This window comes from Janthinobacterium aquaticum (assembly GCF_009208565.1).
Classification (GTDB): Bacteria; Pseudomonadota; Gammaproteobacteria; order Burkholderiales; family Burkholderiaceae_D; genus Janthinobacterium.
Window position 1 is genome coordinate 115,343 of record NZ_WFLK01000006.1, and the last position, 57,671, is coordinate 173,013.

The 57,671-nt window shown below is 62.2% G+C and carries 36 protein-coding genes and 1 pseudogene (2 of these 37 running past the window's edge); 10 read left to right on the forward strand and 27 right to left on the reverse strand.

The window, feature by feature from the left end:
- The 8 genes from cheA to flhD form a co-directional block, all read right to left on the reverse strand.
- A protein-coding gene (gene cheA, locus GCM43_RS11715) for a chemotaxis protein CheA (protein WP_152244398.1) crosses the window boundary here: on the reverse strand, positions 1-765 show its beginning. The gene continues 1,416 nt to the left of window position 1, outside the view; the window shows 765 of its 2,181 coding nt (coding positions 1-765); its start codon is at positions 763-765; its stop codon lies beyond the left edge, outside the window.
- 43 nt (positions 766-808) lie between these two features.
- Positions 809-1,174: a response regulator gene (locus GCM43_RS11720; protein WP_152244400.1), complete on the reverse strand. Its 366-nt coding sequence runs from the start codon at positions 1,172-1,174 to the stop codon at positions 809-811.
- A gap of 84 nt (positions 1,175-1,258) precedes the next feature.
- Positions 1,259-1,807: a chemotaxis protein gene (locus tag GCM43_RS11725; protein ID WP_152244402.1), complete on the reverse strand. Its 549-nt coding sequence runs from the start codon at positions 1,805-1,807 to the stop codon at positions 1,259-1,261.
- Positions 1,808-1,862: 55 nt separating this feature from the next.
- Positions 1,863-2,843, reverse strand: coding sequence for a flagellar motor protein MotB (motB, locus tag GCM43_RS11730; protein ID WP_152244404.1), 981 nt, complete (start codon positions 2,841-2,843; stop codon positions 1,863-1,865).
- Positions 2,844-2,901: 58 nt separating this feature from the next.
- Positions 2,902-3,762, reverse strand: a complete 861-nt coding sequence (gene motA, locus GCM43_RS11735; protein WP_152244406.1) for a flagellar motor stator protein MotA — start codon at positions 3,760-3,762, stop codon at positions 2,902-2,904.
- A gap of 172 nt (positions 3,763-3,934) precedes the next feature.
- A complete protein-coding gene (locus GCM43_RS11740; RefSeq protein ID WP_152244408.1) occupies positions 3,935-4,696 on the reverse strand; it encodes a class I SAM-dependent methyltransferase in 762 nt (253 codons plus the stop codon).
- A gap of 117 nt (positions 4,697-4,813) precedes the next feature.
- On the reverse strand, positions 4,814-5,377 hold the full coding sequence (gene flhC, locus GCM43_RS11745; protein ID WP_152244410.1) for a flagellar transcriptional regulator FlhC: 564 nt from the start codon (positions 5,375-5,377) through the stop codon (positions 4,814-4,816).
- 39 nt (positions 5,378-5,416) lie between these two features.
- On the reverse strand, positions 5,417-5,734 hold the full coding sequence (flhD, locus tag GCM43_RS11750) for a flagellar transcriptional regulator FlhD (protein WP_152244412.1): 318 nt from the start codon (positions 5,732-5,734) through the stop codon (positions 5,417-5,419).
- Between the two features lie 612 nt (positions 5,735-6,346).
- Between flhD and kynU the strand changes: the two genes are divergently transcribed.
- The 4 genes from kynU (at position 6,347) to GCM43_RS11770 (ending at position 11,662) form a co-directional block, all read left to right on the forward strand.
- Complete coding sequence (gene kynU / locus GCM43_RS11755; protein WP_152244414.1) at positions 6,347-7,597, forward strand: kynureninase; 1,251 nt, start codon at positions 6,347-6,349, stop codon at positions 7,595-7,597.
- A 9-nt stretch (positions 7,598-7,606) separates the two neighbouring features.
- Positions 7,607-8,491 carry a tryptophan 2,3-dioxygenase gene (kynA, locus tag GCM43_RS11760; RefSeq protein ID WP_152244416.1) on the forward strand — a complete coding sequence of 295 codons (885 nt, stop codon included), beginning with the start codon at positions 7,607-7,609 and terminating at the stop codon, positions 8,489-8,491.
- An 84-nt stretch (positions 8,492-8,575) separates the two neighbouring features.
- Positions 8,576-10,660: a toxin-antitoxin system YwqK family antitoxin gene (locus tag GCM43_RS11765; RefSeq protein ID WP_152244418.1), complete on the forward strand. Its 2,085-nt coding sequence runs from the start codon at positions 8,576-8,578 to the stop codon at positions 10,658-10,660.
- Complete coding sequence (locus GCM43_RS11770; protein ID WP_152244420.1) at positions 10,661-11,662, forward strand: leucine-rich repeat domain-containing protein; 1,002 nt, start codon at positions 10,661-10,663, stop codon at positions 11,660-11,662.
- A 355-nt stretch (positions 11,663-12,017) separates the two neighbouring features.
- On the opposite strand, the gene GCM43_RS11775 is transcribed toward GCM43_RS11770, so the two are convergent.
- The 3 genes from GCM43_RS11775 to GCM43_RS11785 all read right to left on the reverse strand — a co-directional run bounded on the left by GCM43_RS11775 (position 12,018) and on the right by GCM43_RS11785 (position 16,724).
- Positions 12,018-13,076, reverse strand: a complete 1,059-nt coding sequence (locus tag GCM43_RS11775) for a hypothetical protein (protein WP_152244422.1) — start codon at positions 13,074-13,076, stop codon at positions 12,018-12,020.
- A gap of 194 nt (positions 13,077-13,270) precedes the next feature.
- Positions 13,271-15,190: a molecular chaperone HtpG gene (gene htpG / locus GCM43_RS11780; protein ID WP_152244424.1), complete on the reverse strand. Its 1,920-nt coding sequence runs from the start codon at positions 15,188-15,190 to the stop codon at positions 13,271-13,273.
- A gap of 91 nt (positions 15,191-15,281) precedes the next feature.
- The gene (locus GCM43_RS11785) at positions 15,282-16,724 is read right to left on the reverse strand and encodes an aminotransferase-like domain-containing protein (RefSeq protein ID WP_152244426.1); all 1,443 of its coding nucleotides are present in this window, start codon (positions 16,722-16,724) and stop codon (positions 15,282-15,284) included.
- Positions 16,725-16,826: 102 nt separating this feature from the next.
- On the opposite strand from GCM43_RS11785, the gene GCM43_RS11790 reads away from it, so the two are divergent.
- Entirely contained in the window at positions 16,827-17,741 is a 915-nt protein-coding gene (locus GCM43_RS11790) for a DMT family transporter (protein ID WP_152244428.1), read from the forward strand.
- Between the two features lie 137 nt (positions 17,742-17,878).
- Positions 17,879-19,072 (forward strand): aminotransferase-like domain-containing protein, encoded by a 1,194-nt coding sequence (locus tag GCM43_RS11795; protein ID WP_152244430.1) that lies wholly within the window; start codon positions 17,879-17,881, stop codon positions 19,070-19,072.
- A 121-nt stretch (positions 19,073-19,193) separates the two neighbouring features.
- Here GCM43_RS11795 and GCM43_RS11800 read toward each other — a convergent pair whose 3' ends face one another.
- Positions 19,194-21,500: a TonB-dependent hemoglobin/transferrin/lactoferrin family receptor gene (locus GCM43_RS11800; protein WP_193315600.1), complete on the reverse strand. Its 2,307-nt coding sequence runs from the start codon at positions 21,498-21,500 to the stop codon at positions 19,194-19,196.
- A 242-nt stretch (positions 21,501-21,742) separates the two neighbouring features.
- Entirely contained in the window at positions 21,743-23,308 is a 1,566-nt protein-coding gene (locus GCM43_RS11805; protein ID WP_152244434.1) for an FGGY-family carbohydrate kinase, read from the reverse strand.
- A gap of 189 nt (positions 23,309-23,497) precedes the next feature.
- On the opposite strand from GCM43_RS11805, the gene GCM43_RS11810 reads away from it, so the two are divergent.
- Both GCM43_RS11810 and GCM43_RS26495 read left to right on the forward strand, forming a co-directional pair.
- Positions 23,498-24,280 carry a 3-hydroxybutyrate dehydrogenase gene (locus GCM43_RS11810; protein ID WP_152244436.1) on the forward strand — a complete coding sequence of 261 codons (783 nt, stop codon included), beginning with the start codon at positions 23,498-23,500 and terminating at the stop codon, positions 24,278-24,280.
- 60 nt (positions 24,281-24,340) lie between these two features.
- Positions 24,341-24,826: pseudogene (locus tag GCM43_RS26495) on the forward strand (DUF2071 domain-containing protein); the annotation flags it as partial.
- A 208-nt stretch (positions 24,827-25,034) separates the two neighbouring features.
- Here GCM43_RS26495 and GCM43_RS26500 read toward each other — a convergent pair.
- Together GCM43_RS26500 and GCM43_RS11825 are read right to left on the reverse strand one after the other, a co-directional pair.
- Positions 25,035-26,756 carry a methyl-accepting chemotaxis protein gene (locus GCM43_RS26500; protein ID WP_319636958.1) on the reverse strand — a complete coding sequence of 574 codons (1,722 nt, stop codon included), beginning with the start codon at positions 26,754-26,756 and terminating at the stop codon, positions 25,035-25,037.
- Positions 26,757-26,934: 178 nt separating this feature from the next.
- Positions 26,935-27,504 carry a hypothetical protein gene (locus GCM43_RS11825; protein WP_152244440.1) on the reverse strand — a complete coding sequence of 190 codons (570 nt, stop codon included), beginning with the start codon at positions 27,502-27,504 and terminating at the stop codon, positions 26,935-26,937.
- A gap of 230 nt (positions 27,505-27,734) precedes the next feature.
- Here GCM43_RS11825 and GCM43_RS11830 point away from each other — a divergent pair, with 230 nt between their 5' ends.
- Positions 27,735-29,819, forward strand: a complete 2,085-nt coding sequence (locus GCM43_RS11830) for a S9 family peptidase (protein WP_152244442.1) — start codon at positions 27,735-27,737, stop codon at positions 29,817-29,819.
- Between the two features lie 137 nt (positions 29,820-29,956).
- On the opposite strand, the gene GCM43_RS11835 is transcribed toward GCM43_RS11830, so the two are convergent.
- The 8 genes from GCM43_RS11835 to GCM43_RS11870 all read right to left on the reverse strand — a co-directional run bounded on the left by GCM43_RS11835 (position 29,957) and on the right by GCM43_RS11870 (position 39,733).
- Positions 29,957-32,017, reverse strand: a complete 2,061-nt coding sequence (locus GCM43_RS11835; RefSeq protein WP_152244444.1) for an esterase-like activity of phytase family protein — start codon at positions 32,015-32,017, stop codon at positions 29,957-29,959.
- A 113-nt stretch (positions 32,018-32,130) separates the two neighbouring features.
- On the reverse strand, positions 32,131-33,042 hold the full coding sequence (locus GCM43_RS11840; RefSeq protein WP_152244446.1) for a helix-turn-helix domain-containing protein: 912 nt from the start codon (positions 33,040-33,042) through the stop codon (positions 32,131-32,133).
- 53 nt (positions 33,043-33,095) lie between these two features.
- Complete coding sequence (locus GCM43_RS11845) at positions 33,096-34,004, reverse strand: AraC family transcriptional regulator (RefSeq protein ID WP_152244448.1); 909 nt, start codon at positions 34,002-34,004, stop codon at positions 33,096-33,098.
- A gap of 7 nt (positions 34,005-34,011) precedes the next feature.
- The gene (locus tag GCM43_RS11850; protein WP_152244450.1) at positions 34,012-35,493 is read right to left on the reverse strand and encodes a mannitol dehydrogenase family protein; all 1,482 of its coding nucleotides are present in this window, start codon (positions 35,491-35,493) and stop codon (positions 34,012-34,014) included.
- Positions 35,490-36,539 carry an ABC transporter ATP-binding protein gene (locus GCM43_RS11855; protein WP_152244452.1) on the reverse strand — a complete coding sequence of 350 codons (1,050 nt, stop codon included), beginning with the start codon at positions 36,537-36,539 and terminating at the stop codon, positions 35,490-35,492. The genes GCM43_RS11850 and GCM43_RS11855 overlap by 4 nt, the downstream gene beginning before the upstream one ends.
- Before the next feature lie 60 nt (positions 36,540-36,599).
- On the reverse strand, positions 36,600-37,418 hold the full coding sequence (locus GCM43_RS11860) for a carbohydrate ABC transporter permease (RefSeq protein WP_152244454.1): 819 nt from the start codon (positions 37,416-37,418) through the stop codon (positions 36,600-36,602).
- Positions 37,419-37,427: 9 nt separating this feature from the next.
- Entirely contained in the window at positions 37,428-38,288 is an 861-nt protein-coding gene (locus tag GCM43_RS11865) for a carbohydrate ABC transporter permease (RefSeq protein ID WP_152244456.1), read from the reverse strand.
- Between the two features lie 134 nt (positions 38,289-38,422).
- Positions 38,423-39,733 (reverse strand): ABC transporter substrate-binding protein, encoded by a 1,311-nt coding sequence (locus tag GCM43_RS11870; RefSeq protein WP_152244458.1) that lies wholly within the window; start codon positions 39,731-39,733, stop codon positions 38,423-38,425.
- Between the two features lie 325 nt (positions 39,734-40,058).
- Between GCM43_RS11870 and GCM43_RS11875 the strand changes: the two genes are divergently transcribed.
- A complete protein-coding gene (locus GCM43_RS11875) occupies positions 40,059-41,345 on the forward strand; it encodes a maltoporin (protein WP_152244460.1) in 1,287 nt (428 codons plus the stop codon).
- On the opposite strand, the gene GCM43_RS11880 is transcribed toward GCM43_RS11875, so the two are convergent.
- From GCM43_RS11880 to GCM43_RS11890, 4 genes are all read right to left on the reverse strand, one after another.
- Positions 41,288-41,734 (reverse strand): hypothetical protein, encoded by a 447-nt coding sequence (locus tag GCM43_RS11880; protein WP_193315601.1) that lies wholly within the window; start codon positions 41,732-41,734, stop codon positions 41,288-41,290. The genes GCM43_RS11875 and GCM43_RS11880 overlap by 58 nt on opposite strands.
- A gap of 8 nt (positions 41,735-41,742) precedes the next feature.
- Entirely contained in the window at positions 41,743-41,952 is a 210-nt protein-coding gene (locus GCM43_RS25815) for a sulfotransferase (RefSeq protein WP_193315602.1), read from the reverse strand.
- A 160-nt stretch (positions 41,953-42,112) separates the two neighbouring features.
- On the reverse strand, positions 42,113-56,035 hold the full coding sequence (locus tag GCM43_RS11885) for a YDG domain-containing protein (RefSeq protein WP_152244462.1): 13,923 nt from the start codon (positions 56,033-56,035) through the stop codon (positions 42,113-42,115).
- Positions 56,036-56,083: 48 nt separating this feature from the next.
- On the reverse strand, positions 56,084-57,671 hold the 3' portion of the coding sequence (locus tag GCM43_RS11890; RefSeq protein WP_226929454.1) for a ShlB/FhaC/HecB family hemolysin secretion/activation protein. Its footprint extends 74 nt past the window's final position; only the last 1,588 of its 1,662 coding nucleotides appear in the window; the start codon falls outside the window, past its right edge — the gene reads right to left on this strand; it ends in the stop codon at positions 56,084-56,086.

A 57,671-nucleotide genomic window follows, 5' to 3' on the forward strand; every position in this document is an offset into this window, starting at 1 on the left:
GCTTTTCACGCCGGCCTCAAGCGGCTCGAAGAAGCCGTAGCCCTGGGCTTTTTCCTGCGCCGCGCGGGCCGCGTCCAGCGAGGCAGCCGGTGGCAGATGCGTGACCACCATATCGTCCGGATTGAGCACGAACGAGCAGATCGCCACGATATCGTCCAGGCTTTCATGGGTGGTGACGTCAAGCACCTTGCGCCCGTCGGGCAGCGTGGACACGGCCACGTCGCCCATCAGGCCCAGTTCGGCGGCCAGCGCCTCGACTTCGCGCGCATCCATCGCCGGCAGTTCAAGCCGGTAACGCTCGCCGCCGATATGGCTGACCGTTTCCTTTTCAGCCGTATGGAAGGCCGGCGCCACTGGCGTCAGTGCCGCTACCGGCACGTCGGTGGAGAACGACTGCAGCAGCATGCGCACGTCGGCCACCGCATCCTGGTCGACCGGCGTACCGAGGCGATGGCCGTCGAGTTGCATCTTCAATACATCCTTGGCCGCCAGAAAGGCGTCGACATGTTCAGCCGTCAGCGCCATCTGGCCCTGGCGTATGCGGTCAAGCAAGGACTCGAGGATATGCGTGACCTCGCTCATGTCGGACAGGCCAAAGGTCGATGCACCGCCCTTGATCGAGTGGGCGGTGCGGAAGATCGCATTGAGGTCTTCCGGATCGGGCGCGGCGATATCGACCGCCAGCAGCAGCCGTTCTTTTTCAGCCAGCAGCTCCTCGGCTTCGTCAAAGAAGACCTGGAAGAACTGGCTTATATCGATGGTCATAAGGTGACTCCGTCCATTGCAACGTTGCGCGCGGCGGCTGGCATCAGCCGATCACCTTTTTCACCACCTCGATCAGACGCTGCGGATCGAAGGGCTTGACCAGCCAGCCGTTGGCGCCAGCGGCGCGGCCCTTGGCCTTCATCTCGTCGGACGACTCGGTGGTCAGCATCAGGATGGGCACCTTCTGGTAGGTCGGCAGCTCGCGCAGCAGCTTGATCAGTTCGAGGCCGTCCATGCGCGGCATGTTCTGGTCGGTCAGCACCAGGTCGACCGTCTGGTTCCTGGCCTTTTCCAGGCCGTCCTGGCCGTCGACGGCCTCCACCACCTGGTAACCGGCGGCTTTCAGGCTGAATGCCACCATCTGGCGCAATGAGCTCGAATCATCCACTGCAAGTATTGTTTTGGCCATCTTTGCTCCCACTGTTTCCCGGGCTGCGCGCCCGGATATGTATTAGTTAGTAATCCATGCAACTGCAAGCGTTCCGCACGATGGCTAGAACAGCTCGATGTCGCCGCTTTCCAGATGTTGCTGGCTGACCGCCTTGCGCAGCACGCTGCGCAATTCCAGGCTCTGGATCGCCAGCGCCATGCTGACGCGCCCGAGCTGGGCCACGATTTCCTCGTTATTGCTCTCCGGCGTCATTTCTGCGCCATGCGAGCCGAGCGTGCCGAGAAATTCGCGCAAGCCCGTCACCCGTTTCAGGGTACGGTCGATCAGCTGGCTGGTCATGTCCTGGAACTGCATGCTGGTGATGGCGGCATTGACATAGCCGCCCACCTCGTCCTGCAGTCCCAGCAATGTCGCGCGCTGCTCGGCGGTCGGCGCACCGCCGTCGAGCAGCAGGGCAATCGTATCGTGCTGCGCCGCCACGGCCGCATGGATGGCCATGAAATTAAAGGACAGCTTTTCTATCGCCTCTTCCAGCAAGATGCCCGTCTGCACCAGGTCGGTTTCCACCTCCGTCAAGTGCTTGCGGCCATGGTCCGACACGCCGGACAACAGGCGCTTTACATGCGAGCCAAGTATTTTCTTTCTTGTCATAAAGGTCTCATTGTTTTACTACATGATGGGCTGGCGACTCCCGCAGCACGCCAGCCTATTTCTTGGCCGCTGCTCCTGCCGGACCGGGGGTGGGCGCTACGGCTGGCATTGCGGCAGCCTGGCCGGCTGCGGCAGCAGCGCCAGCAGCATCGTTGACCGGCAGCTCGATGGCCGCGCCGTCGCGCAAGACGTTTTCTTCCGTGCGCTTGTTCATCACGATGATGCTGATGCGTCGGTTGATGGGATTGAACGGATCCTGCTTGTCGAGGTTGGCCGCTGAACCCAGGCCCACCACGCGCAGCACCTTGTCTTCATTCATGCCGCCGATCACCAGTTCGCGCCGCGAGGCGTTGGCGCGGTCGGCCGACAGCTCCCAGTTGCTATAGCCGGCGTCGCTCATGTAGGGCGTCGAATCGGTATGGCCGGACAGGCCGATGCGGTTCGGCACTTCATTGAGCACGAAGCCGATCGCGTGCAGGATTTCCTTGGTATAGGGCTGCAGATTGGCGTTGGCCAGCGCGAACATCGGGCGGTTCTGCTCGTCGACGATCTGGATGCGCAGCCCTTCGCTGGTAATATCGAGCAGCAGCTGGTTCTTGTATTTCTTGAGCAGCGGATTGGCGTCGATGGTCGCCTCGATGCGCGCCTTCAATGCCTGCAGGCGCTTGCCCTCTTCACGCTCGAGCGCGGCCTTGGCCGTATTGAGATCAAAGGCCTTCGACTGCGCTTCCTGCTCGGTCTTGCGCACCTGGCCGTCCTTGCGGGTCAGGTCCTGGCCGCCGCCCTGCAGGATCGAGTCGCTCTCGCCGCTGCCGGTGCCGCCAGCCATGGCCACCTTGAGCGGCGTCTTGAAAAATTCCGAAATGCCGTTCAGGTCGCCCTTGGAGGTCGAACCGAGCAACCACATCAGCAGGAAAAAGGCCATCATGGCCGTGACAAAGTCGGCGTAGGCGATTTTCCACGCCCCGCCATGGTGGCCACCGGCAGTTTTCTTGATGCGCTTGACAATAATCGGGCGCATGCCTTCGTCAGCCATGGCATCTCCCTTCCCTATGCAGCGCTTGCATCATGATATCCAGACTCGTCTTCACTGCTTACTTGGTTTTCGATTTCTTGATATGGTCTTCAAGCTCGTTGAAGGTCGGACGTTCGGTCGAGAACAGTACCTTGCGGCCAAATTCCACCGCCAGCGCCGGCGCATAGCCGTTCAGGCTGGCCAACAGCGTGACCTTGACGCACTGGAACATCTTGCTCGACTCTTCCAGCTTCTGCTCGAGCAGGCTGGCCAGCGGGCCGACAAAGCCGTACGCCAGCAAAATGCCGAGGAAAGTGCCGACCAGCGCGTGCGCAATCAGCATGCCCAGTTCGGCCGGCGGTATGCCGACCGATTCCATGGTGTGCACCACGCCCATCACGGCGGCCACGATACCGAATGCCGGCAGGCCATCGCCCACCTTGGCGATCACATGGGCCGGCACCGCGCCTTCGTGGTGATGGGTCTCGATTTCGTTGTCCATCAGGTTTTCAATCTGGAACGCATCCATATTGCCCGACACCATCAGGCGCAGGTAATCGGTAATGAATTCCACGATATGGTGGTCGGCCAGCACCGCCGGGTATTTGGAGAACAGCGGGCTTTCTTCCGGCTTGTCAATATCGCCTTCGATCGACATCAGGCCTTCCTTGCGCACCTTGCTGAGCACCTCGAACAGCAGCGACATCAGCTCCATGTACAGCTCTTTGGTGTAGCGCGAGCCCTTGAGCAGGCTGGGCAGTGCCGCCAGCGTGGCCTTGATGGCTTTGTTGTTATTACCAACGAGGAACGCGCCCACAGCCGCGCCGCCGATCATCAGCAGTTCGAGCGGCTGGAACAGCGCTGCCAGATGGCCGCCCGCCAGCGCAAAACCGCCGAAGACGGAAGCGCAAACGATGATGTATCCGAGTATGACTAACAAGTGCTGTAACTCCCAAATTTGATCTGCCTGCACCGGACGCAGGGCGACAGCAAAAAGTAACCGAAGGTAGCGAAAAACGACCGTCCGACCGGACCTTTTTTAACAAAATGCCGTGCAGAACTACAATAACGTGAGATTGTCCTCTGGGCAAGCAAATAACGCAGACAATTGCCTAAAAGCACCATACGTAAAGCAAAGTACCACGTTCCGTGGCGGCGATGGCGCGGTCGGGTGCGCGGCCCGTTATCGTGAATTCGTAACTAACAAGCATGCTACCGGGCAACATTTGCGTTTCAGCCTGGCGCCACAGAGCCGGCATGGCCGCTGGCGACAGATAGGCGAACACGACATCAAAGCCACCCAGGTCGAGCGCCGCATAGTCGCCGCGCAGAAAATGCGCGCCACTGCCGCCCACGCGCGCGCGCAGGCGGCTGACCAGCCACGGCAGCGGCGCCAGTTCGATCCCGCAAAACCGGCCATCAGGACGCCTGCGCGCCAGCGCCAGCACCAAACCACCCAGGCCGCTGCCGATATCGACCAGGCGCACGCCTGGCCGGTCGGCAATCAGCTGCGCCACCTCGCGCCAGACGGCAGGACCCGAGGGATAAAACGGCACCTGGGTGCGAAAGGTGGACCAGTACAGGCTGAGCAAAAACACAAAAACCAGCAAAAACAGCACGGGCGGCAGTTCCAGCTGGCGCACCGCCAGCAGCGCCGGCGCAAACAGCAGGCCGATCACGCACCACCAGCGCGCCAGGCGCGTGCAGTACGTGAGCAGCGCCGCCACTATACCCTGCGCCAGCGCCACGCCCGTCAGCGACATGGTCAGGCCGGCGCGCGCCAGGCCATACACCGACAGCAGCATCAGCGGAAAGGCCAGCAGCTGTATCAGTATTGACCTGAACGCGGGCGCGCGCAAAATTTGTTGCAGCATGAACGTTATCGGGAAGGAAAAAGCGCAGTGTAAGCGAAACCGCCAGCAAAAAGCCGAAGCCGGTCACGGCGACCGGCTCCGGCTTACCCTGTCGTTCCGGCAGACAGGCGTGGATTTTCAGGCGTTGGCGACGACCGGCGCGACAGCGGCGGCGTCATCGCGGGCCTTGCGGGTCTTGCCGGCACGCGAAGGCATATGGCACAGGCCGCAGACATAATCGGCGTTCAGGTCCAGGCAGTTGACGACAAACTTGCCGCTGCACTTGCCGCACGGCGCCATGGCCAGCATTTTGCTGCTGAAAAAACGTACCAGCGTCCAGGCGCGCGTCAGCGACAGCAGCGGCTCTTCGCCCGGCTCGGGCGGCATTTGTTCGAGATACAGGCGATACGCCTTCATGACCGCTTCAATACCGGTGGCGCCAGCGTGCTCGACCAGGAACTGATGAATATTGATAAACAGCGAAGAATGGATATTGGGCTGCCAGGTCAGGAACCAGTCGGTGGAAAACGGCAGCATGCCCTTGGGCGGCGAGACGCCCTTCAATTCCTTGTACAGGTTCAGCAGGCGCTCGCGCGACAGCGACACTTCCGTTTCCAGCAGTTGCAAACGGGCGCCAAGCTGTATCAGTTCGATCGCCAGTCCGATCTCCTGTGCTTCCGATACGACACTTTTCTTGGCCATGGATTTACTCCGTTGCATGAAAACAGTGAGATGCGACCATCAGGCGATTTCTTCGACGCCCTGGCCTGCCATCAGGATGGCGGCATGCGACTGCGCCAGCGAGCGGTCTTTATTGTAGTTGGTCAGCATCGACAGGATGGCGCTGTCGTCAAAGCGGAAGCGGGCCAGCATCATGTTGCCGCCAGCGAGCTTGAGGATCTGCGCATTGCTCATGCCTTCAATCAGCTCGGCGATTTCAGCCGACACGCCCAGGCGGAAGATGGCAGTAACCTTGTCTGCACGGATCATTTGCTGTGCCAGCATCAGATAGCTCAGGTTTGCGTCGCGAATCTCGGCCATCATATCGTTAGCAGTCATTTCCATCTCCTCAATCCGTTGAATTCTTCACCTGGCACACTTTGTGTTTCCAGTGAGATACATTCTGCAGGAGCAACATCAAATACAACAGAGGTGCAGCGCTGTATTTTTGGTCGGGGAATAGGAAGACGGGCCGTAGGTGTTTGTCTTACAAACACAGCACGACCAGGGCTGCACGCCTGTAAAAGCGTGCAAATTGATGTAAAGAAAGTTGCTGCAAAATACGATTTTTCCTGACTTTTAAAAAAGGCCGGCTATCTCTTATTTACAACAGCTTGATCGAAATCAAGCGTACTAACAGGTGTAACGGCAGCAAAAACAGGAACTTTAGGGTCATTTTGAAAAAAAATGAGAAAAGCGCGAAATTTCCTGCATGGAGTCTTTATCGGCGCTGGCGCACCGAACTTTAGGGCGATTTGAAAAAAATGTGAAAAAACTTCAAAAAAGTTCGTCTACGCCCCACAAAGTGGCTGCCGGACCGTCAAAAAATTTCGGAAAAAGACGCACGCGGACGCAGGCTTGCTACACTGCCGCAACACCGCTACCGCTGCCGCCTGCCTGGCCGGTGACAGCAAGCCTGGCATTTCCACCAGTATCAACTTGAAAGCAACCATGATTTCCAGACAAGATTGCCTGGCGCGCGATAGCGACGATGCGCTGGCCCCGCTGCGCCAGCAGTTCGACCTGCCGCCCGGCGTGATTTATCTCGATGGCAACTCCCTGGGTGCGCGCCCGGTTGCCGCCGTGGCGCGCGCACAGCAGGTGATTGCCGCCGAATGGGGCCATGACCTGATCCGCAGCTGGAACAGCGCCGGCTGGTTCGACCTGCCGCGCCGCCTGGGCGACCGCCTGGCCCCGCTGTTGGGCGCACATGCGGGCGAAGTCGTCATTACCGACACCACCTCGGTCAACCTGTTCAAGGCGCTGGCTGCCGCGCTGCAGATGCAGACCGAGGACGCCGCACATGCCGGCAGGCGCGTGATTGTCAGCGAACGCAGCAACTTCCCGACCGACCTGTATATGGCGCAGGGACTGGCCGCCTGGCTCGACCGTGGCTACCAGTTGCGCCTGGTCGACGATCCGGCCGAACTGGCGCAGGCGATCGACGCTGACTGCGCCGTGGCGATGCTCACGCACGTCAATTACCGCAGCGGCTACCAGCACGACATGGCGGCGCTGTCGGCCCACTGCCATGCGCAAGGCGCACTGGCGCTGTGGGACCTGGCCCATTCGGCCGGCGCGGTGCCGCTGGACCTGAACGGCGCTGGCGCCGACCTGGCCGTCGGCTGCACCTACAAATACCTGAACGGCGGCCCCGGTGCGCCAGCCTTTATCTGGGTGCCCGAACGCCACCAGGGCCGCTTTCGCCAGCCTTTGTCGGGCTGGTGGGGCCATGCGGCGCCGTTTGCCATGGACCCGGCTTTTGCGCCAGCCAAGGGCATCGCGCGCGCATTGTGCGGCACCCAGCCCATCGTGTCGTTGGCGCTGGTCGAATGCGGGCTCGATATTTTCGCGCAGACCAATATGGCGGCGATCCGCCACAAGTCGCTGGCACTGACCGACCTGTTTATCGCGCTGGTCGAAGCGCGCTGCGCCAACCATCCGCTGGGCCTGGTCACGCCGCGCGAGCATGCGCAGCGCGGCAGCCAGGTCAGCTTTACCCATCCGCACGGCTACGCGGTGATGCAGGCGCTGATCGCGCGCGGCGTGATCGGCGACTACCGCGAGCCGGCCATCATGCGCTTTGGTTTTACGCCGCTCTACACCAGCTTTGCCGACGTGTGGGATGCCGTGGAAATTTTGCGCGACATCCTCGACCAGCAATCCTATGACATCGACGCCCGGCGCGATGCCGTTACCTGAGACCAGAATATGAACGAGAACAAAACGGCCAGCGGCTGCCCCATGCATGCATCACAACGAGAAGCCCAGGGCGACGCCCAATGGCATGGCGCGCAAATGGACTTTTCCGAATCGATGAGCTATGGCGACTACCTGGCGCTCGACCGCATCCTGACGGCCCAGCATCCGCTCTCGCCCAACCACAATGAACTGCTGTTTATCGTGCAGCACCAGACCAGCGAATTGTGGATGAAGCTGATGCTCCATGAAATGCATGCGGTGCGCGCCAACCTGCAAAGCGGCGACCTGCCGCCGGCATTCAAGATGCTGGCGCGGGTGGCGCGCATCATGGATCAATTGGTCCATGCGTGGGACGTGCTGGCCACCATGACGCCACCCGAATACACGGCCATCCGCCCTTACCTGGGCGCCTCGTCGGGTTTTCAGTCCTACCAGTACCGCGAGATCGAGTTCATCCTCGGCAACAAGAACGCGGCGCTGCTGAACGTGCACACCACCGCGCCGGAACCGTTTGCCGTGCTCGATGCGGCGCTGCGCGCGCCGTCGGTCTACGATGAGTCGGTCAAGCTGCTGTCGCGCAGCGGCCTGGCCATCAACCCGCAGCGCCTGGAGGCCGACTGGACACAGCCGACGCAGCCCGATGAATCGGTCAAGGCCGCCTGGCTGGAAGTGTATCGCGACCCGTCGCGCTACTGGGCGTTGTACGAGCTGGCGGAAAAGCTGGTCGACCTGGAAACGGCGTTTCGCTTCTGGCGCTTCCGCCATGTCACCACCGTCGAGCGCATTATCGGCTTCAAGACCGGCACCGGCGGCACGGCCGGCGTCAGCTATCTGCGCAAGATGCTCGACGTGGTGCTGTTCCCGGAACTGTTTGCACTGCGCACCGAACTGTAGGCGACTGGCGCACGATAGGCGGCGCTGATTTGCCCATGGCAAACATCACAGGCAAAATCATGGCCTTTGCATAAAGGCGCCTCCATGAAACGACTTTGCCTGTCGCTGCTGTTTGCAAGCGCTCTCGCCCACGCTGCGCCATTCTACACGGGCAAGCCGCTGGCCCACCCGGTGATTGCCGCCTCGCAGGACAGCGGCCTCGATCTGGTGTTTATCCGCGAAGCGGCCGGCGTGGCGCTCTATACCTGCGACTGCAGCAAAGCCAGCGTCAGGCAGCAGCAGCTCGATGGCTATGGCAACGCCGTGATCCGCGCTGTCTTCTATGCGCCGCTGGACAGCGCGATTGCGCCTGAAAACCAGACCATGCTGGTGCTGTTCCGCCAGGATGGCAAAGATGGCCTGCGCGCCTACCGCCACGATAAAAACTCGGGCAAGTACCGGTACCTGGACGGCCTGCAGCCGGCACTGGACCGGTTTGTCGCGGCCAATAAAAACCCCAATGCCGCCCAGGCGAAGCAGGCGCTGGCCAGACTGGCGCCGCTCGACTACAGCGTGGTACGGGGAAACAGCGGCAACGCCCACTTTGATGCGATTGACCACACCCAGGGCAGCGTCGTCGGCTACTTCGACCTGCAAGGGCGCAGCGTGGCCGCCGCCAGCGCCGACGCGGCCGTCTACAAGAAAGCATTCCAGAAAAAAAGCGAACTGACGCTGACGGCCAGCTATACGCGCTTTGGCGACGCTACGTCCGGCGCGGCGGAACTGCCCAACTACCGCTTGTGGCAGGTGAGCTGGGAAAAAACGCCGCAGCGCTACACGGGCAGCCAGGAAGGCGCGTCCGTCATCTACAGCCTGGCCTGGGATGACGGCGCAGTCATCGAGCGCGGCCAGTACAGCGGCGGCCTGCGCGAAGGCCTGTGGCAACTCAAGGGCATGCATGAAGGCATGGCCAGGGGACGCTTTGCCAAAGGTTTGCGCGAAGGGCCATGGCATATCGAAGAGCCCAGACAGATCGAAGACGGCAGCTATCGCGCCGGCAAGCGCGAAGGCCGCTGGACGGTCACCAACTTTGCCGATGAAGACGAAGTCACCGGTTTTGACACCTATGCCGGCGGCCAGCTGAACGGGCCGTCCGAGCGCAGTATGCAGGGCAAACTGCTGGCGCGCGGCAGCTACGCCAACGGCACGCGTCAGGGACCATGGATCAGCGAAGAAGGCGAAGGCAATTATGTCGACGGCCTGCGCGACGGTCCATGGAAGCTCTACAAAAAAGACGGCGTGATCGAGAACGTGCGCTTTATCAAGGGCAAGCGCCAGGGCGAACTCACCCAGCACGACGCTGCCGGCGCGCTGCGCCTGCGCGAGCATTACCAGGCCGATATGCTGCAGGGCGAGCGCACGCGCTATCTGGGTGACGCCGGCAAGGAAGTGCTGGTGTATATTGCCACCTTTGAGCAGGGCCAGTTGCAGGGGCGCGAACAGGCGTTTGACGAGACGGGAAACGAGGCGACCAAGGTTCTGCGCATGGATACGCTGTGGGACAAAGGCAAGAAAGTCGGCCTCGACGCGCGCTACTATCCCGACGGCAAGCCCGAGCGCCTGGCCGTGATCGGCCTGGGCCAGTACGGCCAGCAGTTGGTCACGCACCTGCGCGAATATGCCGAGGGTGGCCTGCTGGTCAACGACATCCACCGCTGCTACTTTACCGAAGGCGGCAGCGAGCGCAACGACGTATGCGATTACCACCGCCTCAATTTCGCCAACGGCAAGCCGCAGTACGACTACCGCTTCCAGTTCGGCCAGCGCCAGGAAGGCCGTTCCTGGTATGCAAACGGCCAGGTGCAGGACGAGCTGCTGGTCGACCGCGACAAGGACACCTCGGTCTACAACACCTATTTCGAGAACGGCCAGCTGCATTGCACCGAACCGCGACGCGGCCACAGCAAGCGCACCGTCAACGGCCAGACCTATCTCAGCTACGCCTCGGCCGACCGCGACGGCGAAGCGCTGTGCTATCACCCGAACGGCAAGCTGGCCAGCCGGCGCAGCTATCGCCAGCGCATCGCCGTCGATTGCGGCCAGCAGTTCGACGACACCGGCAAGCAGATCTTCCCCGGCCCGGAAGAGTGTCCAGCCGCAAAGAAAACCCCATTTGTATTTGGAGAATGAATGAGCGCTGACACCCTTTGCATGCAAAACCCGCAGCAGCTCGACATGGCCGCCATCGATGCGGCAGTGACCGAAGGACGCCAGGTCATCGTGCAGTTCGATACGCTGGGCGAGCCGGCGCCACTGATTGCTGACCTCGACGCTGCAGCAAAACGCCACGGCACGGCGCTGACGGTGCGTATCTATGGCTATGAGTCACGCGTGTTTGACGCGGCCATCGTGCGCGCCCTGCCCCACGTGGCCAGCCTGGCGCTCGACTTCCACCGGCGCGCCGTCAACCTCGAGGCCCTGGGCGAGCTGACGCGCCTGAAGCAGCTGTCGCTGGGTGTCTATGAACTGGCGCAGCACGATATCCTGGCGCTGGAGAACCTGCGCCAGCTTGAAGTGCTGTCGCTCGGTGAGGCCGCGCATGACAAGCTTGATCTGTCGCCGCTGCGCCACTACAGCAAACTGGCTAGCTTGACCATCGATGGCCATAGCCACCATCTGGACACGCTGGCGCAGTTGCCGGCGCTGCAGACGCTGTCGCTGTTTCGCATCAAGAATAAGGTGGCGCTCGACTTCCTGGGCAGCGTCGCGCAGCTACGAGAGCTGCGTTTGCAGCTGGGCGGGCGCGAGTCGATAGCCGCCATCGAAGCGCCGCTGTTGCACAAGCTCGAACTGATCCGCGTGCGCGGCCTGGCGCAACTGGGCCCGCTGCAGCGCTTTCCGCTGCTGCGCCATTTGTGGGTGGAAGACCAGACCCAGCTCGATCAGCTGGACCTGTCCGGCAACAGCGCACTGGAGACGCTGCATCTGCTCACCTGCAAAAGCCTGGCCAGCCTCACCAGCCTGGCCGCGCTGCCAGCACTGCAGAAACTGTCGATATCGGAAACTGCGCTAGAGCCCGATGCGCTGCTGGCGCAGGCACTGCCGGCCAGCCTGCGCGAAATGCGCTTTCGTACCGGCAAGGCAAAGCGGGATAGGGAAATCAGCACCCAACTGGCAGCACTGGGCCTCTAAACCACAAACCCGGGGTCAGTTCCGCCATTGCAAACCCGGGGTCAGTTCCGCCATTGCGACACGACCTCAACCGCAAACCCGGGGTCACAAACCCGGGGTCAGTTCCGCCATTGCGACACGACCTCCGCCGTAGCAGGCAAATCGGCACCCACTAAAACGAATGCGTGCAAGGCTATTGACCAGTCCGTGTACAAATGGCGGAACTGACCCCGACCCTTTGCGCCATTGCGACACGACCTCAGCCGTAGCAGACAAATCGGCACCTACTAAACGAATGCGTGCAAGGCTATTGAACAGTCCGTGTACAAATGGCGGAACTGACCCTGACCCTTCTTAAATTAAAAATCCCCGCAACCTATTTGGACGCCGTCAAACGGCGCTGCCACAGCGCCACGTCGATCATGACGCCGTCGCTGCCGGTATTGCGGATATAGACGCGGTAGCTGCCCTGGCCCATGTCGCCATGCAGATAGGCGGTGCGCTCGTTGCGCTGGAAGCGGGCGCCCTTGATGGCCTTGCGATAGCGCTCGACCACGCTGTCAAAGCTGGCATAACTGCGCAGCGCCACCTCGAGGTCACGCGGCGGACGACCTTCGGCCTGGTCCAGCACATTGATCTGCTTCTTGCCCTTGAGCGTGGCGGGGAAGGAAAACACACCGCTATCGGCTGAACTGAGCACGGTGGCCGAATCGAGCAGCAGCGGCAGCAAGGCGCTAGGATAGCCGGACGGCAACTGCGCGCGGTTCCAGCCCGGCAGCGGCGATTGGGCCAGCACATATTCCACGCTGGCGATTTTCTGGCCGTTGGCGCCGGCCTCGTCGTCGGCGGCAATCAGCGCCAGCATCGGCGGCAGTTGCCTGGCCCAGGCCAGCAGCGGCGCCGCCTCGGAAACCAGCATGCCCTTCTTGTGGAACACCGTCAGCACCGTTTGCGGGTCGGGGTTACAGACTTTCGCTTGCGGCTGGCCCTGCAGACGGCAATGGCCGTTGACCAGGCCAAAGGCGATCAGCACGCCGCGCTTGTCGAGCAGCATGGCGCCGCGCTCACGGCCCTGGCTGCGGTCATTCATCGAAGCCAGCAGCTGGCGCCCGTCCGGCAGCACCGTGCGCGTCACTTCGCGCCGCTCGCTGACTGATTCCAAAGCCTGAGTCAACAACAGCTCATCGACCTCGGTATAACTGCCGCGCGCGTAGCCAAAAAAGTCAAACAGCGCAGCGCGCACCTCGGGTGCATCGCTCAGGCGCGGCAGGACGCTATCCGATAACAGGCTGTTGAGCGACTTTTCCGGCACAGACACGGCTTTGGCCAGCGCTGCCGATGGAGCGGCCACGCAGGCAGCAGCCATGGCAGCGAGCAAGGCGGTGTGACGCACATGCTGGCAAAAGCGGCTGATGGTGGTTAAGGTGTTCTTCATGATTCTGTCTGCTCGGGTGGACCCAATGGTACCGTCGCGGATTCTAGCATGCGTCTTGCAGGCTTGCTGCAGCTTGCACGTGTGGCAAGTACGTAGGTCGGATTAGGCGCGAAGCGCCGTAATCCGACAATACCTCAGACGTCAACCATGTTGTCGGATTACGGCCCCTTTGGGGCCTAATCCGACCTACCCAATTATTTAGCGGTATTGAGCAGCAGCTCGTTCAAACGCTTGACGAACGATGCCGGATCGGCCAGCGAACCGCCTTCGGCCAGCAAAGCCTGGTCGAACAGGATATTGGCCCAGTCGCCGAACTTGCCGCCTTCTGCATCTTCATATTTCAGACGCGTGACCAGCGGGTGGTTCGGGTTGATCTCCAGAATCGGCTTCGATTCCGGCGCACTCTGGCCGGCCGCCTTGAGCATGCGCAGCAGGTTGCCCGACAGCTCATTCTCGTCGGCCACCAGGCAGGCTGGCGAATCGGTCAGGCGGAACGTGACGCGCACATCCTTGGCCTTGTCTGCCAGCGTGGTCTTCATCTTGCCAACCAGTTCGGCGTACGAGGTTTCGGTTTCTTCGTGCTCTTTCTTTTCCGCTTCGTCTTCAAGCGCGCCCAGGTCCAGGCCGCCCTTGGCTACCGACACCAGTTCCTTGCCTTCGAAGTCCTGCAGGAACGACAGCATCCATTCATCGACGCGGTCGGTCAGCAGCAGCACTTCAACGCCCTTCTTGCGGAAGATTTCCAGGTGCGGGCTGTTCTTGGCGGCAGCGTAGTTGTCAGCCGTGACGTAATAGATCTTGTCCTGGCCTTCCTTCATGCGCGCCAGGTAGTCGGCAAACGAGGTGATCTGCTCGTCGCTGTCGTTGGCGGTCGAGGCAAAACGCAACAGCTTGGCGATGCGCTCCTTGTTGGCAGCATCTTCGCCGATGCCTTCCTTGAGCACCTGGCCAAATTCTTTCCAGAACGTGGCGTACTTGTCTTTCTTGTCCTGCTCGTCGGCGTTGGCCAGTTCTTCCAGCATGCCCAGCACGCGCTTGGTCGAGCCGTCGCGGATCACTTTCACGTCGCGCGATTCCTGCAGGATTTCACGCGACACGTTCAGCGGCAGGTCGGACGAATCGATCACGCCGCGAACGAAACGCAGATAGGTTGGCGTCAGCTGTTCGGCGTCGTCCATGATAAAGACGCGCTTGACGTACAGCTTGATGCCGCCGCGCTTGTTACGGTCCCACATGTCGAACGGCGCCTTGGCCGGGATATACAGCAGCTGCGTGTATTCGCTGCGCCCTTCCACGCGGTTGTGCGTGTGCGTCAGTGGCGCCTGGAAGTCGTGCGACACGTGCTTGTAGAATTCTTCGTACTGTTCGGGCGTGATGTCGGACTTGTTGCGGGCCCACAGCGCGCTGGCCTGGTTGACCGTTTCCAACTCGTCCTTGACGACGGTTTCTTTTTTCTCGTCGTCCCACTCTTCTTTCTGCATCACGATCGGCAGCGAGATATGGTCCGAGTATTTGCGGATGATCGACTTGATCTTCCAGCTCGACAGCAGCTCGTCTTCGCCTTCGCGCAGGTGCAGGATGATGTCGGTGCCGCGCGATGGCTTGTCGATCGATTCAATGCTGTAGTCGCCCTCGCCGGCCGACTCCCAGCGCACGCCTTCGGAGGCGTCCACGCCGGCGCGGCGCGTTTCAACGGTGATCTTGTCGGCCACGATAAAGCCCGAGTAGAAGCCCACGCCGAACTGGCCGATCAGGGCCGCGTCCTGCTGCTGGTCGCCCGACAGCTTGCCGAAAAATTCCTTGGTGCCCGACTTGGCGATGGTGCCCAGGTGCGAGATCGCCTCGTCACGTGTCATGCCGATGCCGTTGTCGGAAATGGTGATGGTGCGTGCTTCTTTATCGAAGCTGACCTTGATTTTCAGCTCGTGGTCGTTGCCATACAGCGCGTCGTTGTCAATCGCCTCGAAGCGCAGCTTGTCGGCCGCGTCGGATGCATTCGAGATCAGCTCGCGCAGGAAAATTTCCTTGTTCGAGTACAGCGAATGAATCATCAGATGCAGCATCTGCTTGACTTCAGTCTGAAAGCCCAGTGTTTGTTTTTCGGAGACAGCCATATTTACCTCATAGTCTGGTGGATCGGACGAATGTCGGGCAATTGGGGATGGCGTCAGCCATTTCAAGATGCCAACATGCAAATTTCTATCGTCAACTCCCCAGCGACTGCGCCAGGAAGCGCCAGAAGCGCTCATCCTGCACCGTCGCCAGGTTCAACCGCATATAGGTCGAAGGGCGCTGGCGCGGCGAAAACAGGCTGCCCGGCGCCAGCACCAGTCCTTCATGCAGCGCTTTTTCAGCCAGCAGATTGGTGTCGCAGCCGGCATCGGCCCAGACAAACATGCCCGCTTGCGCTGGCTCGAAGCGCAGCCCGGCCTGCTCGATCCTGCGCAGCGTGGGTGCGCGTACGCGGTCGAGCCGGGCGCGCAGGCGCTCGACATGCTTGCGGTACTGCCCCTGGGCCAGGATTTTGTACACCATGCGCTCGCCGATATCGCTCGAAGTCAGGGTGGACAACATCTTGCGATCGGCCAGGCGCTGCGCGCGCTCGGGCGAGGCGGCAATAAAACCCACGCGCAGGTTGGCCGCCAGGCTCTTGGAAAAGCCGCCCAGGTAGACCACGCGGCGCAACTGGTCGAGCGCGGCCAGGCGCGTGGCCGGCTGCGCCGCACTACCCCCGCCCGGATGCAGATCGCAGTAAATATCGTCCTCGACCACGATAAAGTCATGCTGCTCGGCCAGCCGCAGCACCTGGAACGCCTTGGCGGCCGACAGCGAAGTCGAGGTCGGATTGTGCAGCACCGAATTGATGACATACAGCTTGGGGCGGTGCAGCGCCGCCAGTTCGGCCAGCAGCGCCAGGTCGGGCCCGTCGGCCAGGCGCGGGATGCCGATCACCTGCAGGCCCATAGCGGCAAAGGCGCCGAACATCATCCAGTAGGCCGGATCGTCGACAAACACGGTGTCGCCAGGGCGGGCAAATTCGCGCGCCACCAGGTCGAGCGCCTGCATCACGCCGGCCGTGGTGACGAACTGCTCGGGCGGGCAGGCAATTTCCAGCCCAGCCAGCTTGAGCTGCAACTGCTGGCGCAGCGGCAAGAAGCCCTGCGGCGCGCCATAGCCAAGCAGCGACAAGCCGCTCTGACGCCCCACGTCGCGCAGCGCGCGCGCCAGCAGCTCGCCATCGAGCCAGTCATTGGGCAAGGTGCCCACGCCCGGCGGCGGCGGATCGCCGGGGGACGCCGGCGTGGGGCGAAACGTATGACGGATCAGCCAGACCACGTCCATTGCCTGCGCCGGCGCCGCTTGCACAGCGGCGGCAGCGGCGACATTGAGCGCCGAGCGCTCGCGCACGAAAAAACCGGCGCCGCGGCGCGACTCCAGGTAGTCGAGCGCCACCAGCCGGTCGTAGCTGGCCACTACTGTGGCGCACGAGACATTGAGGCTGGCTGCGCACTGGCGGATCGACGGCATGCGCGCGCCGCCGCGCAGCAGTTTGTCGTCGATGCGCGCGGCGAACGAACGCACGATCTGCTCGATCAGGGTTTCGCCGGAAAAGCGCGACAGCAAAGCCGGGGCGGGTGTATTGCTCATCAGACCATAACAGTGTGGGTGATTAAATGGAAAAGTGTATTTGTACTGTACTGCTCAAGCAGCCTAGCATAGCGTCATCTCCTTTACCAGCAAAGTGCAGCCATGTCTTTATCATCGAGCCATACCCGCCAGATTTCCGTTACCCGCTTGCACAACGACCGCCGCGGCCTGATGCTGGGGCTGGTCGCCGTCGCCATGTTCAGCCTGACGCTGCCGTTTACCCGCATGGCGGTAGCTGAACTGGACGCCACCTTCGAGGCGCTGGGACGTGCCCTGGCGGCAGCCTGCCTGGCGGCGCTGTGGCTATGGATCAAGAAGGCGCCGCTGCCGCGCCGCGAGCAATGGCTGCCGCTGGGGCTGGTGGCCACCGGCTGCGTGGTCGGTTTTCCCTGGCTGACCTCGCTGGCCATGCGCAGCCTGCCCGCCTCGCACGGCGCCGTGCTGGTCGGCATACTGCCGCTGGCCACGGCCGTATTTGCCGTACTGCGCGGCAAAGAGCGCCCGTCAACGGGTTTCTGGCTGATGGCGCTGGCCGGCAGCACACTGGTGGTCGGCTTTGCCCTGCGCCAGGGCGGCGGCAGCCTGCACCAGGCCGACCTGCTGATGTTCGGCGCCGTGCTGCTGGGCGCGCTGGGCTATGCCGAAGGCGGACGCCTGGCGCAAAGCATGCCGGGTGCGCAGGTGATCTGCTGGGCGCTGGTGCTGGCTGCTCCGTTTTTGCTGCTGCCGGTGCTCTCGGTGGCGTGGCCGCAGCGCGCGCTGATGGCGCAGGCCAGCAGCCAGGCCTGGCTGGCGTTTGCCTATATTTCCGTGTTTTCCATGCTGATCGGCTTTTTCTTCTGGTACCGCGCGATGGCGTTGGGCGGCGTGGCGCGCGTGGGCCAGGTGCAACTGCTGCAACCGTTTTTGACGCTGCTGGGCGCCGCCCTGCTGCTGGGTGAAGAGCTGACACCGGACAGCGCGTTGTTTGCCGCCGCCGTGATTGCCGTGGTGGCCATCGGGCGCAAGCTGAAATAATGGGCAGGCTGGTGGCGCCGGCGTACAATAAGGCGCAGCAACTTTGGCGCGGCCTATCCGGCTGCGCTTTTCCAGCGTCGCCACAAGCGGCCAGGCAACCAGCCGGCGCAGTTCGGCATTTTTCCATAGAGACCCGCATGAAAATCAATCCGTCCCCCCCCATCGAATGGCGTTTTTCGCAGCGCGCGCAACAACTGCAAAGTTCGTTTATCCGTGAAATCCTGAAAATCACCCAGCGCCCGGAGATTATCTCGTTTGCCGGCGGCCTGCCCTCGCCCGCCACCTTCCCGGTCGAAAAGATGCAGGCGGCGTTTGACAAGGTACTGGCCAACAATGGCAAGGTGGCGCTGCAGTACGGTCCGACCGACGGCTATCTGCCGCTGCGCCAGTGGATTGCCGACTCGCTGTCGATCGAAGGCAGCACGATTTCACCGGAACAGATATTGATGACGTCGGGCTCGCAGCAGGCGCTGGACCTTTTGGGCAAGGTGCTGATCGACGAAGGCAGCCGCGTGCTGGTGGAAACCCCCAGCTATCTGGGTGCGCTGCAGGCGTTTTCCGTCTATCGCCCGCAGTTCGCCTCGGTCGATACCGATGACGAAGGGCTGGTGCCGGATTCGGTCACGCCGCTGGCCGATGGTGCGCGCCTGCTCTATGCGCTGCCGAACTTCCAGAATCCGACCGGGCGCAGCCTGTCGGTGGCGCGCCGCCTTGAACTGGTGGAAACATGTGCGCGCCACGGCCTGCCGTTGATCGAGGACGATCCGTATGGCGCCCTCAGCTACAACGGCGCGCCGTCGCCGAAAATGCTCAATATGAACCCGGACGGTGTGATCTACATGGGTTCGTTCTCCAAGGTGCTCACGCCCGGCATCCGCCTCGGCTACGTGGTGGCGCCGCTGCCGCTGGCGCGCCGCCTGGAACTGGCCAAGCAGGCGGCCGACCTGCATACCTCGCAGCTGACGCAGATGGTGGTGCATGAAGTGGTCAAGGATGGCTTCCTGGAGCAGCATATCCCGAGCATCCGGCAGCTGTACGGCGACCAGTGCCAGGCCATGCTTGCGGCGCTGGAAACGCACTTTCCGGCTGGCGTGAGCTGGACGCGCCCGCAAGGCGGCATGTTTATCTGGGTCACCTTGCCGCAACATATCGACGCCATGCAGCTGCTCGATGAAGCCATTGCCAACAAGGTGGCGTTCGTGCCCGGTGCGCCGTTCTACGCCAACACGCCGGAAACGAACACCCTGCGCCTTTCATTTGTCACGGTGCCACCCGAGCGCATCCGCGAAGGCGTGGCCATTCTGGGCAGACTGATCAAAGCCAAAATGTAAGCAGCTTCCTGGTGTTGCGTAGGTCGGATTAGCGCGCAAGCGCGTAATCCGACAATACCGCTGACGCCAACAATGTTGTCGGATTACGGCCCCTTCGGGGCCTAATCCGACCTACGCCGCATCAGAACTTGCGCGAGATGCTGAGCTTGGCATTGCGTCCCACGCCAGTCACCGCTTCGCTCAGGTACGGCATATAGTGACGGTTGAACACATTATCGACCGTCAGTCGCACTTCGGTGCCGCGCCAGATGCCTTGCGTGCCGTTCCAGGAAGCAAACAGCGTGTGCAGCGCGTAGCCTTTCGATGGCGGCAGGCGATACACGTTACCGACCGGCAGCACGCGGTCCTGCCTGGCCACGAAGCGGCCTTGCCAGCCGATGGTGGCGCCCTGCGCCGGGAAGCGCCAGCCCAGGCCAGTCATCAGCTTGTCGGGAGCAATCGTAGAAACCGGCTCATCCTTGCCCCACGGATCGCGCTGGGCGCCGTGGCGCGTGCCGTACTGCATCGACAGCGACGCGCTGGCATACAGGCGCGGCGTGTTGTAGTAGGACTCGATCTCCACCCCTTCGGTGCGGAAGCCGGCCAGGTTGCGGTAAGACGACAACCCTGGCGGCAAGCCCACGCCGCTGCCCGGCACATAGCCTTCGACCAGGATGCCCAGGCGCGGGCCGATATTGTCGGTCACGCGGTTCTGGTAGGCTGTCAGGCGCAGTTGCGCATCGTCGCGCTCAAGAAACAGGCCCTGGCGATGCAGCATCACGCCCAGGCGCGCCGCCGTCACGCGCTCGACCGCCAGATTGCGGCTGGTGCCAGGCGTGCTGGAACCCAGGCGCGCCGAGACATAATATTCGTTCGAATACATTTCGTCGATGGTCGGTGCGCGCCAGGTGCGGCTCAGGTCGCCAAACAGCGCCACTTCCTGCGTAGCCTTCCAGAACAGGCCCAGGCGCGGCGACCAGTCCTCGTGGGTTTTTTCGCTGAAGTCATGGCCGGCCGCCGGCAGCGGACTGTTGTAGCGCGGCGCCAGGTTGGGCGTGCCTTCCGACACCACGCGGTCGTGGCGCAGCGCCGCCGTCATCGTCAGCGTGCCATAGCTGATGGCATCCTGGATAAACAGGCCACGCGTTTCCTGCTTGCCACCGGGCATATAGTAAGGCTGAAAGTAGCCGTAGTTGTAGCTCGGATCCTTCAGCGCGGTCGATGACGGGTAGTACATCAGGGTGTCGCGCGCATTCTTGTGCCATTGCAGGCCGGTCTGCAGCACGTGCGACAAGGCGCCGGTGGTAAATACGCTTTCATTGCGCAGGTCGGCGATGCGGTCGATATACGAGGCCCAGCTTTCATTGCCGAGCGAACCCAGGTAGGAGCCTTGCGAGGCCGAGGCCAGGCGCTTGTCGTGCTGGTCGGTATGCGAATAGCCGATGCTGGCCGTCAGCTTGACCCAGGGATTGTTTTCCGGTGCGTACTGGTATTTGATGGAATAGGTGTCGTCATCCTGGTCGCGGTAGACGGCCTTGCGCTGCCACGCTTCGTCCAGGCCATAGCGCTTGATCTCGGCTTCGGTCGGCGTCGGCACGTCCTCGCCCATGGCGGCAAACGGGCCCCAGCCGGTGCTGCCGCTCTTCATGGCGGTCAGCGTCAGTAGTTGCTCGGGTGTCAGGCGCACATTCAGTTTCAGCATGCTCGAAGGCGCGTCGATGGCGGAAAAGCGGAAAGGCTTGCCATCGGGCTTGCGCAAATCGTCCGACTTGCGCTCGGTGGTAAAGGCCATCACGTCAAAGCGGCCGTCTTCGGTGCGGCCATACACGGCCACGGTGGCGTCGTTCTCGGCGTTATTGCTGTGGCGTGCATATTTGACGAAAGCGCCGATTTTTTCATCGCCTTCGAGCATGTCTTTGGCGTCCTTGGTTTCGACCGTGATTACGCCGCCAAAACCGCCATTGCCGTACAGGCTGGTATGGGCGCCCTTGTTCACTTCAATCTGCTTGATCAGTTCGGGCTCGATAAAGATCGAACCCTGGCGGTATTTCTCGAAGCCCTTGGGCACGCCATCGAGGATCACCTTGACGTCCTGCACCTTGTTAAAACCCCAGATATTGAGGCTCTGACCACTCGGACGCGCGGTGCCGGCCAGGTCCACGCCAGGCAGGGTGTCGAGCAGGGAGGCAACGTTGTCGGCCTGCTGGCGCTCGATATCGGCGCTGGTGACATAGGAACGCCCGGCAGTGGCGGCGTTGATGGCGTCGCCAAACACGCTGATGGTCGGCATCTGGGTATCGTTCGAGGTGTCAGCCGTAGCAGCCGCAGTAGCCGCAGCGTGGGCGCTGGCGCTGTACAGGGAGCCGAGCGAGACGGCCAGCGCCACGGCGGCGGCGATCGGGGTCAGTGCGCGTGGAGTCGATGGTTGCACAGTGCTGCTTGAATTCATTGCGTTCCTTGCCTGGGTTTTCATGCTTCTGGTATGAAAAAACGCTGGAGCAGAGGTCAGGCAAGCGAGTGTGATTCAAGCGGCGGCGTTGAAACTGGCATTGCAGCGGTGCTCTGCCCGCGCGGACACGCCGCTGGCACATAGCCGGCGGCGCAACGCAGTCACCGGGATCAGTTGCCTAGGTGAAATGCGGAGCACATCATATACTGAATGATAATGATTCGCAATATCATCTGCAGCATTTACTCGGGATAACCGGTAATGTCGGCAATCTCGCGATACAACGGCTGCAGCCGCGCATACATCTTGCGGTACACGCGCCGGTACAGCTGATCGTAAATCTTTGCGTGCGCCGGCTGCGGCTGGAATACCTTGCCGCGACGCGTCATGGCCTGTGCTGCGCCGACAAAGTCGGCATGCCAGCCCAGGCCGACGGCGGCAGCGATGGCCGCCCCCAGGCCGGACGCCTCGTACACATGGGCGCGCTCGGCCGGCATGCCGAAAATATCGGCCGTCAGCTGCATTGCCGCATCGCTCTGCGAGCCGCCGCCGGCCACGCGCAGCACGGTAATGGGCACGCCGCTCTTGCGCTCGATGCGCTCCTTGCCTTCGCGCAGCGCATAGGCCAGCCCCTCAAGGATGGCGCGATACATATGCGCACGCGTATGCACGTCGCCAAAGCCGATCATGGCGCCCTTCGCTTCCGGCCCCGGCACCTTGATGCCGGGGCTCCAGTAAGGCTGCAGCATCAGCCCCATCGACCCGGGCGGCACCACCTCGACCAGCCTGTCGAACAGCGCTTCGGGCGACTGGCCACTGCCGTCCTCGGCGGCGGCCTGCCGCTCGCGGTCGCCAAACTGCTCCTTGAACCAGTTGACCATCCAGTAGCCGCGAAATATCTGCACTTCGGTGCTGTAGGCGCCCGGCATGGCGGCCGGATACGGCGGAATAAAGCGCGTCACTTCCAGGTAGTTCCGATTGGTGGTATTGATGGTGGCCGTGGTGCCATAACTGAGGCAGGCCATATGCGGCGCGCTGCAGCCGGCGCCCAGCACCTCGCAAGCCTTGTCGGCAGCGGCGGCAAACAGCGGCGTACCGGCCGCGATGCCGGTCGCCTCGGCGGCGGCGTCGCTGATGGCGCCGATCCGGCTGCCCGGCGCCATCAGTTCGGGCAGCATGGCGCGACGGATCGCCAGCGCCTGCCATTTCCAGTCCAGCCGCCCTGCCCAGCGGTGGCGCTTGTAATCGAACGGAATATAGGCCACCTGCGAAGCGGTCGAATCGATATGGCTGCCGCACAGCCGGTAGTTCAAAAAACCCGACAGCAGCAGGAATTTGGCGGTGCGGCGCCACAGATCGGGTTGCTCGGCATGTATCCAGTTGATCTCGGCTTCGCGCTGGAAGTAGCGCACCGTGCCGTCCAGGCGCACCAGCCGGAACGCAGCGCGCCACCACGGCGCCAGCTTCGGCAGTTGCTGCGTGCTGCGCTGGTCGAGCCAGGTAATGGCCGGGCGCAGCGGCGCACCGTCGGCGTCAAGATTGACCACCGTGCCGCGCTGGGTGGTCACCGCCACGCCCCTGACCTGCGCCGGCGTCACGCCGCTGGTGCGCCACAATTGCTGGCAAGCCTCGCACACGGCCTGCCAATAGCCTTCGGCGTCATGTTCGGCCCAGCCGGGCTGCGGCGCTTCGTAGGCGTCGATCAATACCTGCGCCTTGGCCGCCAGGTTGCCGTGCGCGTCGAACAGCAGCGCGCGCACGCTTTGCGTGCCGTTGTCGATGGCCAGCACGTACTCTTTGTTTTCCATTATCAGCGCGCCATGGTCATTGCGTTCAAATCGGCCTATGTAACTGCGTCTGCTCCATTCTGCCAGCCTTGCTGCCGCGAGCAAAGCGCGATGCCGCAGGCTTGACGCACGTGCACGGTGCAGACGGCGTTTTCTGGCTATACTGGCAGCGGCAAGTTTTTGTGAATCTTCCACCCCACAAGGATCCCTATGCAACTCAAAGATAAAGTCGCACTCATTACCGGCGCCGCCAGCGGCATCGGCAAGGAAATCGCCATCGAATACGCCAAACAGGGCGCAAAAGTCGTGATTGCCGACCTGTCGCTCGACGCGGCCAGCAAGACCGCCGGTGAAATCAATCAATCGGGCGGCCAGGCGTTTGCCGTGGCCATGGATGTGTCGAGCGAAGAACAGGTCGACAAGGGCGTCGACGATGCCGTCGCCCACTTTGGCGGTATCGATGTGCTGATCAGCAATGCCGGTATCCAGATCATCAGCCCGGTAGTCGACTTCCAGTTCGATCAATGGAAAAAAATGCTGGCCATCCATCTGGACGGCGCCTTTTTGACGACCCGCGCCTGCATGCGCGCCATGGTCAAGGGCGGGCGCGGCGGCGCCATTATCTACATGGGTTCGGTCCATTCGCATGAAGGCTCGAAGTTCAAGAGCGCCTATGTAGCAGCCAAGCACGGTTTGCTGGGCCTGGCCAAAGTGGTGGCCAAGGAAGGCGCAGCCGACAATATCCGCGCCAACGTGATCTGCCCGGGATTCGTGCGCACGCCGCTGGTCGACAAGCAGATACCCGAGCAGGCCGCCCAGCTCAATATCAGCGAAGAAGACGTGATCAAGAAAGTCATGCTGAAAGACACCATCGACGGTGAATTCACCACCACCCAAGACGTGGCGCAGACGGCCGTGTTCCTGGCGGCCTTCCCGTCGAACGCACTGAGCGGCCAGTCGATCGTGGTCAGCCACGGCTGGTACATGCAATAACTCACATCGCAGTAACGCCCGGGCCATGCAGCAGCGCGCCCGGGCCGCTGTCTCTATCCCATGCACGATAACCGCTATCGCCACCCGCATCCGGGCCGTATCGGCCGCCTGTTTGAACGGCTGGCCCATTCCAGCCGGCTGGCCGATGCGCGCCAGGCTGTGCTGTCGCGCCTGCCGTTCCTGACGCTGGCCAGCGAGGTGCGCGACGTGATCTACGTCAGCTGGCTGGTCGACGCCGAAGCGGCGCAAGCGCTGCTGCCGCCCGGCACACCGCTATGGCAGCGCAACGGCAAGACGCCCTTTACCGTACTGACCTATCGCCACGGCCATTTCGGTCCTGCTTTGCTGGGGCCGCTGCGCCGCGCTCTGCCTTCCCCGTTGCAAAGCAACTGGCGCCTGTATCTGGCGCACACGCCACCCGGCGCGCCCGACGTGGCGTGTGTATTTTTCCTGAAAAACGTGATGGATTCGCTGCCTTATGCGCTGGGCACGCGGCTGTTCAGCGACCTGCTGCCCACACACCTGGCCGCAAGCATGGCCCATGAGGTCACCGCGACACAGGTGCGCTGCGCCATTACGCCCGGCAGCGGCAGTGCGCCGGCCCTCGATATCGACTGCCGTTTCGGCGAGCAGCAACTCGATGGCGACTGGCAGGCGATGTTTGGCAGCTGGCGCGACGCCGTCGCGTTTCTGGCCTGCCAGGATGCGGCCGTGGCGCCTGTGCCGCGCAACGGCCGCCTGGCCTATGGCGAAATCAGCCTGCCGGTTGACCTGACGCAAGTGCGCGCGCTGTCACCGCGGCTGGCCGACTATGGTTTGGATGACGTATTGCCGCCGGTGTCAGCGCCTTTTGCCTTTTTGGTGCCGGCCGTGGCGTTCCGCGCCCTGTCTGAGCGGCTCTTGCCGCGCGCCGCTCCAGCTTGAACAAGGCCATCGCCTGTTCGAGCTGCTGCGTTTGACTCTGCAGCGCGCCCGAGGCGGCCGCCGATTCCTCCACCAGTGCTGCATTTTGCTGCGTGACCTCATCCATCTGCGTGACGGCCAGGTTGACCTGGGCAATGCCGTGGCTCTGCTCGCGCGAAGCGGCAGCAATCTCGCTCATGATGCCGTGCACGCCCTGCACGGCGCCCAGCATGTCGCTGCTGCTGGCGCCGGCCTGGGCGGCCAGCCGCGCGCCTTCTTCCACCTGCTGCAGGGAGGCGGTGATCAGCTGCTTGATCTCGGTGGCGGCGGCCGCGCTGCGCTGGGCCAGGCTGCGCACCTCGCCGGCCACCACCGCAAAGCCGCGCCCCTGGTCGCCAGCGCGCGCCGCTTCCACCGCCGCATTCAAGGCCAGGATATTGGTCTGGAAGGCGATGCCTTCGATAATGCCGGTAATGTCGCCGATCTTTTTCGACGACGCGTTAATTTCATCCATCATCGCCACCAGTTGGCCCACCACTACACCGCCGTGGCCGGCCAGTTCGCGCGCGCGGCCCGCCATATCGCTGGCCTGTACCGCATTGCTGCTGTTTTGCTGCACCGTGGCGGCCAGTTGCTCCATGCTCGACGCCGTCTGCTGCAGGGCCGAGGCCTGCGCTTCGGTACGGCTCGACAGATCCATATTGCCACTGGCAATTTCGTGGCTGGCCGTGCTGATGTGCAGAAAATTGCCGCGCACATCGCCGACGATTGAATGCAGATTGACGCGCAACTGGCGCAGCGAGCGCAGCAGTTGGCCCATCTCGTCGCGCCGGGTCGTGTCGATTTCGCCGGTCAAATCGCCGCCGGCCATCACGTCGCAGGCCTGGCGCGCCTGCTGCAAGGGCTGCAGCACGGTGCGGTGCAGCGCATGCCAGAAATACAGCGTGGCCGCCAGCGCCGCTACCGACAATGCCGTCAGCCAGCCGTCAGCCGATTTGGGTATCAGGCCGGCATGCCAGGCCAGTTGCAGCAGCAGCGCCAGGCTCAGCAAGCCCATATTCCAGCCGACCCGCTTGCCTAACGCCATGTCACGCATGCTCAGCAACTTTGCCAGCGGCCCGGTGTGCACCGCTGCGCCCTGGCTGATGGCAATGCCGCCCGCCTGCCCGGCCTTGATGCGCGCATACAGCGCTGCCGCCTGCGCCACCTGCTGGCGCGACGGCTTGGTGCGCACCGACATATAGCCGACCGCTACGCCATCCTCCACCACCGGCGTGACATTGGCCAGCACCCAGTAATAATCGCCGTTCTTGCAGCGGTTCTTCACCATCCCGCTCCAGGAACGGCCTGAGCGGATGGTTGCCCAGAAATCGGCAAACGCCTCGACCGGCATATCGGGGTGGCGCAGGATATTTTGCGGCGCGCCCATCAGCTCTTCTGCGCTGTAACCGCTGATGGCAATGAAATACGGATTGGCGTACGTGATATTGCCTTGCAAGTCGGTAGTCGAGACGATGGTCTCGGTATCGCTGAGATTGATTTCAACATCGGTAACAGGCAGGTTCAAGCGCATGGTCGTATCCTTGGCTGTAGTCTGTATGCAGACGGGAGCGGGCGCGCCGCCGGCGCTGGAACGCCAGGCAGCGGGCAACCGATACATTTATTGTAATAGTGCTGACTTGCCTGAACGGGGATTTTTTTGCAGGCGCAATTGCTTGCAAAGGTAGAAATATTGCAGCCTGCCACAGATACTAGCGCGGCACGTACTGCCAGGCTGCGTCCTCATAGACAAATTGCAGATCGGTGCTGATATCGGGCTTGCCCGGCACTGTCAGCACCGCGTTGCAGGCAACATAACCGCTCTGGCGTTTGACTTCGCACTGCTCGATCGTCTTGACCTGCATGACCGTTTGCGCTTCCTGTACTTGCGGGTCCTTGGCCGCCTGCGGATCGCTTGCTGCCAGTTTGTTGGCCCAGTCGCGTATCAGCGTCTGGGCCACTTCTGGCGCAGGGCCTGGAAATTTGGCTTTCTTGCGTTCCACGCCGATCCAGTTGCCGCCATTCTGGCGCAGTGGCAGCACGGTAAAGCCATCGCGCATGCCGGCGCTCATGCCAACCAGGCACGCCACTTCGCCATCGACTTCCTGCGACGGCAGGCAGCCCTTCAGGCTGGTAATTTTGAAGGCCATCGGTATGGTGCCGCCGGTTTTGGCAACGCCGGCATCGACGGCCGCCTGGATCTGCTGCTGGGTCGGCATGGTGGCACCGTGTACGGCCGAAGCGGCAAACAGGGTGGCGAAGGCAAGTAAGGACAGGCGCATAGGAAAAAGAAGGAAAGTTGATCAGGTTCGCGAGTCTATCACCTCATAAAAAAACATCTGTCACGATAGAAACATTTCCTGAATCGCAAGTGCCATGATGGCCTTGGAGGCAACCGCTTCTGCCAGCGCCGGCAACTTTGTTGCTATGATGACGCCCTGCCGGCAACCCGCCGGCCGATGCCGACACCCTCGGCACCCTCGATACCCACTCTATAACAACGGGAGTTTGAATGAGCTTACGTATGCTGCTCTTGGGAGCATTCAGTGCCGCCATGGCCACCACTGCCGCCGTGCCGGCGCTGGCTGCGCCGCGCGGTTTTACCGTCGAAGACATGGTTGCCATGGAACGCGTCGGCAGCCCGGCGCTGTCGCCGGACGCCACGCGCGTGGTCTACACAGTGCGCAGCACCAACCTCGACAAGAATCGCGGCAATACCCAATTGTGGCTGATCGACCTGCGCGCCCCCAATGCCGCGCCGCGCCAGCTGACCAACGGCGCTGCCAGCGCCAGCGATCCGCAATGGTCGCCCAAAGGCGACGCGATCTACTTCCTGTCCGGCCGCTCAGGCTCCTCGCAAGTGTGGCAACTGCCGATGAATGGCGGCGAAGCGGTGCGCGTGACCGACCAGCCGCTCGATATCGACACCTTCCGCGTGTCGCCGCAGGGCGACCGCCTGGCTTTCAGCATGGGCGTTTTCCTCGACTGCCTTGACATCGCCTGCAGCAAAAAACGCCTGGACGACAAGGCTGCCAACAAGGCCTCCGGCAAAGTCTACAACGAACTCTTCGTGCGCCACTGGGACACCTGGGCCGATGGCCGCCGCAATGCGCTGTACTCGGCGCCGATCGATGCCAGCGGCAAGGTCAGCGCCACGCCAGTCAGCCTGTCGGGCACCCTCAATGGCGATGCGCCATCAAAACCATTTGGCGACAACAGCGAATACAACTTCAGCCCGGACGGCAAGACGGTGGCCTTCTCGGTGCGCGTAGCCGGCCGCACGGAAGCGTGGTCGACCAACTTCGACGTCTACACGATTGCCGCTACCGGCGGCGAAGCGCCGCGCAACCTGACGGCCGACAACCCGGCCTGGGATGCCAAGGCCACTTATTCGCCTGACGGCCGCACGCTGGCCTGGGTAGCGATGGACAAACCGGGCTTTGAGGCGGACCGCTTCCACCTGGTGCTGATGGACGTTGCCACCGGCAAGAAACGCACCGTGGCCCATGACTGGGATCGCTCGGTGGCCGACTTCCGCTGGACGCCGGACGGCAAGGGCTTCCTGGCCGCCGCCGACGATATCGGCCAGCATCGCCTGTTCCATATCGACGCGGCCAGCGGCAAGGTTGCGCCACTGACCGGCAAGGGCGCCGTCGGCGGCTTTGACGTTCGCGGCAACACCATCGTGCTGACCCAGGCCAACCTGGCGTCAGGCGCGCAGCTGTACCAGCGCAAGCTCGACGCCAGGTCCGAGACGGCACCGATGGTGCAGCTGACGAAACAGAATGCTGCCGCCCTGGCCGATGTGCGTTTTGGCGAGTATGAGCAGTTCTCGTTTGCCGGCGCCAATGGCGAGACCGTGTACGGCCACGTGATGAAGCCATGGAACGCCAAGGCCGGTGAAAAGTATCCGATCGCCTTCCTGGTGCACGGCGGCCCGCAAGGCAGCTTTGGCAACAGCTGGAGCTACCGCTGGAATCCGCAGGTGTATGCGGGCGCCGGCTACGCCACCGTGTTTATCGACTTCCACGGTTCGACCGGCTATGGCCAGAAGTTCACCGACTCGATCAGCGGCGACTGGGGTGGCAAGCCACTGGTCGACCTGCAGAAGGGTCTGGAGGCAGCAGTCCAGAAATTCCCGTGGCTGGACCGCGAACGCAGCTGCGCGCTGGGCGCGTCCTACGGCGGCTACATGATGAACTGGATCGCCGGTAACTGGCCGGATGGCTTCAAATGCCTGGTCAACCATGACGGCGTCTTCGACAACCGCGCCATGTACTACTCGACCGAAGAACTGTGGTTCAACGAGTGGGAAAACGGCGGTACCTATTACGACGCCGCCGCCAAACACGAGCAGTTCAACCCGGTCAACTACGTGAAGAACTGGAAGACGCCGATGCTGGTGGTACAGGGCGACCTGGACTTCCGTATCCCGACCACCCAGGGCCTGGGCACCTTCACCGCACTGCAGCGCCAGGGCATCCCGAGCAAGCTGCTGATGTTCCCGGACGAAAACCACTGGGTCCTGAAACCGGCAAACTCGCTGCTGTGGCATCACACGGTGCTGGATTGGCTCAATACTTACACGAAAAAGTAAGACTGTAACGCCAACAATGTTGTCGGATTACGGCCCGCAGGGCCTAATCCGACCTACATGGCTGCGATTAACCGTAGGTCGGATTAGCGGCGCACCGCGCCGCGTAATCCGACAAACACCCGCGATACCGCCGCCGCTTAATAGCTATTGAGCGCCTTGGCAAACTTCACAATCCACAGCCGGCTCGGGCGCTCGCGGTCTTCGCCGCGGGCCACGCGGATGGTGTTGGCGGCGTTGCAGCCGGCGTTGCTGCTGGTAACGATCACGCCGGCTGCATCCACGGTACATTTGGTCACATCGGCGTCAGCCACTTCCACACCTTTCGCGTCATAGACCTTGGTTTTCATGCCGAAGTCGTTGTCGTTGGCCAGCGCGATGGTCGAACCGTCGACCAGCGTCAGGCCTTCGGCTTTTTCCGCCGCCCAGCCAATCGCGTTCAAGTCCAGCAACAGCGTCTTTTTCATCGCCTTCACGCCAGCCCAGTCGGCGCCATTGACGGCGTTGCCGGCCATGCTGCTTTTCTCCAGATCCGACGTGGCCGCGTTATAGGCCGCAGCTGAAATATCGGTGGCGCCGTTCAGGTCCACCAGCATCAGCTTGTTGAACACCTTGCCGCTGGGCGCGGCGCCCTGCTCGATCACCAGGAATTTTCCACCACCCAAAGCCACCATGTCGCCCAGCTTGGCGTTGCCGGTGCGACCATCCTGGTAGTCGGCTGCGTCGAGCGGATAGGCAAACATCCTGCCGCTGGTGCCATTGGTCGGATCGAACTCGATCCAGCGCGTAAAGCGGGCAAAGCGCTCGACCTGCTCGGCTTTTTTCGTCACCGAATACATGGCGGTACCGTCCGACAACGGGCTTTGCAGGAAGCCGTACAGCTTGTCATTGGAAGTGTCGAGCGTCATGCCTTCCATGCCGCGATTGGCGCGGCGCTTGGCAAACAGCGCAGGCAGGCCCTTGCCCGGCTCATATCTGGCCTGGATGATGCCGGTCGCCGCATCGATTTTGATCACGAACGGGCCGTATTCGTCGGATACCCACAGCGCATTGCGCTTCTTGTCGAGCACGATGGCTTCCGAATCGAGGCCGCCCGCATTGAACACGGCCTTGCCGGCAGGGTCGTATTTCATCGCGTCCATCACCGGAATCTCGGCCGAATTGCCGACCGTGCCGACCGGTACCGGCAAGCCCGAGGTGGCCACGCTGGCCGAGACCTTGATCGGCGTGGACGAGGTCAGCACCGCACCATTTTTACCTACCGTGATCACGCCAAACGATGGCGCAAAGCTAGGCGACGGGAAGATTTTGCTGCCAACCGTGCCGCTGCCGAAGGGATTGGGAACCAGTGGGCCGTCGCCGTTCGGGCCGCGGTCGGTCAGGCCGTAAAACTCAAGGTCGCCGGTGGCGGTGGTGCCCTTGAAGGCCAGGCCAGAACCGTACGATGGCAAAAAGCCGTTTGGAAATTCGCCCTTGATTTTCGCATTGCTGCCTTCGTACGGCACATAGAAGCTGCTGGCCGCCTGGATCTGGTAGCGCGTAACCGTCACATTCACTTCGCCCACCGGATTGGTCTGCGTCAGCGTTTCATTGACCGGCGCACCGGCTTTCGAGGCCAGCGTATCTTCAAAATGCTCGCGCACCAGCGCGCGGCGGTCAGCGTCCACGCTGCGCGCCGCATAATTGCCGCCCAGCGTGGCCAGGTGTGCCGCCAGCGCCGTATTGAACGCCGCTGGCGCCGCGGAAAAATCAAGCGTCTTGCCGGCCAGTGCCGTGCGAACTGCCGCCGTCAGCCTGATGCCGTTCGACGGGTCGCTGTCTTCATCGAGCAATTGCAGCGCCAGCAGGCGGTTGATCAGCTTTTCATCCTGCACGCTGTTGGCGGCAGCGAGCGCCATCGGCGTGACCAGCGGCGCGCACAGGGTGCTGCCCAGCGCCAGGCCGCCCACGCTGAAGGTGACGGTGTCGCCTGGCATGCAGGAAAATTCGCCTTTGGCGCTGGTGGTCGCCTTGGCCTTGGCTGCGCTGCCGGCCACATACTCAAGACCTTCCACGGCACCATCAAGGAAAACGCCCGTCACGGCCACTGGCTTGGCCGGCTCGGCATGGTCACTGTCGCTGCCGCCACAGGCGGACAGGCACAGGCAGGCGGCCAGCGCCAGCAGGGTCAGTTTCGGGACAGTCGTTACGGCAGCGTTCATGCATTCCTCGGCTAAAGGGGTAAGGGAAGCCGGGAAGCTTAAAGTAGCAAAATGACAAGCGCGTGACATGTCACAATAACGGTTACAACGATGTTGTAACGAAGTGACAGCGCTTAGGCAGGCGGCCCACCGATGCCGCCAAAACGCCCTTCGGCCTGGCGCCGAAACTGCTTGGGCGACATGCCCTTGACCTGCAAAAAGCGCCGGTTGAAGTTGGCCACGTTCTGGAAGCCCACGTCATAGCAGACATTGGCCACATACTGGTCGGTATCCATCAGCAACTGGCAGGCCTTGTTGATGCGCAGCCGGCTCAGAAAATCGGTAAAGCTGTTGCCGGTGGCCTTGCGGAAGAAACGCGAGAATTTGCTCAGCGACATGCCGACCTGCTCGGCCAGCATCTCGGCTGAAATCGGCTCGCGGTAGTTTTCCGTAATGTAGTTGAGCACCGCATTGACCTTGGCCAGCGTGGCGTCGTCATCGTAGGAGCGCAGCGAGGCGCTCGACAGCAGGCGGTAATCGGCGGTACGTGCCAGCTTGCTCATCATCTGCACGAAATGGGCAAAGCGCTCGGCGCCATGGGTGGCGCGGATGCACGCCAGGTGCTGCTCGACCTCGTGCGACAGGCCGAAGAACTCGACGCCATAGCTGGAACGCTCGAGCAGCGCCAGCAGCTCGCGCAGTTCGGGAATCACGCGCGCCGCGCCGGCCATCGGCGCATGCGCAAACTGCACGATCATGTCGCGCAGCGCCACCCCGCCCTCGGGCACCACCGTTGAAATCCAGTTATGCGGCAGGCGCGGCCCGGTCAGCACCAGGTGGCCCGGTGAAAACTCGCCGATATAGTCGCCCACGAACAGGCGCCCGCTGGTGGCCACGATCAGGTGCAGTTCATACTCTTCATGGCAATGCCAGCGCACGCGCGAACTGGGATAGCCGTGTTCGAGATAGTTGATGATGCCGTCGTAGCTTTCGCGCTCAAGCTCGGGCGGCTTGCGTTCGATGTCCTTGTAGCCTGCGTAATCCATGCTGGTCTCCTGCTTTTTTAACTGCCAATGTAACCCACAACGGCGCGTCCGGGCTAGCCCTGTCCGAAGCGCCCCAGCGCCTGCTGGCGGAACTGCTTGGGCGTCATGCCCTTGAGCTCCAGGAAGCGGCGGTTGAAATTGGCCACGTTGTTAAAACCCGACTCGTAGCAGATATTGCTGACATAGCGTTCAGTTTCCATCAGCAGCTGGCAGGCCTTGTTGATGCGCAGGCGGTTGACGAAGTCGGTAAAGCTGTTGCCGGTGGCGCTGCGAAAGAAGCGCGAAAAGGTGCGCTCGCTCATGTCCACCTGGTTGGCCAGCTGGGTCAGCGTAAACTGGCTGCTGTAGTTATGGACGATAAAGTTGATGGCCGAACTGACGCGCGCCAGCGAGACATCGTCATCGTTCGATTGCATCGGCACGGTCGACAGCAGCTGGAAGCGGCTGGTCTGCGCCAGCTCGCCCAGCAGCGTCAGGAACTCGATAAAGCGCGGCAGGCCGCTGCTGTCGCGGATACGCTGCAGGCGCCGCTGCGCCAGCTCGCTGACATCGAAAAATTCCACGCCGTGCAGCGCGCGCGCCAGCAGCGGCAGGATGCTTTTCACTTCGGGAATCGCGCTGGCCATCGAGACCAGCGGCGCATGCGCAAACTGCACCACCATGTCGCGCAGCGCCACGCCTTCGGGCGGGGTGTCGAGCGAGACCCAGTTATGCGGTACGCGCGGTCCGGTCAGCACCAGGTGGCCCGGTGCAAACTGACCGATATAGTCGCCCACAAAGACCTTGCCGCTACTTTCAACGATCAGGTGCAGCTCGTACTCGTCATGGTAATGCCAGCGCACCAGCGCGTTGGGAAAGCCATGCTCGAGATAGCGGATAAAACCAAAGCTGCCCTTGGGTTCGAAGCCAGGCGTGGCGTCGCGCTGCTGCTCGTGCTCGACCTGGGGTGCCCGGCTTGCCATGGCCGCCTCAGGCTACTGCCTGTTCAAGCGCCGCGCGTGCACCGTTCCCGTACAGCGCGGCCAGCGCCTGCGCCACCGCCCCGGTAAAGGCAGGCGAGTCAGACAGTTCGCCAAACAGCTCGCGCAGCGACAGCAAGGCGGCAGCATCGGCACCGCCCTGCACGGCCAGCGCCCGCAGCCGCTCGGCGTACGGATCGTTGAGCGGCATCGCACGCCCCGCTTCGTCATGGCCTTCCAGATAGCGAAACCAGCAGGCCACCGTAAAGGCCAGCAGCCGGATCGGCCGGTTTTGCGCCAGCGCCTCGCGCACGGACGGCAGCACGAACTTCGGTATGCGCGCCGAGCCTTCGGTGCCGATGCGTGCCAGCTGGTCGCGCACGGCCGGATTGGAAAAGCGCTCGATCAAGGTAGCCTTGTATTGTTCCAGGTCGACGCCGGGTACCGAATCAAGCAGGGGAGTGACTTCGTCATCCATCAAGCGCCGCACCAGCGCGCGGATCGCGTCATCGGCCATCGCTTCATGCGCGTAGGTATAGCCCAGCTGCATGCCGATATAGCACAGCGCCTGGTGGCTGGCGTTGAGCAGGCGCAGCTTCATTTTTTCATACGGCAGCACGTCGTGCGTCATCTGCGCGCCGACCCGCTCCCAGGCCGGGCGCCCTTGCGGAAACGCGTCTTCGATCACCCACTGGCGAAACGGCTCGCACACCACCGGCCACGCATCGACCAGGCCAAACTGTTCGCGCACCAGCGCGCGGTGTTCATCAGTGGTGGCCGGTGTAATGCGGTCGACCATGCTGTTGGGGAAGCTGCAATGCTCGCGCAGCCACTGCGCCAGGTCCGCATCGCGCAGTGCGGCAAACGCCAGCAGCATCTGGCGCGTGACCTCGCCATTGTTTTGCAGGTTATCGCAGGACATCACGGTAAATGGCGCCAGCCCGCGCGCGCGCCGCAACGCCAGCGCGTTCAGCAGATAGCCGAACGAACTGCGCGGCGCCTGCGGGTGCGCCAGTTCGTAGACGATATCGGGATGCTGCGCGTCGAATTCCCCGGTGCCCTGGTTGACATAGTAGCCGCCTTCGGTAATCGTCAGCGAGACGATGCGTGTGGCCGGATGGGCCATTTTTTCCAGCACCGCCTGCGGGTCGTCGGGTGCATACAGATACGCGCCCACGCAGCCGATCACGCGCGCCACATCGCCGGCGGCGCTGCGCTCGACCACCGTATAGAGGCCATCCTGGCCCTGCATGGCGTCGCGCATGGCCGCGTCGTGCGGCAGCAGGCTTACGCCGCAATAACCCCACTGCCCGGCCTCGGTATCGGGCAGCGCCAGCAGGTCATCGAGGTAGACCGCCTGGTGCGCGCGGTAAAAACCGCCCACGCCGATATGCACGATGGAAGGCGCCAGCGACTGGCGCGGATAAGCGGGGCCGGTGACGTTGGCCGGCAGTTGCGCCAGCGCTGCCTGGTTCAGTTTCAATTCGGTCATGCCGATACTCCCGGTGCTGGCGCGCGGCTCTTGCCTGCAGCGTCAAAATAATGGATAAAGTTTTGATCGAAAGCGACGTGCGTCTGCTGGCCAGGCTGCAGGCGGCTGCGCTCGGCGCCGCGCGAGACCAGTTGCACGTCGTTGGGCAGGCGCACATAGGTCAGCGTTTCCACCCCCAGCGACTCGACCAGTTCGACCGTGACCGGCACGCTGCCCGGCTGCACATCACCCAGCAGCACATGCTCGGGGCGAACGCCGACAAAGCCGTCCGATGGCGCCTGGCTGGCGCCGGACAGCAGCTGCGGCGCCGCGTCCAACGGCACCACATTCATGCTCGGCGTGCCGATAAACTGCGCCACGAAGCGGTTGGCCGGCCGGTCATACAGCTCCAGGGGCGAACCATGCTGCTCGATCTGGCCGTCGCGCAGCACCACCACGCGGTCGGCCAGCGTCATCGCTTCGACCTGGTCATGGGTGACGTAAATGGTGGTGGCGCCCAGTTCGCGGTGCAGCTTGGCGATCTCGATGCGGGTCTGCACACGCAGCGCCGCATCGAGGTTCGACAGCGGTTCGTCGAACAGGAATACCTTGGGGTCGCGCACGATGGCGCGGCCGATCGCCACGCGCTGGCGCTGGCCGCCCGACAGTTCCTTGGGCGTGCGTTCCAGGTAGCGCGCCAGATCGAGAATGGCGGCCGCCTTGTCGACTTTTTCACGGATGATCTTCGGGTCGACGCCGGCCAGTTTCAGCGCAAACGACATGTTCTGGTACACCGTCATGTGCGGATACAGCGCGTACGACTGGAACACCATCGCCAGGTCGCGCTTGGACGATGGCAGGCTGGTGATATCGCGCCCGTCGAGCGACAGCGTGCCGTTGTCGATTGGTTCCAGGCCCGCGATCAGGCGCAGCAAAGTCGACTTGCCGCAGCCGGACGGCCCGACAAACACCACAAATTCGCCCTGCTTGATTTCCAGGTCGATGCCCTTGATGGCGCGGTGCTCGCCGAAAAATTTTTCAATGTTTTTTAGTTGGAGATAAGCCATGGTGTCATCCTAAATATGTTTCGATGGAGGCAGTACCTGCGCAGCAGGTTACTGCCGTCATCACTTGACAGCGCCGAAGGTCATGCCTTGTACCAGCTGCTTCTGGCAGAACCAGCCCAGCGCCATGATCGGCGCAATCGCCATCAGCGAGGCGGCCGACAGCTTGGCCCAGAACAGCCCTTCGGGACTCGAATACGAGGCGATCAGCCAGGCCAGCGTGCCGGCGTTCGAAGCGCCCAGGTTGAGCGACCAGAACGACTCGTTCCAGGCCCACACCATGCACACCAGCGCCGTCGAGGCGATGCCACCCACCGACAGCGGCAGCACCACGTAGCGAAATTCCTCCCACACGCTGGCGCCGTCCATGCGCGACGCTTCCAGGATTTCACGCGGCAGCTCTTTCATGCTGGTGTAGAGCAGCCAGATCATGATCGGCAGGTTCATCAGCATGAACATGATGGTCAGGCCAATGCGCGTGTCGAGCAGGCCGAAGTACTGGTAGCAGATATAGATCGGCATCAGCGCGCCCACGCCCGGCATATAGCGTGAACTGAGCATGAATTTCAAGAGGCCGATGGTGCCGCCGGTCGGAAAGAACGCCATCGAATAGGCGGCCGGGATGGCGATCAGCAGGCCGATGGCAGTCGACACCACGCTGGTAAACAGCGAATTGAAGGCGTAGCCGAAGTAGTTATCGCGCGCCAGCACCTCGCTAAAGCTGTCCAAGGTCGGCGTGAAGAACAGCAGCGGCGGCGTGGTGATGGCCTGCCCTTCGGTCTTGAACGCCATCAGCGCCAGCCAGAAGATCGGAAAAAACAGCAGCAGCGCGCACAGCCAGGCGGCGGCCGTGCGGCCATACAGATTGAGTTTGCTATGCATGGTGATTCCTTATTTCGACAGGTTCTTGCCAATCACGCGCATCAGGAAGAATGCGGCGATATTGGCGATCAGCACGGCAAACAGCGCGCCAGCCGATGCAGCGCCGATGTCATACGACAGCAAGGCCTGCTGGTAAATCATGAAGGTGATGGTGGTGGTGTCGAAACCCGGCCCGCCGCCGGTGGTGGTAAAGATCTCGGCAAACACCGACAGCAAAAAGATCATCTCGATCATCAGCACGACCGACACGGCGCGGCCCAGGTGCGGGATATACAGATAGCGCAGCTGCTGCAGATAGGTGGCGCCGTCCATGCGCGCCGCTTCGAGCTGCTCGCGGTCCATCGACTGCAGTGCCGTCATGAAGATCAGGCAGGCAAACGGCAGCCACTGCCACGACACCATCATGATGATCGACACCAGAGGATGGGCCGACAGCCAGTCGACCGGGGTGGCGCCAAAGAAAATGCTGATCTGCGCAAACAGGCCGTAGATCGGGTTGAGCAGCATGTTTTTCCACATCAGTGCATTGACTGCCGGCATGACGAGAAACGGTGAAATCAGCAGCACGCGCACCACCGCGCGGCCGGGAAACGCTTCATTGATCAGCAGACCCAGCGCGGTGCCCAGCACCACCGTGATCAGCATCACGGAAAACAGCAGCGTGAAAGTATTTTGCAGCGCCGGCAAAAAAGAGGCGTCGGTAAAGAAAAAGTGAAAATTGTCGAAGCCATGGAAAGGATGGCCGCTCGGGTCCAGCATGGAATAGCGCACGAAGCTGTAGAACAGCGTGATCAGCAGCGGCACCACCGAAATGATGGACACGGCCACCACCGCCGGCATCAGCAAGGCGCGGGGGATAATGCGGTTCATAGGAGTCTCTTGGGGCGAGGGAAATCAATTCAACCCGCAAGGCGAACAGGCTGGGGTCGGACCCTCAGGGTTCGACCCCAGGTGTAGCCCTGGGGTTAAAACAGCGCAAACGGCGAGTTAAAAACAGACCCGCTCTATTTGTAATAGCCACCCTTGCGCATCTCGCGCTCGGCCGTCTGCTGCGACAGTTGCAGCGCCTGCTCGACCGTCACCTTGCCCAGCAAGGCAGCGGCCATCTGCTGGCCGGCAGCCACGCCGATCACCTGGAATTCGGGGATCGAGGCAAACTGCACGCCCACGTATGGCGATGGCGGCAAGGTGCTTTGCACGTTGCGGGTGGTGGCCAGCGCCTTGCCTTCGGCGGCGGCAAATACCGCGGCCTTCTGGAATTCGGGATTGGCGTAGGTCGACTTGCGCGTGCCCGTCGGCACATTGGCCCAGCTGGTCTCTTTGGCCACCAGCTTGATATAGTCAGGCGAGGTGGCCCAGTTGATAAAGCGCTGCGCTTCGTTCGGATGCTTGGAGCTCGATGGAATGGCCAGCGACCAGATCCACAGCCAGTTGGCGCCGCGCTCGGTCACGCCGACCGGCGACTGGGCAAAGGCCACCTTGTCGGCCACCTTGCTTTGCTTGGGATCGGTGATGAACGACGCGGCAATGGTCGCGTCGATCCACATGCCGCACTTGCCCTGGTTGAACAGCGCCAGGTTTTCATTGAAGCTGTTGGCGGCGGCGCCCGGCGGACCGTATTTTTTCATCAGGTCGACATACATCGTGACCGCGTCTTTCCACGGTTTGCTGGTAAATTGCGGCTTCCATTTCATGTCGAACAGCTGGCCGCCGTAGGAGTTTGCGATGGTGGTGATGAGTGCCATATTGTCGCCCCAGCCCGGTTTGCCGCGCAGGCAGATGCCATACACGCCGTTGGCCGGATCGTGGATCTTGGCTGCCACGTCGCGGATATGGTCCCAGCTCGGACGGTCTTCGATGGTCATGCCGGCTTTTTTCACCAGGTCGCTGCGGTACATGATCATCGAGCTTTCGCCGTAGAACGGCGACGCATACAGCTTGCCGTCGCCGGACAGGCCTTCGCGAATCGCCGGCAGCAGGTCGTCGACCTCGTATTTGGCGTCCGGCTTGATCGGGATCAGCCAGTTTTTCTTGCCCCAGATCGGCGTTTCATACAGGCCGATGGTCATCACGTCGAACTGGCCGCCCTTGGTGGCGATATCGGTGGTCATACGCTGGCGCAAGATGCCCTCTTCCAGCGTCACCCATTTGAGTTTGATGTCGGGATTGGCCTGCTCGAAGAACTTGCTGAGCTTTTGCATCTCGATCATATGGCCATTGTTGACGGTGGCAATCACCAGGTCGGTGGCGGCGTGAACGGCAGGGGCGATGAAAAACAAGCCGGCGCACAGCGCGGCCAGGGGAAAGCGTTTCATTGAATGTCTCCGGTGTGTTTTTTTATTGGGCGATGCGGCTGCTGGCACCACCTCATCAATGTATCACCGGATTTTCAGGCGGCCTGATACTCCAAAACCGCAATTCGATACTCTATTGCACAGGCTTGACGTACCAGAGTATCAGTATTGGATAAAAACAACACTTTTGAAGAAAGTGCGAAGAATTGTTCATTTTCATTCATTTTCTATCGTCCCAGTAAAAAAAGCACTGCTAGACTTGCTCCTGCGGCATTAGACCGCACGTGCCGGTCGCGGGACACTCCTGACGCTGGCGCTTCAACACATAGCTTATTCTGGAGACAGTATGAATCGCACTGCATTGAAATCCCTGCCGGCCGCCCTGACTTTGGCCCTCGTTGCATTTGCCAGCGGCGCCGCCATGGCAGACCCGATGTACCCATCCGATTCCGAAGGCTTCCACGGCTACCTGCGCGCTGGCGCCGGCAGCAACACCTCGGGCGATGGCGGTTCGCAAGGCTGCTTCGGCCTGGGCGGCAACACCATGAAATACCGCCTCGGTAACGAGTGCGACGCCTACGCCGAATTCGGCTACACCAAGTCGGTCGCCAAGTCGGGCAACGTCAACTACCTGGCCACCGTGTGGGTCAACGCCTACGCACCGAACTCGGACTTCGGCGACAACAAACTGGGCATCGTCAAAGCCTACGTCGAAGCACAAGGCCTCGATTTCCTGAACGGCGGCACGGCCTGGATCGGTAAGCGTTTCTACTACCGTCCTGACATCCATATGCTGGACCTGCAGTACATCAACATGAACGGTACCGGCGCCGGTCTGGACCGCATCCCGATGGGCCCAGGCAAATTCTCGTACGCCTTCTTCAAGGACAACGATATCAACACCCGCGATCCGGTCACCGGCGCGATCCTGGGCACCCGTTCGGCCGCACGCCAGAACTTTATCTGGGGCGACATTCCGGTTAACGCCAACGGCACGCTGGACCTGGCTGCCACCTACATCATTGCCGAAGGCAAGGACAACGATATCTTTGGCCCGAAACATAACGGCTGGCAAGTATCGGCCTTCCACCGTCAAGGCAAGGTGTATGGCGGCGGCAACACCTTCGGCGTGCAGTACGGCGTCGGCCCTGGTATCGGCCAGGATGGCGGCGGCCAGCTCGGCGCTTCCGGCGACACCCGCTACGGTTCGGACCGCAAGCGTACCCGCGTGTTCAATGACATGGCGATCCAGCCGATGGAAAACTTCGGCATGGAATTTGTCGCCCTGTGGCAAAAAGATGAATCGAACGCCGGTTCGTCGACCTGGACCTCGATCGGCGCACGTCCTGTGTACGCCTTCACCAACAACTTCAAACTCGTTGGCGAACTGGGCACGGACCGCGTGACGCAATCGGGTGGCCCGGCCAAGCGCCTGACCAAGCTGACCATTGCACCGACCATCTCGGCCGGTCCTGGCCTGTGGTCGCGTCCTGAACTGCGCGCTTTTGTGACCTACGGCAAATGGAACGATGCGGCGACCGCTTCGGTCAACGCGTCCAACAACGGCGGCCCGATCTACAACAACAATACCAGCGGTACCTCGTACGGCTTCCAGGTGGAAACCTGGTTCTGATGATGGTTGCAGGCCCGCACCGGGCCTGAGCTGTTGCATCGAAGGGCGGAACTGCGGTTCCGCCCTTTTCTTTTGCCGGTCTTACTGGCCAGCTTTGGGATAGTACATCTCGTAAAACCACGGCGTGGCGCACCGATGGTGCGGTCTTTGGCAAACAACAGATCAGCGCGTCCCATGCGGTCGTGGTCGGCCAGATGATTGATAAAATCAAGCAGGATGGTACGCTGGTGCTGCGCCTCGATCGAGCCGTAGATCTGTCCCAGCTCACGCACGCAGATCGCCAGTTTAGCCTTCGGCGCCAGTTCCAGCAGCAACTCAACACTATTGTTCTTGTCGACCACGGCCAGCTTGCCGCAATCACGGTACCAGCCGCGCACGAAACCCTGCATGCCGCCTTTCAAATGGGCATAGCCGGTCTCAAATGCCTGGTCCAGCTGGGACAGAAAAAAGCGTCATCGCTGACCATGTGCCGCATGCCTGTCACAAGGTGGCACAAAGGCGAACTATTGCTTTCGCAATGCAAATCCGGATGCTGCGCCAGCAACTGACACAGCAAGGTGGAGCCGGCACGCGGCAAGCCCGCGACACCGATAAATCGTGCTGTCATGAAAATCGGTCTTTCATATCAAATCAAACCATGGTCTGGGAGCTGAACTTTTTACGATTATAGGACGATAGGCTACGCCGGCAAAAAAATGCCGCCGCATGCAAGGCACGCGGCGGCATTCGATCAAAGCCCGGATTTGGCCTTGATAAACTTCAAGACATTATTGCGCTTCCAGGCTGGTATTGCTATTGCCACCCGGCAGGCGCAACCCCGTATCGATCACGTTCAGGCGCAGCCCTGGCAGCACATTAGGCGTCACCGCGCCGGTCAGCTGCACCGTCGGACCATTGCCGGTACTGCTGGTGGCACCAGTATTGCCGTTATTAGACTCGCCAGTGGCCACCGCGACCACATCGGCCTTGCTGTCAGCACGTTCACCTGTGGCCACCATGTCAGCCTGTACCATATTGCCCTGCGACGGCGCCACGTTGACGGTGCCGATCACGCTGGCCAGCGCGCTTTGCAGCACTTCGGTCGGTTGGACGGTCAGTACCCCCGGCGTATAGGTCAGCGCATAGTTGACCGAGGACTGGCCCGAGGCCGACACCAGATAGTTACCCGCAGGCGAAGCGGTACTGGCATTGGTGGCATAGGCCAGATTGCCACTGACTTCATTGGCCAAGGTATCGCCGGCCAGCAGGCCGGTATAGGTGGCGCTGAAATCAGGATTGGCGCGGCCCTGGTCCTTCTCGGCGTTGTCAACCTTCACTCCGAGCGCTACCTGGCTGATGCTCGCCGTGGTGCTTACCGTGGAACTGACCACATAGTTCCCCGCATCGGCGCCAGCGAGCGCAATGCCATTGACCGTGATCGTCTTGTTGACTCCGGCATTTTTGTCGGCAAAGCGCGCGCCACTATTACTGATCGTCAGTACATCACCGGCAATGCGGTTGTCGCTGAGTGTAACGCTGGCATTGGTGGTGGTGTCATAAGCGCGCGAGGCACCGGTGGCCCTGATTACCAGGCTGGCCGGTGTAATGCTGGCGCTCAAGCCAGTGGGATTGCTGACCGTGTAGTTCGATGCCGATCCCGTGCCATCGACCAGCGTGGTGCCGCTCACCGTCACGGCCTTGCCATTGGCCGCATTCTTGTCGGCAAAAGCTGCACTCTGGCCGGCAATCCCCAGCGTCTCGCCTGCCACCAGACCGTTCAGGCTGCCACCGGACAAGCTGGCAGTCGCATTGCCGTCATACACTTTGTTGCTTGCCAGCTGGCCGGTGACCGTCAGCGCTTTGGGCGTAATACTGGCTGTCAAGCCGGTCGGGTTGCTGACCGTGTAGTTGCTGGCCAGGCCGCTTGCCGTATCGAGCAGCGTGGTACCGGTTACCGTGACCGCCTTGCCATTGGCGGCGTTCTTGTCGCTGAAGCTGGCGACCTGGCCACCGAAGTTCAGCACTTCGCTGCCAACGAGGCCGCTCAGCACGCCGCCGGTCAGGCTGGCAACCGCATTGCCGTCATAGACCTTGTTGCCAGCCAGCTGGCCGGTGACCGTCAGCGCTTTTGGCGTAATGCTGGCTGTCAAGCCGGTCGGGTTGCTGACCGTGTAATTGCTGGCCAGGCCACTTGCCGTATCGAGCAGCGTGGTACCGGTGACCGTGACCGCTTTGCCGTTGGCGGCGTTCTTGTCGCTGAAGCTGGCGACCTGGCCGCCGAAGTTCAGCGCTTCGCTGCCGACCAGACCATTCAACACGCCGCCAGTCAGGCTGGCAACCGCATTGCCGTCATAGACCTTGTTGCCCGCCAGCTGGCCAGTGATCGTCACCGCTTTTGGCGTAATGCTGGCCGTCAAGCCGGTTGGATTGCTGACCGTATAGTTGCTGGCCAGGCCAGTGGCGGTATCAACCAGCGTGGTGCCGGTGACTGTGACGGTTTTGCCATTGGCCGCGTTCTTGTCGCTGAACACGGCGGTTTGACCCGCAAAGCCCAGGGTTTCGCCGCCCACCAGACCACTCAGGGCGCCGCCGGACAAGCTGGCGACGGTATTGCCGTCATAGACTTTATTGCCGGCCAACTGGCCGGTCACCGTCAGTGCCTTGGCCGTAATGCTGGCCGTCAAGCCGGTCGGGTTGCTGACCGTATAGTTGCTGGCCAGGCCAGTGGCGGTATCGACCAGCGTGGTGCCGGTGACTGTGACAGATTTGCCGTTGGCCGCATTCTTGTCGCTGAACACAGCGGTTTGACCCGCAAAGCCCAGGGTTTCGCCGCCCACCAGACCACTCAGGGCGCCGCCGGACAGGCTGGCGACGGTATTGCCATCGTAGACCTTGTTGCCGGCCAACTGACCGGTCACCGTCAAAGCCTTGGCCGTGATGCTGGCGCTCAAGCCGGTCGGGTTGCTGACCGTATAGTTGCTGGCCAGGCCAGTGGCGGTATCGACCAGCGTGGTGCCGGTGACTGTGACGGTTTTGCCATTGGCCGCGTTCTTGTCGCTGAACACGGCGGTTTGACCCGCAAAGCCCAGGGTTTCGCCGCCCACCAGACCACTCAGGGCGCCGCCGGACAGGCTGGCGACGGTATTACCGTCGTAGACTTTATTGCCCGCCAGCTGACCAGTCACCGTCAGGGCCTTGGCCGTGATGCTGGCGCTCAAGCCGGTCGGGTTGCTGACCGTGTAGTTGCTGGCCAGGCCGCTTGCCGTATCGAGCAGCGTGGTGCCCGTTACCGTGACCGTCTTGCCATTGGCGGCGTTCTTGTCGCTGAACACGGCGCTCTGGCCACCAAAGCCCAGGGTTTCGCCATCGACCAGACCGCTCAGGGCGCCACCGGACAGGCTGGCGACGGTATTGCCGTCGTAGACCTTGTTACCAGCCAGCTGACCGCTTACCGTCAGCGCTTTGGGCGTAATACTGGCCGTCAAGCCGGTCGGGTTGCTGACCGTATAGTTGCTGGCCAGACCACTGGCGGTATCGACCAGCGTGGTGCCGGTGACTGTGACCGCTTTGCCGTTGGCCGCGTTCTTGTCGCCGAAGCTGGCGACCTGGCCGCCGAAGTTCAGCGCTTCGCCGCCAACGAGGCCGCTCAGCACGCCGCCGGTAAGGCTGGCAACCGCATTGCCGTCATAGACCTTGTTGCCAGCCAGCTGGCCGGTGACCGTCAGCGCTTTTGGCGTTATGCTGGCTGTCAGGCCGGTCGGGTTGCTGACCGTATAGTTGCTGGCCAGACCGGTGCCATTAGCCAGCGTCGCGCCGCTTGCCGTTACGGCAATATTGCTGGCCGCATTTTGTGATGCAAAAGTGCCCGTCAAACCGGACAACGACAAGGTTTCACCACCGACCAGGCCACTCAAGGCGCCGCCCGTCACGCTTGCTGCCAGCGTGCCGTCATACACCTTGTTACCCGCCGTCGCGCCCGTCACCGTCAGCGCTTTCGGCGTGATGGCGCCCGTGCCGCTGGCAATGCTGCTGGCCAGACTGTAATTGCCCGCGTCCGTGCCGCCCAGGACGATGCCTTCGACGTTCACCGTTTTAGTACCCGCGTTCTTGTCGCTGAACGTGGCCTTGGTGGCGGTAAATGACAGGCTGTCGCTGCCCAGCACGCCATTGTAAGTGGCGCCGGCGTTCAAAGTGGCGGCGTCGCTGCCATCATACGTTTTGGTCACGGCCGTGATGCCGCTGACGCTGGCAATTTGCGCCTGGGTAATGGTGCCCGTGCCAGTGCCGGTGACTGCCGTCAGATTGTAGTTGCCGGCATCGGCACCGCCCAGTGACAGGCCGCTGGCGTTGACAACCTTGCCGCTGCCGGCATTCTTGTCATTGAAAGTGGCCGAGGCCGCGCTGACATTCAAGGCATCGCCATTGACCATGCCGGCAAAGGTTGCGCCCGCATTGCTGACAGTGGCTTTGGTGCTGGTGTCATAGACCTTGCTGCCGGCCAGAATGCCGGTCACACCGGTGATGGACGCCTGGCTGATACTGGCCTTGGTGCTGGCCGTACTGGCGCTCAAGCTGTAGTTGCCGGCATCCGCGCCAGCGAGCACGATATCGCTGATGGTCACCGTCTTGCCGGTGGCCGCATTCTTGTCAGCAAACAGCCCTGCCCCGCTGGCGCTCAACTGGTCGCCGGCGACCATGCCTGCAAACGTCGCACCGCTGGTATCGAGGGTGGCGCCCCGGGTGCCGTCATACACCTTGTCGCCGGCGGTAATGCCGGCCACGCCCGTGATGGTCGCCTGGCTGATACTGGCCTTGGTGCTGGCCGTATTGGCGCTCAAGGTGTAGTTGCCGGCGTCCGCGCCAGCAAGCGCGATATCACTGATAGTCACGGTCTTGCCAGTAGCCGCATTCTTGTCAGCAAACAGTCCTGCCCCGCTCGCGCTCAACTGGTCGCCAGCGACCATGCCTGCAAAAGTCGCGCCGCTGGTATCGAGGGTGGCGCCTCGGGTGCCGTCATATACCTTGTCGCCAGCAGCAATACCACTTACGCCGGTAATGACGGCCTTGGCGATATCGCCGGTGCCGGTGCCGATAGTGCTGGCCAGGGTGTAATTGCCCGCGTCGGTGCCGCCCAGCACGATACCTTCGACATTGACGGTCTTGCCGGTGGCGGCGTTCTTGTCGCTGAAGGTCGCCTTGGTGGCACTGAACGACAGGCTGTCGCTACCCAGCAAGCCGTTGTAGGTGGCACCGGCGTTCAAGGTGGCGGCGTCGCTTCCGTCATAGGTTTTGGTCACGGCCGTGATGCCGCTGACGCTGGCAATTTGCGCCTGGGTAATGGTACCCGTGCCGCTGCCGGTGACTGCCGTCAGATTGTAGTTGCCGGCATCGGCACCGCCCAGTGACAAGCCAGTGGCGTTGACAACCTTGCCGCTGCCGGCGTTCTTGTCGACGAAGTTGGCCGAGGTGGCGCTGACATTCAAGGCGTCGCCATTGAACATGCCGGCAAACGTCGCGCCGGCATTGCTGACCGTGGCCGTGGTGGTGGCGTCATAGGTCTTGCTGCCAGCGATGATACCCGTCACGCCGGTAATCTGTGCCTGGGTGATGCTGCCAGTACCTGCGCCAGTCACCGCCGTCAGATTGTAGTTGCCGGCATCGGCACCGCCCAGTGACAGGCCGCTGGCATTAACGGCCTTGCCGCTGCCGGCGTTCTTGTCGGTGAAGTTGGCCGAGGTGGCGCTGACATTCAAGGCGTCGCCATTGAACATGCCGGCAAACGTCGCGCCAGCGCTGCTGACCGTGGCCGTGGTCGTGGCGTCATAGGTCTTGCTGCCAGCGATGATGCCCGTCACGCCGGTAATCTGTGCCTGGGTGATGCTGCCAGTACCTGCGCCAGTCACCGCCGTCAGATTGTAGTTGCCGGCATCGGCACCGCCCAGTGACAAGCCGCTGGCGTTGACAACCTTGCCGCTGCCGGCGTTCTTGTCGATGAAGTCGGCCGAAGTGGCGCTGACAGTCAAGGCGTCGCCACCGAACATGCCGGCAAACGTGGCGCCGGCGTTGCTGACGGTGGCTGTGGTGGTCGCGTCATATACTTTGGTGCCGCCCACAAAGCCGGTCACGCCCGTGATGTTCGCCTTGGCGATATCGGCTTTGACATCGATCGGGTTGCTGACCGTGTAGTTGCTGGCAAGACCGCCGTTGCTGCCGTCGGCCAGCGTGGCGCCACTGACGATGATGGCTTTGTCGGTGCCGGCGTTCTTGTCGCCGAAAGCACCCGAGAGGCCGGACAGGCCCAGGGTTTCCGAGCCGACCAGGCCGCTCAAGGCGCCACCGGTGACGGTGGCCTTGGTGGTGCTGTCATAGACCTTGTTGCCGGCCGTCACGCCGGTGACGCTCAAGGCTTTTTGCGCAATGCTGGCAGTCAGGCTGCCAGCGACCGTGTAATTGCTGCCAAGGCCACCGTTGCTGCCATTGGCCAGCGTGGCGCCGGTAATATTGACAGCCTTGTCGTTGCCGGCATTCTTGTCGCCGAACGCGCCACTCAAGCCTGTCAGGCCGACAGTTTCCAAACCGACAAAACCGCCCAACGTGCCGCCCGTAATGGTGGCATCGCGCGTGCCGTCATAGGTTTTATCAAGCGCCAGCGAGCCGGTTACGGTCAGGACTTTTTGCGTGATATTGCCGGTAACACCAGTCGGATTGCTGACCGTGTAATTGCTGGCCAGACCCGTGCCGTCAAGCAGGCTGACGCCCGATACCGTTACCGCCTTGCCGTTGCCGGCGTTCTTGTCGACAAATACGCCGCTGCCGCCCGATATCACCAGCGTCTCGCTGCCGACCAGGCCGCTGAGGTTGCCGCCGGCCAGCGTTGCTGCGGTGGTGCCGTCATAGACCTTGCTGCCGGCCGTCATGCCCGTCACGGTCAGTGCTTTCGGCGTGATGTTCGCCGTCAGGCCGGTCGGGTTGCTGATCGTGTAGTTCGCGGCCAGGCCACCGCCGCCGCCATTGCCCAGGGTGGCGCCTGATACCGTCACCGTTTTGCCGGTGCCGACATTGGCGTTGTCAAACGCTGCCGTCAACCCGCTCACGGCCACGCTTTCCGTACCGACCAGCCCACTGATCGAACCACCCAGCAGACTGGCAGTGGTGTTGCCGTTGTAGACCTTGCTACCGGCAGTCATGTTAATAATGCTCAAGGCTTTGGGCGTAATGGCCGCCGTGCCGCTGCCAGTAGTTGCTGTCAGAACATAGTTGGCCACATCGGTACCACCGAGCGTCAGGCCGCTGGCGTTGACGGTTTTGCCGCTGCCGGCATTCTTGTCGGCAAAGGCTGCCGAAGTAGCGCTGACCGTGAGCGCGTCGCCATTGACCATGCCGGCAAAGGTGGCGCCGGCATTGCTGACAGTGGCCTTGGTATTGCCGTCATAGACCTTGTCGCCGGCCACGATGTTGCTGACCGCGCTGATGCTGGCCTGGCTGATATTGGCCGTCACGCCGGTCGGATTGCTGACGCTATAGTTGCTGGCCAGTCCGGTGCCGTCGCTCAGGGTCGCGCCAGTGATGATGACGCCCTTGGCGATGCCTGCGTTCTTGTCTGCAAAAGCGCCCGCCAGGCCGGACAGGCCCAGGGTTTCGCCACCAACCAGGCCACTCAGGCTGCCACCGGTGACGGTGGCCTTGGTGGTGCCGTCATAGACTTTGCTGGTGCCCGCCACGCCGGTGACTGTCAATGCTTTTTGCGCGATGCTGGCCGACAGGCCGGTAACTGTGCCAACCGAGTAATTACTGGCCAGGCCACCATTACTGCCATCGGACAAGACCCCGCCGGTGATGCTGACGGCCTTGCCGCTGCCGGCATTCTTGTCGACAAACGTGCCGGTGAGGCTGCTCAGGCCCACCGTTTCCGTGCCTATCGTGCCGCTCAGGCTGCCGCCTGTAATGGTGGCGCCAAGCGCGCCGTCATAGGTTTTGTCAGACGCCAGCGCACCGGTGACAGTCAGGACTTTTTGCGTGATATTGCCGGTAACACTGGTCGGATTGCTGACCGTGTAATTGCTGGCCAGACCCGTGCCGTCGAGCAGGCTGACGCCCGACACCGTTACCGCCTTGCCGTTGCCGGCGTTCTTGTCGACAAATACGCCGCTGCCACCCGATATCACCAGCGTCTCGCTGCCGACCAGGCCGCTGAGGTTGCCGCCGGCCAGCGTTGCTGCGGTGGTGCCGTCATAGACCTTGCTGCCGGCCGTCATGCCCGTCACCGTCAGTGCTTTCGGCGTAATGTTCGCCGTCAGGCCGGTCGGGTTGCTGATCGTGTAGTTCGCGGCCAGGCCACCGCCGCCGCCATTGCCCAGCGTTGCGCCCGATACCGTCACCGTTTTGCCGGTGCCGACATTGGCGTTGTCAAACGCTGCCGTCAAACCGCTCACGGCCACGCTTTCCGTACCGACCAGCCCACTGATCGAACCACCCAGCAGACTGGCAGTGGTGTTGCCGTTGTAGACCTTGCTACCGGCAGTCATGTTAATAATGGTCAGGGCTTTGGGCGTAATGGCCGCCGTGCCGCTGCCAGTAGTTGCTGTCAGAACATAGTTGGCCACATCGGTACCACCGAGCGTCAGGCCGCTGGCGTTGACGGTTTTGCCGCTGCCGGCATTCTTGTCGGCAAAGGCAGCCGAAGTAGCGCTGACCGTGAGCGCGTCGCCATTGACCATGCCGGCAAAGGTGGCGCCGGCATTGCTGACGGTGGCCTTGGTATTGCCGTCATAGACCTTGTCGCTGGCCACGATGTTGCTGACCGCGCTGATGCTGGCCTGGGTGATATTGGCCGTCACGCCGGTCGGATTGCTGACGCTATAGTTGCTGGCCAGTCCGGTGCCGTCGCTCAGGGTCGCGCCAGTGACGACGATGCCCTTGCCGGTCCCCACGTTCTTGTCTGCAAAGGCGCCCGAAAGGCCGGAAAGGCTCAGCGTTTCACTGCCGACCAGCCCACTCAGGCTGCCACCGCTGACGGTGGCTTTGGTGGTGCCATCATAGACCTTGCCGGTGCCCGTCACGCCGGTGACCGTCAAGGCTTTTTGCGTGATGTCGCCAGTCACGCCGGTCGGATTGGTCACCGAATAATTGCTGGCCAGGCCGCTGCCGTCGACCAGAGTCGTGCCGGTAACGGTCACGGCCTTGCCGGTGCCGGCGTCCTTGTTGTTGAAGGTGCCCGTCTGGCCGGACACACTCAAGGTTTCTCCGGTGACCAGGCCATTGAGGGTGCCGCCAGTCACGCTGGCCTTGGTATTGCCGTCATACGTCTTAGCGCTGACCGTCATGCCACTCACCGTCAGGGCCTTTTGTGTAATGCTGGCCGTCAGGCCCGTTACCGGGCCGACCGTGTAATTGCTGGCCAGGCCACCGCCAGTGCCGTCGGACAGGGTGCCGCCGGTTACCGTCACGGTCTTGCCGCTGGCGGCGTTCTTGTCGACAAAGGTGCCGGCAAGGCTGGACAGACCCAGCGTTTCCGAGCCGACCAGGCCGGACAGGGCGCCGCCGTTGATGGTGGCCGCCGTGCTGCCATCGTAGACCTTGTCGCTGGCTGTCGCGCCGGTCACCGTCAGCGCCTTGCGTGTGATATTGCCGGTCGCGCCGGTGGCGTTGCTGACCGTATAGTTGCTGGCCAGGCCGCTACCGTTACCCAGGGTGGCGCCGGTCACCGTCACGGCTTTGCCGTTGCCAGCGTTCTGGTCGTTGAATGTCCCGCTCTGGCCGGACAGGGTCAGGGTTTCGCCGCTCACCAGGCCATTGAGGGTACCGCCCGAAATGGTGGCCTTGGTGTCACCGTCGTAGGCTTTGCTGGCAACGGTCACGCCGCTGACCGTCAGGGTTTTTTGCGTGATATTGGCCGACAGGCCCGTCACGCTGCCGACCGTGTAGTTGCTGGCCAGGCCACCGTTGCTGCCATCGCTCAAGGTGCCACCGGTAACCGTCACGGCAATGCCATTGCCGGCGTTCTGGTCGGCAAAGCTGCCCGACAGCGCGCCCAGGCCAACCGTTTCGCTGCCGATCATGCCGCCCAGGGTGCCGCCCGTAATCGCGGCCGCCTTGGTGCCGTCGTAAGTCTTGTTGCCGGCCACGGCGCCACTCACCGTCAAGGCTTTGGGCGTGATGCTGGCCGTCACGGTGGCATCCGCAAACGTGTAGTTGGACGCCAGGCCAGTGGTGCCGCCACTGCCGCCATCGCTCAGGGTGGCGTGGACGGTGACCGTCTTGTTATTGCCGGCGTTCTGGTCGGCGAATGTCGCAGTGCGGCTGGTGGTCAGCTCCTGGCTGCCCACCAGGCCGGAGATGGTCGCCTTGCTGATGCTGGCCGTCGTGTTGCCGTCATATTCTTTGTCACCCACCGACAGGCTGGCCCAGCTCAGGGCCTTGGGCGTGATGGTGCCGGTGATGGTGCCGGGCGAGGTGATCGAATAATTGCTGGCCAGGCCAGAACCATTCGACACGGTACCCAGCGTTACCGTCAGCGTCTTGTTGGTGCCGGCGTTGGCGTCCTGGTAAGTCCCGCTCGAGGTGCCGAGGTTCAGGGTTTCACCGCTTACCAGGCCAACAAAGGTACCGCCAGTCACGGTTGCCGACGCCAGATTGTCGTATACCTTGGTGGTCGCGGCCAGGCCGGTGACGGTCAGGGCTTTCTGCGTGATGGTGCCGGTCAGGCCGGTGGCCGAGACGATATAGTTGCCGCTGGCGCTGCCGGTGGTAGTTGCCGTCACGGCCTTGCCGGTGCCCACATCCTTGGTGTTGAAGGTGCCGGTGTTGTACGTCACGTTGGCGGTATCCTGCGACAGCACGCCCGACAGCGAGCCGCCCACCAGCGTGGCGGCGGTGGTGCCGTTATAGTCGCGGGTGGCCACCGTCGCGCCGCTCAATGTCACGCCCAGTTTGTCGATGGTCAGGGTCGCCGCGTTGGAACTGATGGCGTACCCGCGCTGGCCGGAATACAGGCCGCCGGCCGTGATGGCGTAGGTACCGGCGTTGACCGCGCTGCCCGCCGCGCCATAGTTCAGGCTACCTTGCAGCACCGCATTCGGGTTCGAGTAGGTGGCGCCCGGCGCCGTCCAGTTGCTGGTGCCGTCATAGGTCTTGGTGGCGTTCGAGGCAAACGTCACCTGCAGCGGCGTCATGAAGGCGCGCAGCAAGGGGTAGGTATTGGTGTCGTAGACGATCCACGTGCTGGCCAGATTCCAGCCCGGCCCGGTGTAGGTCGACAGCAGCTTCATTTGCGCCGTGCTCAAGCCGGTGCCTGCAGCGCTGTTCGGCACGGCACTAGTGGTGGTATCCCAGAAATTGCCACTGGCGGCGCCGTTGCTGAAGCTAGTCAGGCCGCCGATGCTATTGCCGCCGGTGACGGTGCCGCTGGCATAGTTGTTGGTCAGCGTGCCGGAACTCGTGCCAACCAGGCCGCCGATGTAGCTCGTACCGCTGACAGCACCGCTGGCGTAGCTGTTGCTGACGATGCCAGGCGCGCCGTTCCCGCCGACCAGGCCGCCGACCTGGGTGCCGCCCGACACGCTGCCCGTGCTGTAACTGCCGTCGACCAGGCCCTGGTTCAGCCCGACCAGCGCACCTGCGGCATCGCCGGCGATAACGCTGCCGCCTTCCAGACCGACATTGCGCACGATCGCAGTACCCGAGGTTACACCGAACAGGCCGCCGTAACTGTTGCTGGGTCGGTTGATCACCAGACCGGAAATGACATGGCCGGTGCCATCAAAAGTGCCGGTAAACGGCCTGCTGGTGTTGGCGCCGACCGGCACGAAGGTGCCGCCATTCCAGACATCGTTGGTGGTACCCGTGCTGGCCGCGTTGATATCCTGCTTCAGCGTGTAGTTGCCGGCCAGGTTCATCGCCATCAATTGCAGCTGGTGCGACGAGTAGATATTGGTGCTGTACTCGGCCGCCAGCATCGGCCCGGTGGCGCCTGTCGCGTTACCCGCGCCGTTGAGCGTGCCGTCGTTATTGACCATGACCCAGTTGTTGCCCGCCGCGCCGGTGGTGCTCGTGAAAGTAAAGGTGGAGAAGTTCGACGCGACTTGCATTTCAGCCGAAGTCAGGCCGATAATCGAGGTAGGGAAGGTGCTGCCGGAATTGACACCGATGCCGTTCAAGGTCGGATTCAGAGTCTTGTTGTAATACCCGCCACCAATCACCGGATTTGAGCCAGAAGCGATTTTGCCAATAACGCCGCCGATGTCTCCCGTGGCGCCTGGAAGCAGTGTCACTGCGCCGGACGAATAGACATTGCTGACCGAACTAGAGGCTGAATTGTTGCCAACCACGCCGCCTACGATCGTGCCGCCCGTTACCGTGCCAGTCGCATAACTGTTGCTGATGATGCCAGAATTGCCTCCCACCAAGCCCCCAATACCGCTGTTGACGAGCTTATTGGCGGTCACTGCACCAGTCGAGTAGCTATTGAGGATTTGGCCCGAGGTGAGATTATTGCTTACCAAACCGCCAGTCCAAGATGAGCCCGTCACGACACCGATGTTGAAGCTATTGCTAATTACACCAGTCGCGCGATTTTGATTGACCAAGCCGCCGGCACCAGTACCCGCTGTCACATTTCCTCTATTAAAACTGTTGATTATGCTGCCATAATTATCGCCAACCAACCCAGCGGCAACATATGGTGCGCTCACTACGCCCGTGTTATAGCTGTTTTCAATCTTGCTGTCTTTGGTCGTATTGGCAGCAACCAGCCCTCCCAGCCAGGGGTCAGTGTCTCCTGTCACGGTCACCGTGCTGCTGTTGCGGCTGTCGCTGATCGACCCACTATTACGTGCAACAAGGCCGCCTGCTGCGGCGCCAACCGTGACTGTCACAGTACCACCGCTGACATACGTATTACTGATGGTGCCGCTGTTGAAGGCAGACAGTGCGCCGATATTGCCTTGCGTACCGCTGATATTGGCGGCGATGACAGGCGCGACCAGGCCGATATTGCGGATGCTGCCAGCATTGGCACCGAACAGGCCCGCCACGCCGGCCGAGGCGGTGGTGGAGCTGTTCAAACCGGTAATCACATGGCCCAGGCCATCGAACTGGCCGGTAAATGGCACGGTGTTGGTGCCGATCGACGTAAAGCCATTGGCACCCCAGATTACCGTGTTCGCCGTACCGCTCGCATCGATATTGGCGCCCAACACGAAGTTGCCGTTCAGCGTATTTCTCAAGCCCTGCAAATCGGTGCCGGTGGTGCTGTTGGCAGCGCCCAGGGAGTTGATCACCGTATAGACGGTCGCCGTGCCGTCATTGCCCAGCTTGGTGCTGAAGTTCAGCCCCGATGGCAAGTCGATTTCGGCCTTGACATTGTAAGTGGACAGGTTGCTTGCCATAGCCGCCTGTTGCCCGTATTCCAGCGCCAGGCTGGCCGTGCCGGAACCGCGCAGCGGCTGGTTGATATTGATATTGTTTTGCGCCGTCAGCTTCAGCTGGTTGGCCGACCACGAAATCGTGTCGTTGACGTTGATGTTGCCCAGCGTGCCGCTGCCGCCCGAGATGCTCTGAATCTGGACACTGGTGCTCTTGAGCACATTGGTAAAAAACGCGCCGGTCTGGTCGCCGCCGGTGGCCGCGATGGTGTAGTCGGTCGGGTCGATCAGCCAGGTGCCGCTCGCGCCCTTGCTCGATGCCGTCGTCACTTTCAAGGCGTCATCAAGTTTCACATGCGCCGCCGAGGTATCGATAAAGCCGCCCTTGCCACCGGTCGGCGCGCTGGCGTCGAGCGTGCCGGCCGCGTTGACCGTGCCGCTCTGCATGTCGCCCAGCAGTTTGATGGTGCCGCTTTTCGTATCGATCGTCTGCGCTTCGATAATGCCGGTATTGTTGACCACTGTTTTGAGCAGGTCGCCTGCGGCCTGCGCACTGAGCAGCACGTTACCGCCATCGGCCCTGATCAGGCCACCGTTACTGACCAGCGCACCAACTGCACCCTGGTCCACCGTCACATTGAGCAGACCGTCACCGGCGACATCAAGCGTGATGGCGCGCCCGGCAGCCAGCGCCACCGAACCGAGGCGCGCCTGGATCGTGCCTTCATTCGACACATTGGCCCCCAGCAGTGCCACATAGCCGCCCGGCGCACTGATGGAGCCCTGGTTCAGCACGCGGCCGGCGCCATTGCCGGTAAACTTGTAATTGCCCGACATGAAGTCGGCATTGCTGATATCGAGCGTCGAACCCACCAGGCCAGCCGTATTGACCGAGGCGCCCTGCCCGAACAGAATGCCGTTCGGGTTCACGATAAACACCTTGCCGTTGGCCGACAGATTGCCCAGGATCGTCGTGCCGTCGCTGCCCAGCACCCGGTTCAGCGCTACCGAATTGCTGTTGGGCTGGTTGAAGCGGACCGACTCATTGGCGCCAATATTGAAATTGGCCCAGTTGATGACGGCGTTCTGGCTGCCCTGGTTGATGGTGGTCGAACCGGGCGCCCCGACGATCTGCGCCTGGCCGGCCACCACGGTGCCACCGGTCGGCCCGGCCAGCGCAAGCGAGCCAAACCCGAGCATCAGCGACGCGGCCAGCGCTTTCAGGGCGAACGCGGCGCCGCCACCACTCGAACCAGGAATGGAGCTCTTGCCGGCCGACTTGACGTTTTCGGAAACGGCGGCATAGGCGCCGGTGGCTTTGTTCCAGATTGAACGGTAGATATGATTCATGGCGGTGTCCTGGTGGTCCTGAAAGTGGCGACAGTGTGTTTTTTGGGATTAGAAATACTTGACGGCCTGCAGCCAGAAGCGGCCCGATGCATCGGGGGCCGAGGTGGCCTTGGCGTTGCCCAGCTTGTGTGCGTAATAGGTCTTGAGCAGCAGGCCATTGGCGCCGGCCCAGGTCAGGCCCAGTCCTGCACCGCTGAGCGTGCGGCGGTTTTCGCCAGCGCTCCAGACGTCGCGGTTGAGCTTGACCGTGCCGGTATCGGCAAAGCCCACCAGTTGCAACTGGCCCGGGAAAGCGGTAAACGCCGTCAGGTTCTGGCGCAGCTCCAGGTTCAGTACATAGCCTTGGTCGCCATACGCTTCGCCACCCGGATAGGCGCGCACGCCACCGACGCCGCCCAGGCCCATTTTTTCGGACACATCGAGGTTTTTCGAGGCCCATTGCGCATTGACGAGCGCAAACAGCGACGTATTCTCGGCCAGTGCCTGCACCCGCGCACCGGTCACGCCCAGCTTGTGGAACTGGCCGTGGGTCTTGACGGTGAGCAGATCGATCCGGCGCGCGTCCGGCGTCTTGATATCGATCTTGCCGTTGGTGTAGGTCATCGAATACGTGTTGCTGCCGCCGCCGCCAAAGCTGTCGCGCACGTCGCCATTGAGGTTGAGCATCCAGATCTGGGCGTCCTTGTCGTTGACGCTGCCGGTCGACTCGGTCTTGTCCTGGAATTTCTTGCTGTCATAGTTCAGTTGCAGGTACAGATTGTGCGCGCGCGAACGTATCAGAGGATAGCTGCCATATACGCTGGCGATTTTGGCCGTACCTTTCGCTTCGAGCACGGCAAACTCCTTGCCCAGCTTGTAGTCCATATAGGTATAGGCGGCGCCCAGGCGGCCAGCGCCGATCTGGCCCTGGTAAGCCAGCCGGCCATAGTTCAGGCCGTCTGCCGAGGTAAATGCACGCAAGGTGGCCACGTCGCCGATGCCGGCCAGCTCATTGACGTTGAGCGTCGCACCGATGCGGTTGCGGCCGGTATAACGGTTGCCCTGGTTATCGGCATCGATGCTGCCATTGACGCGCGAACCGGGCAACAAATCGACAAACAGATCGGACGCACCGAGCGAGGCGCCCGGCGCCAGCGTGGACGAGGCCTGCACGCCCGGCATATCGGACAGCAGCAGCAAACGCCGTTCCAGCGGCGCCGTAGCAATCACCTGCCCGTCCAGTCCGGCAACGATATTGCTGGCAAGGCCATCGGACAGCCGGCTCTGGTTGCGCACGGTAACCTGGCCATACTGGCCTGGCAGCACGGCAATCTGCACCACGCCGTCCTTGATGTCCTGTGCCGGCAGATACGCCTGGGTCAGGAAGTAGCCGCGCTGCTGGTAGTAGCCGGCAATCTGGTTGGCCAGCGCGCGCAGTTCGGCCAGCGTCAGCTCGCTACCGGGCACAAAGCCGCTGGCGGCGACCAGTTCGCTTTCCGCAAACACGGGCGGCGCGTCGATGCGCAGTTTTTGTACGGTAATGCGGGTGGTGTCGCCAGCCACGCTGGCGGGCGCATTGTTCTGCTGTACGCGAATCTCGGGCAAGGCTTTTTTCAGTTGTGGCGTAGCAGGAATCTGCTGCAATTGCGAACCGGCA

Bases quoted from the DNA above. Each gene is read 5' to 3' on its own strand.
- kynA (WP_152244416.1), top strand. From the start codon at position 7,607: ATGAACGAGAACAAAACGGCCAGCGGCTGCCCCATGCATGCATCACAA.
- GCM43_RS11860 (WP_152244454.1), bottom strand. From the start codon at position 37,418: ATGCATAGCAAACTCAATCTGTATGGCCGCACGGCCGCCGCCTGGCTG.
- GCM43_RS11785 (WP_152244426.1), bottom strand. From the start codon at position 16,724: ATGAGCAATACACCCGCCCCGGCTTTGCTGTCGCGCTTTTCCGGCGAA.
- GCM43_RS11720 (WP_152244400.1), bottom strand. From the start codon at position 1,174: ATGGCCAAAACAATACTTGCAGTGGATGATTCGAGCTCATTGCGCCAG.
- GCM43_RS11725 (WP_152244402.1), bottom strand. From the start codon at position 1,807: ATGACAAGAAAGAAAATACTTGGCTCGCATGTAAAGCGCCTGTTGTCC.
- GCM43_RS11825 (WP_152244440.1), bottom strand. From the start codon at position 27,504: ATGCGCCTGTCCTTACTTGCCTTCGCCACCCTGTTTGCCGCTTCGGCC.
- GCM43_RS11765 (WP_152244418.1), top strand. From the start codon at position 8,576: ATGAAACGACTTTGCCTGTCGCTGCTGTTTGCAAGCGCTCTCGCCCAC.
- htpG (WP_152244424.1), bottom strand. From the start codon at position 15,190: ATGGCTGTCTCCGAAAAACAAACACTGGGCTTTCAGACTGAAGTCAAG.
- GCM43_RS11810 (WP_152244436.1), top strand. From the start codon at position 23,498: ATGCAACTCAAAGATAAAGTCGCACTCATTACCGGCGCCGCCAGCGGC.
- GCM43_RS25815 (WP_193315602.1), bottom strand. From the start codon at position 41,952: ATGACAGCACGATTTATCGGTGTCGCGGGCTTGCCGCGTGCCGGCTCC.
- GCM43_RS11775 (WP_152244422.1), bottom strand. From the start codon at position 13,076: ATGAAGAACACCTTAACCACCATCAGCCGCTTTTGCCAGCATGTGCGT.
- GCM43_RS26500 (WP_319636958.1), bottom strand. From the start codon at position 26,756: ATGCGCTTGAACCTGCCTGTTACCGATGTTGAAATCAATCTCAGCGAT.
- GCM43_RS11865 (WP_152244456.1), bottom strand. From the start codon at position 38,288: ATGAACCGCATTATCCCCCGCGCCTTGCTGATGCCGGCGGTGGTGGCC.
- GCM43_RS11795 (WP_152244430.1), top strand. From the start codon at position 17,879: ATGAAAATCAATCCGTCCCCCCCCATCGAATGGCGTTTTTCGCAGCGC.
- GCM43_RS11870 (WP_152244458.1), bottom strand. From the start codon at position 39,733: ATGAAACGCTTTCCCCTGGCCGCGCTGTGCGCCGGCTTGTTTTTCATC.
- kynU (WP_152244414.1), top strand. From the start codon at position 6,347: ATGATTTCCAGACAAGATTGCCTGGCGCGCGATAGCGACGATGCGCTG.
- GCM43_RS11830 (WP_152244442.1), top strand. From the start codon at position 27,735: ATGAGCTTACGTATGCTGCTCTTGGGAGCATTCAGTGCCGCCATGGCC.
- motB (WP_152244404.1), bottom strand. From the start codon at position 2,843: ATGGCTGACGAAGGCATGCGCCCGATTATTGTCAAGCGCATCAAGAAA.
- GCM43_RS11770 (WP_152244420.1), top strand. From the start codon at position 10,661: ATGAGCGCTGACACCCTTTGCATGCAAAACCCGCAGCAGCTCGACATG.
- GCM43_RS11850 (WP_152244450.1), bottom strand. From the start codon at position 35,493: ATGACCGAATTGAAACTGAACCAGGCAGCGCTGGCGCAACTGCCGGCC.
- flhC (WP_152244410.1), bottom strand. From the start codon at position 5,377: ATGGCCAAGAAAAGTGTCGTATCGGAAGCACAGGAGATCGGACTGGCG.
- GCM43_RS11875 (WP_152244460.1), top strand. From the start codon at position 40,059: ATGAATCGCACTGCATTGAAATCCCTGCCGGCCGCCCTGACTTTGGCC.
- GCM43_RS11805 (WP_152244434.1), bottom strand. From the start codon at position 23,308: ATGGAAAACAAAGAGTACGTGCTGGCCATCGACAACGGCACGCAAAGC.
- GCM43_RS11740 (WP_152244408.1), bottom strand. From the start codon at position 4,696: ATGCTGCAACAAATTTTGCGCGCGCCCGCGTTCAGGTCAATACTGATA.
- GCM43_RS11790 (WP_152244428.1), top strand. From the start codon at position 16,827: ATGTCTTTATCATCGAGCCATACCCGCCAGATTTCCGTTACCCGCTTG.
- GCM43_RS11885 (WP_152244462.1), bottom strand. From the start codon at position 56,035: ATGAATCATATCTACCGTTCAATCTGGAACAAAGCCACCGGCGCCTAT.
- GCM43_RS11855 (WP_152244452.1), bottom strand. From the start codon at position 36,539: ATGGCTTATCTCCAACTAAAAAACATTGAAAAATTTTTCGGCGAGCAC.
- flhD (WP_152244412.1), bottom strand. From the start codon at position 5,734: ATGACTGCTAACGATATGATGGCCGAGATTCGCGACGCAAACCTGAGC.
- GCM43_RS11840 (WP_152244446.1), bottom strand. From the start codon at position 33,042: ATGGATTACGCAGGCTACAAGGACATCGAACGCAAGCCGCCCGAGCTT.
- GCM43_RS11800 (WP_193315600.1), bottom strand. From the start codon at position 21,500: ATGAATTCAAGCAGCACTGTGCAACCATCGACTCCACGCGCACTGACC.
- GCM43_RS11880 (WP_193315601.1), bottom strand. From the start codon at position 41,734: ATGCAGGGTTTCGTGCGCGGCTGGTACCGTGATTGCGGCAAGCTGGCC.
- GCM43_RS11835 (WP_152244444.1), bottom strand. From the start codon at position 32,017: ATGAACGCTGCCGTAACGACTGTCCCGAAACTGACCCTGCTGGCGCTG.
- GCM43_RS11845 (WP_152244448.1), bottom strand. From the start codon at position 34,004: ATGGCAAGCCGGGCACCCCAGGTCGAGCACGAGCAGCAGCGCGACGCC.